51 protein-coding genes (2 of these 51 cut by a window edge) are annotated in these 57,187 nt (G+C 61.7%); 35 read left to right on the top strand and 16 right to left on the bottom strand.

Annotation, left to right across the window (positions count from 1 at the left end; translation table 11 throughout):
* Positions 1-793, top strand: partial view of a cyclic nucleotide-binding domain-containing protein gene (locus ACQKP1_RS07485; protein WP_427274789.1) — the 3' portion only. 350 nt of this gene lie to the left of the window's left edge; 793 of the gene's 1,143 nt are visible here — the last part of the coding sequence; the start codon falls outside the window, past its left edge; it ends in the stop codon at positions 791-793.
* A gap of 53 nt (positions 794-846) precedes the next feature.
* Here the strand turns inward: ACQKP1_RS07485 and parC are convergent, their stop codons facing one another.
* Positions 847-3,123, bottom strand: coding sequence for a DNA topoisomerase IV subunit A (parC, locus tag ACQKP1_RS07480; RefSeq protein WP_427274788.1), 2,277 nt, complete (start codon positions 3,121-3,123; stop codon positions 847-849).
* Positions 3,124-3,329: 206 nt separating this feature from the next.
* On the opposite strand from parC, the gene ACQKP1_RS07475 reads away from it, so the two are divergent.
* Positions 3,330-4,526 (top strand): hypothetical protein, encoded by a 1,197-nt coding sequence (locus ACQKP1_RS07475; protein ID WP_427274787.1) that lies wholly within the window; start codon positions 3,330-3,332, stop codon positions 4,524-4,526.
* 123 nt (positions 4,527-4,649) lie between these two features.
* On the opposite strand, the gene aspS is transcribed toward ACQKP1_RS07475, so the two are convergent.
* Entirely contained in the window at positions 4,650-6,440 is a 1,791-nt protein-coding gene (aspS, locus tag ACQKP1_RS07470; RefSeq protein WP_427274786.1) for an aspartate--tRNA ligase, read from the bottom strand.
* A gap of 301 nt (positions 6,441-6,741) precedes the next feature.
* Between aspS and ACQKP1_RS07465 the strand changes: the two genes are divergently transcribed.
* Positions 6,742-8,220 carry a hypothetical protein gene (locus ACQKP1_RS07465; protein WP_427274785.1) on the top strand — a complete coding sequence of 493 codons (1,479 nt, stop codon included), beginning with the start codon at positions 6,742-6,744 and terminating at the stop codon, positions 8,218-8,220.
* Positions 8,221-8,425: 205 nt separating this feature from the next.
* Here the strand turns inward: ACQKP1_RS07465 and ACQKP1_RS07460 are convergent, their stop codons facing one another.
* Positions 8,426-9,034, bottom strand: coding sequence for a TetR/AcrR family transcriptional regulator (locus tag ACQKP1_RS07460; RefSeq protein WP_427274784.1), 609 nt, complete (start codon positions 9,032-9,034; stop codon positions 8,426-8,428).
* A gap of 101 nt (positions 9,035-9,135) precedes the next feature.
* Here ACQKP1_RS07460 and ACQKP1_RS07455 point away from each other — a divergent pair, with 101 nt between their 5' ends.
* The 11 genes from ACQKP1_RS07455 (at position 9,136) to ACQKP1_RS07405 (ending at position 21,089) form a co-directional block, all read left to right on the top strand.
* Positions 9,136-9,567, top strand: coding sequence for an ABA4-like family protein (locus ACQKP1_RS07455; protein ID WP_427274783.1), 432 nt, complete (start codon positions 9,136-9,138; stop codon positions 9,565-9,567).
* Between the two features lie 3 nt (positions 9,568-9,570).
* A complete protein-coding gene (locus tag ACQKP1_RS07450) occupies positions 9,571-10,416 on the top strand; it encodes a hypothetical protein (protein ID WP_427274782.1) in 846 nt (281 codons plus the stop codon).
* Positions 10,417-10,543: 127 nt separating this feature from the next.
* Positions 10,544-11,782, top strand: coding sequence for an MFS transporter (locus ACQKP1_RS07445; RefSeq protein WP_427274781.1), 1,239 nt, complete (start codon positions 10,544-10,546; stop codon positions 11,780-11,782).
* A gap of 99 nt (positions 11,783-11,881) precedes the next feature.
* On the top strand, positions 11,882-13,291 hold the full coding sequence (locus ACQKP1_RS07440; RefSeq protein ID WP_427274780.1) for a multicopper oxidase family protein: 1,410 nt from the start codon (positions 11,882-11,884) through the stop codon (positions 13,289-13,291).
* A gap of 1 nt (position 13,292) precedes the next feature.
* Positions 13,293-14,180, top strand: a complete 888-nt coding sequence (locus ACQKP1_RS07435; protein WP_427274779.1) for an MBL fold metallo-hydrolase — start codon at positions 13,293-13,295, stop codon at positions 14,178-14,180.
* A gap of 116 nt (positions 14,181-14,296) precedes the next feature.
* Positions 14,297-15,442, top strand: a complete 1,146-nt coding sequence (gene rnd / locus ACQKP1_RS07430; protein WP_427274778.1) for a ribonuclease D — start codon at positions 14,297-14,299, stop codon at positions 15,440-15,442.
* A 3-nt stretch (positions 15,443-15,445) separates the two neighbouring features.
* Positions 15,446-15,943: a GNAT family N-acetyltransferase gene (locus tag ACQKP1_RS07425; RefSeq protein ID WP_427274777.1), complete on the top strand. Its 498-nt coding sequence runs from the start codon at positions 15,446-15,448 to the stop codon at positions 15,941-15,943.
* A 9-nt stretch (positions 15,944-15,952) separates the two neighbouring features.
* Entirely contained in the window at positions 15,953-16,930 is a 978-nt protein-coding gene (locus ACQKP1_RS07420; RefSeq protein ID WP_427274776.1) for a small ribosomal subunit Rsm22 family protein, read from the top strand.
* Positions 16,927-17,940, top strand: coding sequence for a DUF2891 domain-containing protein (locus ACQKP1_RS07415; RefSeq protein ID WP_427274775.1), 1,014 nt, complete (start codon positions 16,927-16,929; stop codon positions 17,938-17,940). Before ACQKP1_RS07420 ends, ACQKP1_RS07415 begins: the two co-directional genes overlap by 4 nt.
* Positions 17,934-19,622: an aconitase X gene (locus ACQKP1_RS07410; protein WP_427274774.1), complete on the top strand. Its 1,689-nt coding sequence runs from the start codon at positions 17,934-17,936 to the stop codon at positions 19,620-19,622. Before ACQKP1_RS07415 ends, ACQKP1_RS07410 begins: the two co-directional genes overlap by 7 nt.
* A gap of 108 nt (positions 19,623-19,730) precedes the next feature.
* The gene (locus tag ACQKP1_RS07405) at positions 19,731-21,089 is read left to right on the top strand and encodes an esterase-like activity of phytase family protein (RefSeq protein WP_427274773.1); all 1,359 of its coding nucleotides are present in this window, start codon (positions 19,731-19,733) and stop codon (positions 21,087-21,089) included.
* A 69-nt stretch (positions 21,090-21,158) separates the two neighbouring features.
* Here ACQKP1_RS07405 and ppx read toward each other — a convergent pair whose 3' ends face one another.
* The 4 genes from ppx to ACQKP1_RS07385 form a co-directional block, all read right to left on the bottom strand.
* Positions 21,159-22,679, bottom strand: a complete 1,521-nt coding sequence (gene ppx / locus ACQKP1_RS07400; RefSeq protein WP_427274772.1) for an exopolyphosphatase — start codon at positions 22,677-22,679, stop codon at positions 21,159-21,161.
* Between the two features lie 12 nt (positions 22,680-22,691).
* On the bottom strand, positions 22,692-24,884 hold the full coding sequence (locus ACQKP1_RS07395) for an RNA degradosome polyphosphate kinase (RefSeq protein ID WP_427274771.1): 2,193 nt from the start codon (positions 24,882-24,884) through the stop codon (positions 22,692-22,694).
* A 65-nt stretch (positions 24,885-24,949) separates the two neighbouring features.
* Entirely contained in the window at positions 24,950-25,663 is a 714-nt protein-coding gene (gene hdaA / locus ACQKP1_RS07390) for a DnaA regulatory inactivator HdaA (protein WP_427274770.1), read from the bottom strand.
* Positions 25,664-26,818, bottom strand: a complete 1,155-nt coding sequence (locus tag ACQKP1_RS07385) for an AI-2E family transporter (protein WP_427274769.1) — start codon at positions 26,816-26,818, stop codon at positions 25,664-25,666. It abuts the gene before it with no gap.
* Between the two features lie 238 nt (positions 26,819-27,056).
* Between ACQKP1_RS07385 and purM the strand changes: the two genes are divergently transcribed.
* From purM to ACQKP1_RS07365, 4 genes are all read left to right on the top strand, one after another.
* Positions 27,057-28,130 (top strand): phosphoribosylformylglycinamidine cyclo-ligase, encoded by a 1,074-nt coding sequence (gene purM, locus ACQKP1_RS07380; RefSeq protein ID WP_427274768.1) that lies wholly within the window; start codon positions 27,057-27,059, stop codon positions 28,128-28,130.
* Positions 28,127-28,783 carry a phosphoribosylglycinamide formyltransferase gene (gene purN / locus ACQKP1_RS07375; protein ID WP_427274767.1) on the top strand — a complete coding sequence of 219 codons (657 nt, stop codon included), beginning with the start codon at positions 28,127-28,129 and terminating at the stop codon, positions 28,781-28,783. The genes purM and purN overlap by 4 nt, the downstream gene beginning before the upstream one ends.
* A gap of 93 nt (positions 28,784-28,876) precedes the next feature.
* A complete protein-coding gene (locus ACQKP1_RS07370) occupies positions 28,877-29,818 on the top strand; it encodes an omptin family outer membrane protease (RefSeq protein WP_427274766.1) in 942 nt (313 codons plus the stop codon).
* 280 nt (positions 29,819-30,098) lie between these two features.
* A complete protein-coding gene (locus tag ACQKP1_RS07365) occupies positions 30,099-31,952 on the top strand; it encodes an ABC transporter ATP-binding protein (protein ID WP_427274765.1) in 1,854 nt (617 codons plus the stop codon).
* Here ACQKP1_RS07365 and ACQKP1_RS07360 read toward each other — a convergent pair.
* Together ACQKP1_RS07360 and ACQKP1_RS07355 are read right to left on the bottom strand one after the other, a co-directional pair.
* Complete coding sequence (locus ACQKP1_RS07360; RefSeq protein ID WP_427274764.1) at positions 31,928-32,551, bottom strand: NUDIX domain-containing protein; 624 nt, start codon at positions 32,549-32,551, stop codon at positions 31,928-31,930. The genes ACQKP1_RS07365 and ACQKP1_RS07360 overlap by 25 nt on opposite strands.
* A 1-nt stretch (position 32,552) precedes the next feature.
* Positions 32,553-34,709, bottom strand: coding sequence for a molybdopterin-containing oxidoreductase family protein (locus tag ACQKP1_RS07355; RefSeq protein WP_427274763.1), 2,157 nt, complete (start codon positions 34,707-34,709; stop codon positions 32,553-32,555).
* 33 nt (positions 34,710-34,742) lie between these two features.
* Between ACQKP1_RS07355 and ACQKP1_RS07350 the strand changes: the two genes are divergently transcribed.
* From ACQKP1_RS07350 to ACQKP1_RS07340, 3 genes are read left to right on the top strand one after another with little or no spacing between them, the layout of a single operon-like run.
* Positions 34,743-35,606: a 23S rRNA (adenine(2030)-N(6))-methyltransferase RlmJ gene (locus ACQKP1_RS07350; RefSeq protein ID WP_427274762.1), complete on the top strand. Its 864-nt coding sequence runs from the start codon at positions 34,743-34,745 to the stop codon at positions 35,604-35,606.
* 18 nt (positions 35,607-35,624) lie between these two features.
* On the top strand, positions 35,625-36,386 hold the full coding sequence (locus ACQKP1_RS07345) for a ribonuclease T2 family protein (RefSeq protein ID WP_427274761.1): 762 nt from the start codon (positions 35,625-35,627) through the stop codon (positions 36,384-36,386).
* Positions 36,387-36,414: 28 nt separating this feature from the next.
* Complete coding sequence (locus ACQKP1_RS07340; RefSeq protein ID WP_427274760.1) at positions 36,415-37,011, top strand: glutathione S-transferase family protein; 597 nt, start codon at positions 36,415-36,417, stop codon at positions 37,009-37,011.
* A 76-nt stretch (positions 37,012-37,087) separates the two neighbouring features.
* Here the strand turns inward: ACQKP1_RS07340 and ACQKP1_RS07335 are convergent, their stop codons facing one another.
* On the bottom strand, positions 37,088-37,750 hold the full coding sequence (locus tag ACQKP1_RS07335) for an outer membrane protein (RefSeq protein WP_427274759.1): 663 nt from the start codon (positions 37,748-37,750) through the stop codon (positions 37,088-37,090).
* Between the two features lie 364 nt (positions 37,751-38,114).
* On the opposite strand from ACQKP1_RS07335, the gene ACQKP1_RS07330 reads away from it, so the two are divergent.
* The 5 genes from ACQKP1_RS07330 (at position 38,115) to ACQKP1_RS07310 (ending at position 42,352) form a co-directional block, all read left to right on the top strand.
* Positions 38,115-38,873 carry an SDR family oxidoreductase gene (locus tag ACQKP1_RS07330; protein WP_427274758.1) on the top strand — a complete coding sequence of 253 codons (759 nt, stop codon included), beginning with the start codon at positions 38,115-38,117 and terminating at the stop codon, positions 38,871-38,873.
* Positions 38,870-40,897 (top strand): excinuclease ABC subunit UvrC, encoded by a 2,028-nt coding sequence (uvrC, locus tag ACQKP1_RS07325; RefSeq protein ID WP_427274757.1) that lies wholly within the window; start codon positions 38,870-38,872, stop codon positions 40,895-40,897. Before ACQKP1_RS07330 ends, uvrC begins: the two co-directional genes overlap by 4 nt.
* Positions 40,898-41,018: 121 nt before the next feature.
* On the top strand, positions 41,019-41,600 hold the full coding sequence (pgsA, locus tag ACQKP1_RS07320; RefSeq protein WP_427274756.1) for a CDP-diacylglycerol--glycerol-3-phosphate 3-phosphatidyltransferase: 582 nt from the start codon (positions 41,019-41,021) through the stop codon (positions 41,598-41,600).
* 1 nt (position 41,601) lies between these two features.
* A complete protein-coding gene (gene moaD / locus ACQKP1_RS07315) occupies positions 41,602-41,856 on the top strand; it encodes a molybdopterin converting factor subunit 1 (protein WP_427274755.1) in 255 nt (84 codons plus the stop codon).
* Positions 41,857-41,881: 25 nt separating this feature from the next.
* The gene (locus tag ACQKP1_RS07310) at positions 41,882-42,352 is read left to right on the top strand and encodes a molybdenum cofactor biosynthesis protein MoaE (protein ID WP_427274754.1); all 471 of its coding nucleotides are present in this window, start codon (positions 41,882-41,884) and stop codon (positions 42,350-42,352) included.
* 85 nt (positions 42,353-42,437) lie between these two features.
* Here ACQKP1_RS07310 and ndk read toward each other — a convergent pair whose 3' ends face one another.
* Together ndk and ACQKP1_RS07300 are read right to left on the bottom strand one after the other, a co-directional pair.
* A complete protein-coding gene (ndk, locus tag ACQKP1_RS07305; RefSeq protein WP_054150527.1) occupies positions 42,438-42,860 on the bottom strand; it encodes a nucleoside-diphosphate kinase in 423 nt (140 codons plus the stop codon).
* 118 nt (positions 42,861-42,978) lie between these two features.
* Complete coding sequence (locus ACQKP1_RS07300; RefSeq protein ID WP_427274753.1) at positions 42,979-43,662, bottom strand: glutathione S-transferase family protein; 684 nt, start codon at positions 43,660-43,662, stop codon at positions 42,979-42,981.
* A 135-nt stretch (positions 43,663-43,797) separates the two neighbouring features.
* Here ACQKP1_RS07300 and ACQKP1_RS07295 point away from each other — a divergent pair, with 135 nt between their 5' ends.
* Positions 43,798-44,304, top strand: coding sequence for a DinB family protein (locus ACQKP1_RS07295; protein ID WP_427274752.1), 507 nt, complete (start codon positions 43,798-43,800; stop codon positions 44,302-44,304).
* Positions 44,305-44,397: 93 nt separating this feature from the next.
* On the opposite strand, the gene ACQKP1_RS07290 is transcribed toward ACQKP1_RS07295, so the two are convergent.
* Together ACQKP1_RS07290 and ACQKP1_RS07285 are read right to left on the bottom strand one after the other, a co-directional pair.
* Positions 44,398-45,990, bottom strand: coding sequence for a methyl-accepting chemotaxis protein (locus ACQKP1_RS07290; RefSeq protein WP_427274751.1), 1,593 nt, complete (start codon positions 45,988-45,990; stop codon positions 44,398-44,400).
* A complete protein-coding gene (locus tag ACQKP1_RS07285; RefSeq protein WP_427274750.1) occupies positions 45,987-46,286 on the bottom strand; it encodes a hypothetical protein in 300 nt (99 codons plus the stop codon). The genes ACQKP1_RS07290 and ACQKP1_RS07285 overlap by 4 nt, the downstream gene beginning before the upstream one ends.
* A gap of 293 nt (positions 46,287-46,579) precedes the next feature.
* Here ACQKP1_RS07285 and ACQKP1_RS07280 point away from each other — a divergent pair, with 293 nt between their 5' ends.
* The 5 genes from ACQKP1_RS07280 to ACQKP1_RS07260 all read left to right on the top strand — a co-directional run bounded on the left by ACQKP1_RS07280 (position 46,580) and on the right by ACQKP1_RS07260 (position 52,356).
* Positions 46,580-47,602: a diguanylate cyclase domain-containing protein gene (locus tag ACQKP1_RS07280; protein WP_427274749.1), complete on the top strand. Its 1,023-nt coding sequence runs from the start codon at positions 46,580-46,582 to the stop codon at positions 47,600-47,602.
* A gap of 57 nt (positions 47,603-47,659) precedes the next feature.
* Positions 47,660-49,549 carry an ABC-F family ATP-binding cassette domain-containing protein gene (locus tag ACQKP1_RS07275; RefSeq protein WP_427274748.1) on the top strand — a complete coding sequence of 630 codons (1,890 nt, stop codon included), beginning with the start codon at positions 47,660-47,662 and terminating at the stop codon, positions 49,547-49,549.
* A gap of 69 nt (positions 49,550-49,618) precedes the next feature.
* A complete protein-coding gene (locus ACQKP1_RS07270) occupies positions 49,619-49,864 on the top strand; it encodes a type II toxin-antitoxin system VapB family antitoxin (RefSeq protein ID WP_203014627.1) in 246 nt (81 codons plus the stop codon).
* Complete coding sequence (locus tag ACQKP1_RS07265) at positions 49,864-50,256, top strand: type II toxin-antitoxin system VapC family toxin (RefSeq protein ID WP_203014624.1); 393 nt, start codon at positions 49,864-49,866, stop codon at positions 50,254-50,256. Before ACQKP1_RS07270 ends, ACQKP1_RS07265 begins: the two co-directional genes overlap by 1 nt.
* Positions 50,257-50,292: 36 nt before the next feature.
* A complete protein-coding gene (locus ACQKP1_RS07260; protein WP_427274747.1) occupies positions 50,293-52,356 on the top strand; it encodes a prolyl oligopeptidase family serine peptidase in 2,064 nt (687 codons plus the stop codon).
* 35 nt (positions 52,357-52,391) lie between these two features.
* Here ACQKP1_RS07260 and ACQKP1_RS07255 read toward each other — a convergent pair whose 3' ends face one another.
* Both ACQKP1_RS07255 and ACQKP1_RS07250 read right to left on the bottom strand, forming a co-directional pair.
* Complete coding sequence (locus ACQKP1_RS07255) at positions 52,392-52,841, bottom strand: DNA polymerase III subunit chi (RefSeq protein ID WP_427276422.1); 450 nt, start codon at positions 52,839-52,841, stop codon at positions 52,392-52,394.
* A gap of 17 nt (positions 52,842-52,858) precedes the next feature.
* The gene (locus tag ACQKP1_RS07250) at positions 52,859-54,355 is read right to left on the bottom strand and encodes a leucyl aminopeptidase (RefSeq protein WP_427274746.1); all 1,497 of its coding nucleotides are present in this window, start codon (positions 54,353-54,355) and stop codon (positions 52,859-52,861) included.
* Positions 54,356-54,624: 269 nt separating this feature from the next.
* Between ACQKP1_RS07250 and lptF the strand changes: the two genes are divergently transcribed.
* The 3 genes in view from lptF to ACQKP1_RS07235 are tightly spaced (each overlapping or abutting the next) and all read left to right on the top strand, a layout consistent with a single transcriptional unit that may run on beyond the window.
* Entirely contained in the window at positions 54,625-55,791 is a 1,167-nt protein-coding gene (lptF, locus tag ACQKP1_RS07245; protein ID WP_203014613.1) for an LPS export ABC transporter permease LptF, read from the top strand.
* Positions 55,788-56,870, top strand: coding sequence for an LPS export ABC transporter permease LptG (lptG, locus tag ACQKP1_RS07240; protein ID WP_203014610.1), 1,083 nt, complete (start codon positions 55,788-55,790; stop codon positions 56,868-56,870). The genes lptF and lptG overlap by 4 nt, the downstream gene beginning before the upstream one ends.
* Positions 56,870-57,187 carry the 5' end (the start) of an LPS-assembly protein LptD gene (locus ACQKP1_RS07235; protein WP_203014607.1) on the top strand. It continues 2,019 nt past the right edge of the window, so 318 of the gene's 2,337 nt are visible here — the first part of the coding sequence; the start codon lies at positions 56,870-56,872; its stop codon lies off the right edge, out of view. The genes lptG and ACQKP1_RS07235 overlap by 1 nt, the downstream gene beginning before the upstream one ends.

Below are 57,187 nucleotides of genomic sequence, written 5' to 3'. Positions count from 1 at the left end.
GCAGTATCGCGAGTTTCTCAGCGATCGGCCCGAGCTCGCCACCCTCTTCTTCCGCAAGATCTATGCTCAGCTGTCGGCGAGTTACGGCAAGCTCAGGCAGCAGTTCGTGGCGCTCGAAGAGGCTGATCGGCGCTATCACGCGCTCGCCTTCCTCTTCGTCACCATGGTTCTGATGATCAACATCTACGCTCTAGTGAACAGCCTCATCCTGACCAATCTCAAGGTAACCCATCAGTCGCAGGTGATGTTCTGGACTTCGCGGGTGATGGAAGTCTGGGGCGCCTTCGTCATCTGGGGACTGACCGTGCGCTGCGGTCTGACGCGACACGACATGGGCATCCGGATGGAGAACCTCTGGAAATCGGTTGGCATGGGACTGGCCATCAGCGCCGTCGCTCTGGCCGCCATGGCCTATTTCCGTACCCTTCTCTATCCCGAGCTTCAGGGAACGCCGGTCATCGACCCGAAGCTGGTGACGATCACCGTCTACACCTACATCATCGTCGCGCCACTCCAGGAATGGATCTGCCGCGGGGTGCTGCTGACGGCGATTGCCGATCTGATGCCGGGCAAAACCCGCCCGATGTCGGCGATCGTGATCACCTCGCTGATCTTCTCCACGCTGCATCTGCACTATTCCCAGTCGCTCGCCGTCGTCGCCCTCGTCTCCGGCATCGTCTGGGGCTGGCTGCACCTGAAGTATCGCAACCTCGCCGGCCCCATCGTCTCGCATTTCATCCTGGGCAATGCAGCAACGATGATGGGGATCTGGTCGATCTGGGAGCGTGGCTGACACAGAAAAGCCGGCCGCGAGACGACCGGCCGTCATTGTGTGAGGCCTTGTGATCAGCCCGAGAATTTGCCGCTGCGCGGGAAGCCCTTCGGGACGAGGCGGCCGGCAGACGCGCGATCGCCCTGCCATTCGACGAGTTCATCCTTCGTCTTGGTGAAAGTGCGTCCGGCACTGTCGGCCCAGGTCAGACCGTCTGCCATCGCGAAGAACTTGACGTCGGAGATGCCGCCATCCTTGTAGCGCTGCAGGCGCACGCCCTTGCCGCGGGTCATTTCCGGGATCTGTATCAGCGGGAAGACCAGCAGCTTGCGGTTTTCGCCGACCACAGCCAGATGATCGCCGCTGACGGGCACCACGAGCTTTGCCTCGTCCGGCATGCCGACATTCATGATCTGCTTGCCCTTGCGGGTGTTGGCGACGACCTCGCCTTCCGGCACGATGAAGCCGTTGCCGGCCGTCGAGACGAAGATCAGCTTGCGGCTGGCATCGTGCACGAAAGCGGTCAGCACGTCCTGGTCGTTTTCCATGTCGACCATGATGCGCAGCGGCTCGCCATGGCCACGGCCACCGGGCAGCTTGTCGCCGCCAAGCGTGTAAACCTTGCCACCCGTTGTCACGAGGAGGATCTTGTCTGTCGTCTGGGCCGGGAAGGCAACCTTTAGCGCGTCGCCTTCCTTGAAAGTCAGCGACGAGGTGTCGGAGATGTGGCCCTTCAGCGCGCGGATCCAGCCCTTCTCGGAGATGACGACGGTGATCGGTTCCTTTTCGATCATCGCCTGCTGGATCGCTTCGACATCCGCACTCGGAGCGTCGGAGAAGACGGTGCGGCGGCGTCCGAGCTCGGTCGCCTTGGCGTATTTCTTCTTCACCTCGCCGATTTCCCAGGCGACGGTCTGCCACTGCTTGTCATCGGAGGCGAGCAGGGATTCGATCTCGGCCTTCTCGGCCGAGAGCGCCTCATGCTCCTTGCGGATCTCGAATTCCTCGAGCTTGCGAAGGTTGCGCAACCGCATGTTGAGGATGGCTTCGGCCTGGTTGTCGGTCAGATCCCATTTGGCGATCAGCACAGGCTTAGGCTCGTCCTCCTCGCGGATGATCCGGATCACCTCGTCGAGGTTGAGATAGGCGATCAAGAGGCCGCCGAGGATTTCCAGGCGCCGGTCGATGGCGGCCAGACGGAACTTCGAACGACGGATGAGCACGTCCTTGCGGTGGGCGAGCCACTCGGTCAGCACCTCGTTGAGGGCCATGACCTTGGGCACCTTGCCCTGGGACAGCACGTTCATGTTGAGCGGAATACGGCTTTCGAGCTCGGTGAGCTTGAAGAGCGATTCCATCAGCAGCGTGGCGTCGACCGTGCGGCTCTTCGGCACCAGCACAAGACGAACATCTTCCGCACTTTCGTCGCGCACGTCTTCCAAGAGCGGCAGGCGGCGGGCGATGAGCAGTTCGGCAATCTTTTCGATCAGGCGCGACTTCTGCACCTGGAAGGGGATCTGGGTGACGATGATCTGGTAGCCGCCGCGGCCAAGGTCTTCCGTCTCCCATTTGGCACGGACGCGGAAACCACCGCGGCCGGTGCGATAGGTCTCGAGCATCGAGGCGCGGCTCTCGACGATCACGCCACCGGTCGGGAAGTCGGGTCCTTCGATGCCGCCGCGTTCCGGATGGGCGGGATCTGCCAGCAGCTCCTCGACGGGGGCACCTGGGTTCTTGATCAGATAGAGGGCCGCATCGCAGAGCTCATGGGCATTGTGCGGCGGAATGGACGTCGCCATGCCGACCGCGATCCCCGAGGCACCATTGGCGAGCAAGTTCGGGAAAGCGCCCGGCAGAACCGTCGGCTCGTCGTCTTCCTCGTTATAGGTCGGGCGAAAATCGACAGCATCCTGGTCGATGCCTTCGAGCAAAAGGGCCGCGACGTCGGTCATGCGGGCTTCGGTGTAACGATAGGCGGCTGCACTGTCGCCGTCGATATTGCCGAAGTTGCCCTGCCCGTCCACCACCGGATAGCGCTGGGAGAAGTCCTGCGCGAGGCGCACCAGCGCATCATAGACCGACTGGTCGCCATGCGGGTGGAACTTACCGATGACGTCGCCGACGATACGGGCGCATTTCTTGAACGCCGAGTTCGGGCGGATGCCCATCTCGCTCATCGCGTGGATGATGCGGCGATGCACGGGTTTGAGCCCGTCGCGGACGTCCGGCAGCGCGCGATGCATGATCGTCGACAAGGCATAGGCGAGATAACGCTCTTCGAGCGCCGCCTTCAGGTCGACCGGAAGAATGTGATCGCCACCCTCATCGGGCGGAAGCTGATTTGTCCCCATGGGTTTCCCCTAGCGGAGAAGACCCGCAACAGCAAGGAATCCGGGGATTCTGCCTGTGGATTAAGGCGATGTGACCGCCATCACGCCGCAATCTGCGTGCATCAGGCTATGGCGAAAACCGGTGGACGTTTTTTCAATCCCACTTATAAATATCGGCGACCAATTTTGTCCGCACCTCCCGCGGAACCAGAACGAAGGACCTTCTCATGACCCTGTACCGCTCCACCCGACTTCTGCTTGCGAGCGCTGCGCTCACTGCCTTCACGGGTCCCGCCTTTGCGCTGGACGGGCAGGATTTGTTGAAGAAGATCAATGCTGCCTTCGCGACGGGCGGCAGCAACATCACGGCTGAAAACGTCGAGGTCGACGGCTCGAACGTGGTCCTCAAGGGCCTGAAGCTCGGGGTCGAAGGCGCCACGGCTGAAAAGCCCCTGATGCTTGAAGAACTGACGCTGGAAGGCGTGACCGAGGAAGAAGGCGGCGCCTATTTCATCGAACGCGTCGAATTCCCCGAGGTGAATGTCACCGAGGAAAAGTCGAGCTTCAAGGTTCAGGATCTCTATCTGGCCGGCGTCTATGTGCCGGGCGACGCCAATGCCGAGGGCATTGATTCGCTGATGTTCTACGAAGAGGCCCATAGCGGCCCGGTCGATGTCACGGTTGACGGCAAGTCGGTCTTCTCGATGGCGGAAGCGGTCGGCACGATGGGTCTGTCGGACGACGAGAGCACGATCACCTTCGAAGGCAACGTCACCGGCGTGAAGGCCGATCTCAGCACCGTCGAGGACCCGCAGGCCAAGGCGCAGATCGAAGCGCTCGGCCTCACCACGCTCGACGGCAGCATGAACATGTCCGGCAGCTGGGAGGTTGAAAGCGGCACGATCGACATCGAAGACTACTCGATCGATTTCGCCAATGTCGGCAAGCTCTCCCTCGCCTTCTCGATGTCCGGCTACACGCTCGACCTCGTCAAGCAGATGCAGGAACAGGCCCGCATGATGCAGGCACAGCCGCAGAACGAGCAGGCCCAGCAGGCAGCGGGCCTTGCCATGCTCGGTCTCGTGCAGCAACTGTCGCTGGTTGACGCGCAGATCCGCTTCGAGGATGCCGGCATCACCAAGCGCGGCCTCGACTATGCCGGCAAGAGTCAGGGGGCCGACGGCGCGCAGATGGCGCAGATGGTCAAGGGCATGCTGCCGATCCTCCTCGCCCAGGCGAAGCTCGGCGCGATCCAGAACGAAATCTCGGCCGCCGTGAACACCTATATCGACGATCCGAAGGCGCTGACGATCGCTGCAGCGCCTGCCAACCCGGTCGCCTTCCCGATGATCATGGGCGCCGCCATGGGCGCACCGGAAACCATTCCGGGCCTGATCGGCCTCAAGGTCACCGCCAACGACTGATCGTTATCGATCGAGAAAGAAGCCCGGCCCGCGAAAGCGGCCGGGCTTTTTCGTGGCCGTGAGATCAACAAAAAAGGCCGGGATCGTTCCCGGCCTTCGTCATATCCAGATCCCTTAGGCGGATCAGTCCTTCTTCGGCTGCGGCACGACGCGCAGGGCCAGATCGCGCAGCTGCGCTGGCGTTGCCGGCGACGGGGCGTTCATCAGAAGGTCCTGGGCCTGCTGGTTCATCGGGAAGAGCGAGATTTCGCGCAAGTTCTTCGCACCGACGAGCAGCATGACCACGCGGTCGATACCGAAGGCGCAGCCACCATGCGGAGGAGCGCCATACTGGAAGGCACGGTACATGCCGCCAAAGCGTTCCTCGACGTCGTCCTTCGACAGGCCGACCTTCTCGAAAGCCTTGACCATCAGTTCCGGCGACTGGTTACGGATCGAGCCCGAGGCGATTTCGAAGCCGTTGCAGACGGCGTCATACTGATAGGCCTTCAGCGACAGCGGATCCTGGCTTTCCAGCGCTTCCAGACCACCCTGCGGCATCGAGAAGGGGTTGTGGGCAAAGTCGATCTTCTTTTCTTCCTCGTTGTATTCGTAGAACGGGAAGTCGACGATCCAGCACATTTCGAAACGGTCGCGATCAACGAGGTTCAGTTCCTCGCCGGCGCGGGTGCGGGCTTCACCGGCAAACTTGTAGAACTTGGCCGGGTCGCCGGCGACGAAGAAGGCCGCATCACCCGGCTCGAGGCCGAGCTGCTGGCGGATTGCTTCGGTGCGCTCTTCGCCGATGTTCTTGGCGAGCGGGCCGGAGCCGGCGATCTTGCCGTCCTCTTCCTTCCAGAAGATGTAACCGAGGCCCGGCTGGCCGGTCGATTGCGCCCAGGCGTTCATGCGGTCGCAGAATGCGCGCGAACCGCCGGTCTTGGCCGGGATTGCCCAGATCTCGACCTTCGGGTTCGAGGCGATCATGCCGGCGAAGACCTTGAAGCCGGAATCACGGAAGTGGTCGGTGACGCCTTCCATGACGATCGGGTTGCGCAGGTCGGGCTTGTCGGAGCCATATTTGCGGATCGCGACGTCGTAGGGGATGCGCGGCCATTCCTTGGTGACCGGCTTGCCTTCGGCGAACTGCTCGAAGACTTCCGTCATCATCGGCTCCATCGTTGCCCAGACATCTTCCTGGGTGACGAAGCTCATCTCGACGTCGAGCTGGTAGAATTCGCCCGGGAGACGGTCGGCGCGCGGGTCTTCGTCGCGGAAGCAGGGCGCGATCTGGAAATAGCGGTCGAAACCGGCGACCATCAGCAGCTGCTTGTACTGCTGCGGGGCCTGGGGCAATGCGAAGAACTTGCCTTCGTGGATACGGCTCGGCACGAGGAAGTCGCGCGCACCTTCCGGCGACGACGCCGTCAGGATCGGGGTCGAATATTCGGCAAAGCCGGCAGCGGCCATACCATTGCGCATGGCGGAAATGATCTGGGTGCGCTTTACGATGTTCTTGTGCAGCGTGTCGCGGCGCAGATCGAGGAAGCGGTACTTCAGGCGCACGTCTTCCGGATAGTCGGGCTCGCCGAAGACCGGCAGCGGCAATTCCTTGGCGGCCGAGAGAACTTCGATCTCCTGAGCGTAGAGTTCGATCTCGCCGGTCGGCATGTTCTTGTTGACGGTGTCGTCCGTGCGGGCCTTGACCAGGCCGTCGATGCGGATGACCCACTCGCCACGCACGGTTTCGGCCGCCTTGAAGGCCGGGCTATCCGGATCGGCCACGACCTGGGTGATGCCATAGTGATCGCGCAGGTCGATGAAGAGCACGCCGCCATGGTCACGAACGCGATGGACCCAGCCCGAGAGGCGGACGGTCTGACCGACGTCGGATTTGCGAAGAGCGGCACAGGTGTGGCTGCGGTAACGATGCATGATCAGGTATCCCGAATGTGACGGTCGAAAAGGCACCAACAGACGAGGCGCGCGACCGATAGAAAATCGGGCGGAAAAGCGCATGGTGCGCCTGATTTGTCAAGGCTGGAGGAGTTACGGGCCTTGGGTACTGTGGATTTGGCGCAGGGTGGAGGATGGCGTTTGGCGGATGTGAGACCGAGAGCGGAATCTCAGCCTCTTGGCGGCGCAGGCAAGAAGGTAGACACTCACCGTAGTAACGCGTGCTACGGCGTATGGGATGTGGCTTGCTTTTGATATGGGGCGGAAGGGATATGCTCTGATGGCGGAAACCGAGTTGGCAGACGGCGACGAAAATTCTGGAAAGTTGGAAGTTGTTCAAAGGTTCATCGATCTTTTCGAGGAGGCATTTGACGAACTACACGCGGCGGTTTTGGAGAAGCTGAGGAACCCCAACCAATACCTCTCGAACCATTACGATTACCCGCAAATGATGATAGGCGACGCTGGATTTCCTACTTTCACTGAGACCGGAACCTTCGACAAGGCAGGCCGAAAAAACTACGTCCAGACTGTTAGGGGCTATGGGCTTCTAAGTGTTCTAATGATCGGAAAAGACGAGAAGCAGCTGCCGTCAATCATCAGGCTGACAGAATTCCTCCAGTCGAACGATCTTGGCAAAAAGTTCATTTCCCACCACAGCGACAAGGTGTCGGAATTCTCTGTCCACGTTATGGTTTCCAGCACCGTCGAAAGTTACTTTCAGCGTTTCGGCACCGGACCGCTCGATAACCAGCTGCGCTGGCGTGCGATTGCTAAGATGCTCTTCGGTTGCCTGACAAATCAGGTCTTTCTCAAGCTAATCGTGCCAATCGCGTTAACGCACTTTGACGTTGATCATTACCGCCTCACGGATACGACCTATATCACCCGTATTCCGAAGGGCATCCAGCTCTCACGCGCCCGAATGGACTTGCGCGGTTCGGGGGCCGTCAAGCACGTTGTAGGAGCAGCAACCCACGCCTTCGTCTCGACGGCATGGAGCGTGGAGGTAACAACACGCGACCAGCTCCGCCACTCGCTCAACGATCCATCAAGGAACGTTCTCGACGAAGCGGACCTCTTCTTCGCGGCGCTGCGCGGTGCCACGGGGGCAAAAACAGGGTATGCTCAGATAGCCTTTCTGCCTACGAACGCAGTGGTCGACATCTATTGCGATCTACCGACAATCTATGGCGCCACCTACCGCCGATACCCTTCCGAATTCGATCAATATGGCTGGGTTTATGGAGGGCAATCGAGAATAACCAAAGAGCAGATGGACGATGTCAAACGGCTCTACAACCTCATACTCGAAAGGCCAGAAGACAGGGTTCGGCTTGCGCTTAAGCGTCTGAATACCTGCATGAGCCGGGATGACGCCATGGACGCGATCCTTGACGCCACGATCGCTTTGGAAATCCTACTCGGGGATACGAAGGGCGAAGCAATCGCATACAAGATCAGAATGCGGGCGGGAGCTCTGGCGGCACATCAAGGCGACCGGAAAGCAACAGAAGTTTTGGCGGCGGTAAAGAAGTTGTACGAGACCAGATCAAAAATCGTGCATGGAAGCACGTTCATGAAAAAGGCGAAGCAGGTCGTCCCAGACGAGGAGCGCTTTATCCCAGAGAGGAACGCCGCTATCGAAATTCTGCGATACATCCTGAGATGCCTTCTCGAACATCCACGCTTCCTGCAACCGGAAAGGATCGATGAAGAATTGCTTCTCGGTTCTCCACTGAACAGTGGGGAAGGCTGATCTCCAACCCAAAAGGAAGGGCGCCCACTCCATACGGAATGGAGGCAGTGTCGGCCGATCATCTTCGGCCCGTCCTTCTTGCGCTAGGTTCGGTCCGCCTTTCGTGCGACTTCTTTCCTTGCTCCTTGCTTCCGCCTTGGCACGTCCCCTTTGTGGAAACACCACCCGAGCACCAATTTATCGAACGGCCAGCGCAAACCGCTCCTCACTCCGGCAACAATACACTCGCCAGATCCAACGGCGCCACAAACGGCTCGCAGCCGGTGCCGCCGTCGCCCTCCGGTGGCAGCTTGCCGTCGATCATCAGATGCGCGTGGCCATGGATCTGCGACCAGACGAGTTGCTCGACGGCCGCCCTGCCCTCCGGCGTGTCCAGTTTCATCCGCTTCGCCACTGGCAGTGAGATCTCCTCCAGAACGGCATGGGCGGCATTGGCTGGCGGACCGATGGCCGGGTCGTCCCAGTCGAGGCGGTTGGCGGTGAACATCAGGCGGAAGAGATGTGGGCTGGACCTCGCAAAGTTCAGATAGCCGCGGGAGGCGGCCCGTAGCTGCTCTGCCGGATCATCAGGGGCTGCCGCCATCGCCTCGCGCATCGAGGCAGCAAACAGCCTGAAGCCCTCGACGGCAAAGGCGGTCATCAGATGCCGCAGGGTCGGGAAATGATGTTCGGGGGCCGCATGGGAAACGCCGACCCGGGCGGCGAGCTTGCGGAGCGTCAGCCCTTCGAGACCCTGCTCCTCCAGCATCATGAGCCCATTGTCGATCAAGGCCTGGCGCAGGTCGCCATGGTGATAGGATTTCTGTCTTGCCATGCCCCTTCATAACCGCTCGAATCCACGCCGTCAAAATCAATCTTGACATTGCCAAGTTTTGGACCATCCTCATCTTGTCACCGTCAAGATGGAGCGCCTCGATGAATCCCGATACCGTGTTTTCGCTTGCCAGCAGCGCGGCCATGACCGGCTGGCTGGTGCTCATTCTGGCGCCGCGATGGCGCGCCCTCATCGGTTTCATCCGCTTCGGCCTGATCGGCGCGCTGTCGCTCACCTATGCCGTGCTGGTCTTCGTCTACTTCTTCCGCGTCGAGGGCGGTGGCTTCGGCTCGATTGCGGAAGTCAGGGCGCTCTTCATGGACGATCCGGTCCTCGTCGCCGGCTGGGTGCATTACCTCGCCTTCGACCTCTTCATCGGCACCTGGATTGCCGGCGAGGCCGACAAGCGCGGGTACAATCGCCTGCTGCAGGCGCCGATGCTGGTCGCGACCTTCATGTTCGGCCCGCTCGGGCTCCTGCTCTTTTATCTCACCCGCGCGACAGAAACCGCGCTCGAGCCCCGAAAGGCCTGAACCATGACCATGCTTTTCAACGACAGTGTCGCGCTTGCACCCTCGCGCGATCTCGCCACCGGGGAGGACGGCGTCCGCCGCCTGCTGATCGTCGGCATCGGGTTGCAGCTGGCTCTCGCCATCCCGAGCCTGATCGCGCTCGGTGTCGACGAACGCCTGCTCAACGACATCAGCGTCTGGAGCAAGCCGCTGAAATTCCAGGCCTCTCTCGCCCTGATGCTCGGGACCCTGCTTTTGCTCCTGCCGCTCATCGAACCGAGAACACGGGCCGGTCGCGGCGTCTGGCTGGCAAGCCTTACTGCCGTCATCACGGCGAGCGGCGAGATCCTCTACATCACATTACAGGCGGCGCGTGGCCGGGCGTCACACTTCAATGACTCGACGCCCTTCGAGGCGATGGCCTATAGCGTCATGGGGGCCGGTGCCGCCCTTCTGGTGCTGTCGAGCCTCGTGATCGGCGTTTACATCCTGCTGCGCCCAAGCCCTGCCGCAACTGCTGGCTTGAGGCTCGGCGGCGGCTGGGGCCTCGTGCTTGGCAGCGCGGCGACACTCTTCACCGCCTTTGCGCTCGGCAGCGGTGAAATCGGCGGGCCGGGCCATTGGGTCGGCGGGGTCAGGACGGATCTCGGCGGACTGCCGCTGTTCGGCTGGTCGCGCAGCGGCGGCGATCTGCGCGTGCCGCATTTCTTCGCCACCCACATCATGCAGGCACTGCCGCTTCTCGGCCTTGGTCTCGACCGGTTCGCGCCCGGCCTTGCCAGACCCGGCATACTGGTCGGCGCACTCGTCTCGATCGGCGTCGTCGTTGCCACCTTCGTCCAGGCCGTTCAGGGGCAGCCCTTCCTCTGACGGCAAATTCCGGGCGCGTTGCGACGGGCGATGTTTTTGGCCTGTCGCGACCTGTCAAACAGGTCTAGGAATTTGGACCCGCCGCGGCACCGACTCACCGACCCTCGCCGTGGCCCGCAGGCCTCTCATGCATGATATCCGCCCTCTCATTCCCCTCCTCATCACCGCCGGCATCCTGATCGGCGGCAACGGCCTACAGGGCACCTTCATCTCGCTGCGTGGCATCGAGGAAGGTTTCAGCACTTCGGTCATCGGCATGGTCGGTACGGGCTATTTCCTCGGCTTCGTGATCGGCTGCGTCTACATCACCAAGGTCATGCGGGCGATCGGCCATATCCGCGCCTTCTCGGCGCTGGCCGCCATCGCGTCCGCCGCCTCGATCATGATGGTGCTGGTGATCGACCCGATCTCCTGGTTTCTGATGCGCCTCGTGCAGGGCATCTGCTTTGCCGGCCTGTTTGCCGTCGTCGAAAGCTGGCTCAACGCCCGCGTCACCAATGCCACCCGGGCGCGCACCCTCTCCGTCTATCGCTTCGTCGATCTCGGCTCGGTGACGGCGGCGCAGTACATGATCCCGCTCTTCGGGGTCTCCGGCTTCGACCTCTTCGCGATCATCGCCATGGCGCTTTCGCTTTCGCTCGTGCCGATCTCCTTTGCCGACAAGTCGAGCCCCGCGCCGCCGAAGGACGTCAAGTTCGACATCAAGGTCCTGTGGTCCGTCTCGCCGCTCGCCACCGTCGGCTGCATCGTCATCGGGCTCACCAATTCGAGCTTCCGCTCGCTCGGGCCGATCTATGCCGATGGCATCGGCCTATCGGTGACGGCGATCGCGACCTTCATGAGCATCGGCATCTTTGCCGGCATCGTGCTGCAATATCCGCTCGGCCATTACTCCGACAAACTGGACCGCCGCGTCATCATCCTGGTCTCGACGATCGGGGCGCTGCTCGCCTCGATCTTCCTCGCCTTTCTGGCAGGCGATGGGGAGCTTGCCAACTTCATCGGCATCTTCGCCTTCGGGGCCTTTGCCCTGCCGCTCTATTCGCTCTGCTCGGCGCATGCCAATGACCATGCAGCACCGGGCCAGCATGCGCTGGTCTCGGCCGGTACGCTGTTCTTCTGGTCGATCGGCGCAGTCGTCGGCCCGCTGATTGCGTCCTTCCTGATGGAGGTCTTCGGGCCGCATGCGCTGTTTGCCTATGTGATCGTCGTCTTGACCTTCTTCGCCGCCTATACACTCGCTCGCATCCGGACGCGCGATGCCGTGCCGACGGAGAAGCGGCGGATGCGCTTCCGCAGTCTGCTGCGCACCTCGACCTTTTTCAGCAAGCTCGCCACGCCACCGAACGAGAAGGATGGCGGCTGAGTTGATCGTCGTCAGTCCTGCGACAGCATGGCTGACGCGGGCTATTGCTGATCGATCATCTCAACTTTAAAAACAGGGCGACCAGCGAGAGTTCCGACCGTGACCTTTGTTTCCCGCCGCACCCTTCTTAAATCCGCCGCCGTGCTTGGCGCCTACGGCGCGGGTCTTGCAGTGATGCCGCGTCTTAGCCAGGCGTTGGCCGCCACCGACCCCGTCGAGATCGAGGCGCTGACGGGCGATGTGCTGCTCGACGGCAAGCAGGCGACGCGTGGGGTGATGCGTTATGCGCTCTCTGGACAGACATCGACAGATCCCTCGCCACCCATCCTGCGCGCCAGACGCGGCGAAGCCTTCAAGGCGCGGCTCATCAACCGGCTGGACGAGCCGACCACCATCCACTGGCACGGCATCCGCCTGCCGAACGACCAGGACGGCGTGCCCTTCGTCACCCAGCCTTACGTCTATACCGGCGACCGCTTCGACTATGCCTTCTCGCCGCCGGATGCCGGGACCTTCTGGTATCACCCGCATTGCAACACGCTCACGCAGATGGGTCGCGGGCTTGCTGGCGTGCTGGTGGTGGAAGACGAGCGCGATCCTGTCTTCGATGGCGAAGTGGTGCTCAACCTCAGGGATTTCCGACTGGGCGGCGACAGCCAGTTCATCGAGCAGTTCAAACCGCGCGATGCGGCGAAGACCGGGACCTTCGGCACGCTCAGGACCGCCAACTGGCAACCCGAGCCGCGTTATGACGTTCCGACCGGCGGCCTCGTGCGTGTCCGCATCCTCGCCGCCGACGTCACCCGCATCTACAATCTCAAGCTCGCCGGCGCCGAGGCGCAGATCATCGCGATCGACGGACATCCGCTGTTGGAACGCATACCGCTCGACATGGCCGTCGTCTCGCCCGGGCAGCGGCTGGACCTTGCCGTCCGCGTCGCTGACAGCGAAGGCGTGGAGATGGTGCTCGAGGATATCAGGCCGTCGACGCCGAAGGTGGTCGCGCGGTTCAGGGCCGTCGGCGCATCGCTCAAGCGCAATCTCGGCGATCTAGGGTCGCTTGCGGAAAATGCGGGCGTCGAGGCCGATCTTTCCAACGCGACGGAAATCCCGCTACTGCTCAGCGCCACCGCTGAGACTGCGGCGCGCGATTCGATCTGCGGGACGCTCGGCTATTCCTTCTGGGCGATCAACAAGGTGCCCTATCCCGGCGATACGCCAGATCCAACCGCGCCAATCGCGGAGCTAAAACTCGGTCGCACCTATCTGCTTAATGTCGAGAACGTCACGCCGCATGCGCATCCGATCCATCTGCATGGCATGAACTTCAAAGCGATCTCTTCGAACAAGCGAGAAGTCCAGCCGCTCGTATCAGATACCTACCTTGTGCTGCCGGATGAAAAGGTCCAGCTTGCACTGGTGGCCGACAATCCGGGTGATTGGGTCTTCCACTGCCACATCATCGAACACCAGAAGACCGGCATGACCGGCTATTTCCGAGTGACATGACATGAGCCTTGCCGAGACGATGCGTATCCACGAGCCCTATCCGGGGCTCTTCGCCTACTATGACGGGCGCATCCTCGGCAAACGTTTACATTCCGAGAAGCCGAACTGGCTCGATGATGGCGCCTATAGCCTCGGTGTCGCAAGCTACGCGATCGTATCGGGGAAAGAGGCGCTCGTCTATGACACGCATATCTCCTTCGAGCATGCGCGCGCGATCCGCAGTCATCTTTCCAGCCTCGGCGTCACCAGTATCCGGGTCGTGCTCAGCCACTGGCATACGGATCATGTCGCCGGCAATGCGGGCTTCATCGACTGCCCGATCATCTCCAACAAGCTGACGCGCAACACGCTGATCGAAAAGCGCAAGGTGCTTGCGGAGAAGGATCCGCCGATCAACCCCGTGGTCATGCCGACGGAGACCTTCGAGGGCGAGACGGCGCTTCAGGTCGGCGACATCACCGTAAAGCTGATGCAGTTCAACATTCACAGCGCCGACGGCACCGTTCTTCTCTTGCCGCATCTCGGCGTGCTGCTGGCCGGTGACACGCTGGAAGACACCGTTACCTATATCTCGGAGCCCGATAACACTGCCTTCCACATCGCCGAGCTCGACCGGCTGGCCGGTCTCGAGTTCTCCCGCATTCTGCCCAATCACGGCGACGAGCAGATAATCGCGTCAGGCGGTTATCCGCCGTCGCTGGTGACAGCGACGCGCGACTATCTCGGGCGGCTTCTCTCCCGGCAGGGTGAACCCGATCTCGAAAACCGGGGCCTGAAGGACTTCATCGCGCCGGAACTCGCCGCCGGTACGCTCACCTACTTCGCGCCCTATGAGGCCGTCCACGCCCAAAACATCGCGGCGCTCAGGGGCGCCAAACCCGACGAATAAGGGGGACATCCGCCCGGGATCGCCCGCTGCCGGCTGCTTTCCAAGTCGTTCATATTGACAAGGAAGGCCAGAAGGGAAACTAAGGTTGATCCTGTAGTTTCCATGACCGAGCCGAAATGATCGATACCACTGCTGCGCTCGAAGAGGCTTGCCGCCTCCTCGCTCAATCCGATTTCATCACGATCGACACGGAATTTCTCCGCGAAACGACCTTCTGGCCGGAACTCTGCCTGATCCAGATGGCGAGCCCGGAGCATGAATACATTGTCGATCCCATGGCCAAAGGGCTCGACCTCAAGCCCTTCTTCGAGCTTATGGCCAATTCTGCCGTCGTGAAGGTCTTCCATGCGGCCCGCCAGGACATCGAAATCATCTTCCATCTCGGCGATCTTCTGCCGCATCCGATCTTCGATACGCAGGTCGCGGCCATGGTCTGCGGCTTCGGCGATTCTGTCTCCTACGACCAGCTCGTGCAGAAGGTGAAGAACGTCCATATCGACAAGACCTCGCGCTTCACCGACTGGAGCCGCCGCCCGCTGTCGGAAAAGCAGCTCGATTATGCGCTGGCCGATGTCACCCATCTGCGCGACGTCTATCTGAAGCTGAAAGGTCAGCTGGAAGCGGAAGGCAGGGCTGAATGGCTGACCGAGGAAATGGCGATCCTCGAATCCCGCGAGACCTATGACCTGCCGCCGGAACAGGCCTGGCAGCGGCTGAAGATGCGGCTGCGCAAGCCAACGGAACTTGCCGTCATGCAATATGTTGCTGCCTGGCGTGAACGGGAAGCCCGCTCGCGCAACGTGCCCCGTTCGCGTGTGCTGAAAGATGACGCCATTTACGAGATCGCCCAGCAGCAGCCGAAGGACGTGGAGGCGCTCGGACGCCTGCGCACCATTCCGAAAGGCTGGGAACGCTCGTCTTCAGGTGCCGCCATCATCGAGCAGGTGAATACGGCCCTTGCACTTCCCAAGTCTGAAATGCCGCATCTGCAGCGCCACGCCCATGCACCCGAAGGCACACAGTCGGCTGTCGAGCTCTTGAAAGTTCTGCTGCGCCTCACCTCGGAAAAGCATGGGGTTGCCTCCAAGGTCATCGCCAACAGCGACGATCTGGAAAAGATCGCGGCCGAAGGCGAAAAGGCCGAAGTGGCAGCCCTTCAGGGCTGGCGCAAGGAGCTGTTCGGCGATCTCGCGCTCAAGCTCATCTCCGGCGGCGTTGGCCTGCGCTTCGTCGACAAGCGCGTCGAAGCGGTGGAGTTCTGATCCGTGACGGCGCTTAGGCTGCGCCGTGCGACCGAGGCCGATATCCCGTTCATCATGGAGACCGAGCGCAAGCCGGGCTATGACCAGTTCATCGGGCGCTACAGTCTGGACGAACACAGGGCGCATCTGGCCGACCCGGCATTTGCCTATCTGATCGGCGAGAATGCCGAGGGTTCTGCGCTCGGCTTCGTCATACTGATGGATCTCAACCGGCGCGACGGCAATGCCTGTGTCAAGCGCATCGCGGTGTCGAGCCCGGAAAAGGGCTTCGGCACGCCGCTGCTTGCCGGCGCCGTCGACTTCGCCTTTCTCGAAACCAATGCCCATCGCCTCTGGCTCGACGTGGTGAGCGGCAACTTGAGAGCGCAGACCGTCTATCGCAAAGTCGGCTTCATCCAGGAAGGCGTGCTCCGCGAGGCAGCGCTTCTGCCGGATGGCAGCCGCTCAGATTTCCTCCTGATGTCCATCCTCCGCCCCGAATGGGCGGCGCGGCGCGGCTGAGGGCACCCCATGGAACTTCCAGCCCCTCTCCGCTCCGCCGTCGACCAGATGCTCCAGGGCGAACCGCTGGAACGGCTCGCCAAGGCGAGCGCCATTCTCTCGGATCGCTATCGGCGCGAAGTGCGTGACGGGCGGTTTCACATTGATGATGCGCTGGCCGCCAAGGCCTATCTCGCGACCCGCCTCCCCGCCACCTTTGCCGCCGTTCGCGCAGCGCTTGCCATGGTCGAGGATGCGGCACCGGACTTTCAGCCGGAAACCCTGATCGATCTTGGCTGCGGCCCCGGCACAGCACTCTGGGCCGCCGCCGATACCTGGAGCAGCCTCGATTCTGCAGAGATGGTGGAAGCGAGCGGCGCGATCCGCAATGTCGGCGAGAAACTCGCCGCCTCCGGCAGCGTCAAGAGCCACTGGCAGGCCGGCGATGTGACGGCCAAGATTCCGACGCTTGGGCCAGCAGACCTCGTGACACTCGCCTATGTTCTGGACGAGTTGCCGCCGGCAACCATTGGAACCGTCACGGAAAAACTCTGGGGTCTGACCAAGGGCATGCTCGTCGTCATCGAGCCGGGCACGCCGGCCGGCTGGCAGCGCATTCTGGCCGTTCGTGACAGGCTGCGATCCCTCGATGCCCATCTCGTGGCGCCCTGCATGCATTCGGACGACTGTCCGATCGTGGCACCCGACTGGTGCCACTTCTCCCGCCGTGTGGCGCGTTCGCGGGTGCATCGTCTGGCCAAGGGGGCCGAGGTGCCGTGGGAAGACGAGAAATACATTTTCATCGCCGCCTCTCGCGAGCCTGTCACGATCAGCGGCGACCGGGTGCTGTCTCCGCCGCGCGTCAATGGTGGTGTCGGGCGGGTCAAGCTCTGTCGCACAGATGGCACGGCTGCCGAGCTGACGCTCAGCAAGCGCGATGGCGACGCCTTCAAGGAGATCCGCCGGGCCGACTGGGGCGATCGGCTGGACTTGGGAGATAAGGGATGACCACGCGGCTGACATCCGAGTTTGCCTCTCGCTGTGCTGCGATCGCGCTCGGCCATGTCACCCGCGAATATCCCAATCATATTCTGCATGGGCTCGAAGGGCCTGATGACGCGAAGACGCCATCCGAGCTGCATCCGGTCTTCTACGGTAGCTATGACTGGCATTCCTGCGTGCATGGCTACTGGATGCTGGCGCGTCTTCTGCGCCTTTATCCCGAAATACCGGAAGCGCAGGCGATCCGCGATCTCTTCTGCACGATGCTGGTGCCCGATAGGATCGCCGGCGAATGCGCCTATTTCGACCGACCGATGGCGCGCGGCTATGAGCGACCCTATGGCTGGGGCTGGTTGCTGAAGCTGGCTGCCGAGTTGCACGGCCACGAGGATCCCGCGTGGGGGGCTGCGCTGTCGCCGCTGACCGAGCGGATTGTCCAGCGTTTCCAGGACTTCCTGCCGCTTGCCACCTATCCGGTGCGGGTGGGCACGCATTTCAACACCGCCTTTGCGCTGAGGCTGACAGCCGACTATGCCGAAACCGTCGGAGACGGCAGCCTCTTTGATCTGCTGCGCGTCACGGCTCTGCGCTGGTATGGCTCTGACACCGCCTGCCCCGCCTGGGGCGAGCCCTCGGGCGACGACTTCTTGTCGCCAGCGCTGATCGAGGCGGAATGTTTGCGCCGGCTGATGCCAGCAACCGACTTCGCCCGGTGGTTCGATGGTTTCCTGCCTGACATTTCAGCCGGCCAACCGCGCACGCTGTTTGCGCCTACCGCTGTTTCCGATCGCTCGGACGGCAAGATTGCCCATCTCGATGGCTTGAGCCTCAGCCGAGCCTGGTGCTGGGGCTCTCTGGCGGGCACCCTGCCGGAGACGGACCCGCGCCGGCCTGTGATGATCGAGGCCGCACATGGACACCTCGAAGCCGGGATCGCGCATGTGGCTGGCGACTATATGGGGGAACACTGGCTGGCGAGTTTTGCGGTCCTGGCGCTGACGGAGACGGAATGTTGAGCAACCTCACTGACACCGTCGACATCACGGGCCGCGTGCTGGTTTCAGGCTCGGTCGAAGGCGAGGTGCTGTTCACCGATACGGCGCTCAGCTTCTGGGGCGGTGCGGATGCCGTGACCGGCGAGATCATCGACCGGCATCACCCGTTGAGCGGCGAACGGCTGACGGGCCGCGTGCTCGCATTGCCGACCAGCCGTGGTTCCTGCACCGGCAGCGGCGTGATCCTCGAACTGATCCTCAATGGACAAGGGCCTGCCGCGATCGTGCTCGAACATCCAGAAGCGATCATCACCCTCGGCGTCATCGTCGCCGAGGAAGTCTTCGGGCGGTCGATTCCGGTGATCGCTGTGGGCAAGCAAGCGTTTGCAGGGCTGCGGACCGCGAAACGCGTCCGGATCAGCGATGCCGTTGCAGGCATCGGTTCGGACATCACGCTCACGGATCGGGACCAGGCCATTCTTGCTGGCGAGCGGGGCGAAGCGGCTGCCGTTGCCATGCGGATCGTACTGCGGATGGCGGCGCTCGAGGGCGCGACGGAACTCATCGACATCACCCGCGCCCACATCGACGGCTGCATATACACCGGTCCTGGCGGCCTCGCCTTTGCCGAAAAGCTGCGCGATCTCGGCGGTCGCGTCGTGGTGCCGACGACGCTGAATGCGATTTCGGTCGATCACCGGCGTTGGCAGGCGCAGGGTGTTCCGGAAGCGCTTGGGCGTCCGGCGGCGGCAGTGGCGGATGCCTATGTGGCGATGGGGGCTGAGGCCACCTTCACCTGCGCCCCCTATCTGCTCGATGACCGGCCCGCGCGCGACGAGCAGATCGTCTGGGCGGAATCGAATGCGGTCGTCTATGCCAACAGCGTGCTTGGCGCACGAACGATGAAGTATCCTGACTATCTCGACATCGCGATTGCGCTGACGGGACGGGCCCCCAAGGCGGGCTGTCACCTGCTGGAAAAACGGGCACCGCAGGTTCGGGTCACCGTACCCCCGCTCGATGGCGTGGATGACAGCTTCTGGCCACTGCTCGGTTATCTGATCGGGACAATCTCACCCGATGCGATTCCGCTGGTCGAGGGGGTATCCGCGCACAGTCCTGACACGGATGCCCTCAAGGCCTTCGGTGCAGCATTTGCCACCACCTCGGCGTCGCCGATGTTCCATGTCGCTAGCGTCACGCCAGAGGCACTCGACCCGAAGGCCTTTGCAGCCCTCAACGTGCCGACGATTTCACTCACCCACCAGGACCTACTGCGGGCCTGGCGCGAGCTAAACGGCGCGGATGCGGGTCCGGTACAACTGGTCTCGCTCGGCAATCCGCATTTCTCTGCCACCGAGCTTGCCGCCCTCGCGGCGCTCTGTCGCGGGAAGACCCGTCATCCGCAAGTGTCCCTCGTCGTCACCTGCGGGCGCGCCGAAATGGTAAAGGCGGAAGCGGCGGGCGATGTCGCCGTGCTCACCGCATTCGGCGTCACCCTCGTCAACGACACCTGCTGGTGCATGGTGACCGAGCCTATCATTCCGGTCGATGCCGAGGTCATCATGACCAATTCCGGCAAGTATGCCCATTACGGCCCAGGCCTTACCGGGCGGACCATGCGCTTCGGCAGTCTCGCCGCCTGTGTGGAGGCGGCCGTGGCGGGTGAGGATCGCGGCCACCTGCCCGCTTGGCTCGGCTAGCCTGTGGGTAACGGGTGACGTCATGGAAACTTCACCCAACAGCAACAGCTGCGACATGAAGGCTCCTTAAGGACAGCGGCGTTTCCTCCCTTCCAACAAGGTGACGCTATGACCAAAGCCCTTTTGACTTCTGCCGCCCTCTTCGTTCTCTTCGTCTCCCAGGCCTCGGCCGAGGAGAAGGTCTTTCCGGCCAAGCTGGTGAACCACGCTATCCTGCCGGCGAACACGATCATCGCAGCCCCTGCCGATGCGCCTGAACATCTCAAGACCTCGGGCAAGTTCACTACCGCAGACCGCGAGCGGGCGGACGCGCTCGGCAGCGTGCCGGGCAAGGACGGTGTGCGCCTGACGGGCCTGTCGCTGCCCTTCGACGGCCAGCCGCTGCAGGGTTTCTCCGGCATCAAGCGCATGGAAGACGGCACGTTCTGGAGCCTTTCGGACAATGGCTTCGGCTCGAAGGCCAATTCAAGCGATGCCATGCTGATGCTGCATCACCTGACCTTCGATTGGGATGCCGGCGCCGTGAACGTCCAGAAGACGCTCTTCCTCTCCGACCCGGACAAGAAAGCCCCCTTCCCAATCGCCATGGAAGCGTCCGACAACCGTTACCTAACGGGCGCTGACTTCGACCTTGAGTCGATCCAGCCAGTCGCGGACGGTTTCTGGGTCGGTGAAGAGTTCGGTCCTTACATGCTGAAATTTTCGACTGAAGGCGTCCTGACCGACGTCATCGCCACCAAGGCCGGCGAGATCGAGGTGAAGTCGCCCGACAATCCGACGCTGGTCGTGCCGGCCAATCCGACCGCCAAGATGCCGGTGTTCAACCTGAAGCGCTCCGGCGGCTATGAGGGCTTGGCCATGTCGAAGGACGGCACGAAGCTTTATGGCATGCTCGAAGGTCCGCTCTACATGGAAGACGGCTCCGTCGAGAAGGCCGACGGTCTGACGGCACTGCGCATCATCGGACTCGACGCCGCCTCCAAAACCTGGACGGGCAAGACCTGGCTCTATCCCCTGTCTGAAGGCGGCGAGGCGATCGGCGATTTCAACATGATCGACGAAACGACGGCACTCGTCATCGAACGTGACAACGGTGCGGGCGTGGAGACACAAGCCTGCGCCGATCCGAAGGCACCGGCCGCCGATTGCTTTGCCGTTCCGGCCAAACACAAGCGGATCTACAAGATCGAGATGACGGAAGAGAATGCCGGCAAGGCGGTGCGCAAGATCGGCTATATCGACCTGATGAAGATCGAAGATCCCGACAACAAGAAGCGCCAGGGCGGCGGCGAAGGCTTCTACGACATGCCCTTCGTTACCATCGAAAATGTCGATATCATCGATGCGACCCACATCGTCGTCGGCAATGACAACAACCTGCCCTTCTCGGCGGGCCGCGCGCTCGACAAGGCCGACGACAACGAATTCGTCCTGCTCGAAGTGGGCGACTTCCTCGCTGCGAAATAAGCGCGGTGCCTGAAATGAGGAGAGCGGGCTTCGGTCCGCTCTCTTTTCATATCTGATGCCTGGTCTGGCCTATTCGTAGACAAACGCCAGACGTTTGCCGGTCAGCTTGGAGAGCTGCATCAGGCGCCCGTCCAGCCGTTCGCCTGAAAATTCTTCGTAGGACTTGGGTACGACGAATTCGAGGTCGAGTTCGGGATTGTCCGAACGCCGGAAGGTCAGGTTGTTGACGACGCCGGGCATTGAGGCCGAGAAGAGGTAGACGACGCGCAGCATGCCACCGACGAGCTTTGCCCTATCTAGCAGCCGCTCGGTAGCGATGGCAGCGAGCGGGCCGGTCTGGCCGTCGTCATGCAGGCCTTCGAAGCGGTAGTAGTTGGTGAGTGCAATGAAGGCGCGGCCCGGATGGGTGATGCCGACGAAGGAGGAGTGGGCAATCACGTTCAGCGCCTGCAGCCCGCGATAATCGGGATGAGCACGCCAGCTGATATCGGCCAGCAGGCAGGCGGCCTGGCGATAGCGGCTTTCCTCTTCGGTCTCTTCGATGTCGAAGAAGGGCATCATTCGGCCCGTCCAGTCGGCCAGTTCGCGGGCATGTTCCGGCGAGCGAGCACGCAGGATCGCCAGTTCGTCGGCGGCCTCGATCAGCGGATCGAGCGACTGTTCTTCATCGAGAAGCAGCGAAAAGAGGTAACCCTCACGCACACCTTGTGCCGAGAAGCAGACGCTTTTCGGCTGCATGATCTCGATCACTTCGCGCATGGCGACAGCGCCGAAGGGGATCAGGTTGCGGCGGCTCTTGGAAATGGTCGACCAGGCCGGGTCACGGTTGTTGGCGCCGGAGATGATCTCGTCCAGGAAGAAGGCGATCTCGTCATAGGGCAGTTCATAGCCCTGCATCATGTGCAGCGGGTATTTCCGAATTTCCATGTGCAGTTTGGCGATGTTGCGCCAGGTGCCGCCGACTGCATAAAATGTGCGCCCCTGCCCTTTCTTGAGAAGGGACACGTCACCCACCAGTTTCTTGGCAAGCACACGGGCCTTGGGCAACGACCCTTCGACACTTTCCGACAGGCGCAGACCACCGAGCGGCAGCGTGACACCCTTGCCGAAGCCTTTACCCTTGATATCGATGAGTTCCAGAGATCCGCCGCCCAGGTCGCCGGCTATGCCGTCGGCATCGTGAAAGCCGCTGACAACACCGAGCGCGGAGTATTTTGCCTCTTCCTCGCCGGTCAGCACCTGGATCTCGTGGCCGAGGATCTCTTCGGCCCGACGAATGAAGTCCGGTCCGTTGGAGGCTTCGCGGGCGGCTGCCGTCGCCAGCACATACATGCGCGTCGCCTGAGCCTGATTGGACAGCGCCCGGAAGCGGCGTAGGGCTACGAGCGCCCGCTCCACGCCGTCCTCATCCATCCGGCCGGTCGTGGCGACACCCTTGCCGAGGCCGCAGAGAACCTTTTCGTTGAAGAGCACCGTCGGCGCGCGCGACAGCCCCTCATAGATCACCAGGCGGATCGAGTTGGAGCCGATGTCGACAACGGAGACAGGGGCGATACCGGGAAGACGCCCCTGCGCTTCAGATCTTGTCATGAGGTACCAGAGTTATCGTTTCCTGCCGGATATCAGACCGGCGATCAGTTTCGGTGCGCTTGATTTCAATGCTTCTCCGCGGCCAGACAGGCTCGGATTGGTCATGAAATAGTGCTGGGCGTTGAAAGGTTCCTCACCCTGCCGCACTTCGATGCGCCTTGAGGTGCCGTCGGCCAATATCTCGTAGCTCTGTTGATTGTCAATCAGGTTACCCAGCATGATTTGTGACAGAACCTGCTCATGCACAGTCGGGTTGATGAGCGGCACCAGGGTCTCGACGCGGCGATCGAGATTGCGCGGCATCATGTCGGCGGAGCCGATATAGACCAGCGCCTTTTCCGACGGCAGTCGATGACCATTGCCGAAACAGAAGATGCGGCTGTGCTCGAGGAAGCGACCGACGATCGACTTGACCCGGATGTTGTCCGAGAGACCCGGCACGCGCGGCCGCAGGCAGCAGATGCCGCGGATGACCAGATCGATTTCCACGCCGGCACCGCTTGCGGCGTAAAGCGCATCGATGATCTCGGGATCGACGAGCGAGTTCATCTTCATCCAGATCTGTGCCGGGCGACCGGCCTTTGCGTGGGCGATCTCCTCGTTGATGTGCTTGAGGATGCGAGGACGCAACGTGTAGGGCGAGACGGCAAGCTTCATGCCCTCTTCAGGCTCACCATAGCCGGTGATGAAGTTGAAGACATTCGCCATGTCATGGGCAATCTTCGGATTGCAGGTGAAGAAGGAGAGGTCCGTATAGATCTTCGCGGTCACCGGATGGTAGTTGCCCGTGCCGAGATGGCAGTAGGTCCGGAGCTTGCCGTCTTCGCGGCGCACGACCATCGACATCTTGGCGTGGGTCTTGAGTTCGATGAAACCGAAGACGACCTGGACGCCGGCGCGTTCGAGGTCGCGGGCCCAGCGAATATTGGCCTCCTCGTCGAAGCGCGCCTTGAGTTCGACGAGCGCCGTTACGGACTTGCCCGCGTCGGCGGCATCGATCAGGGCGCGGACGATCGGGCTGTCGTTCGAGGTGCGGTAAAGCGTCTGCTTGATCGCGAGAACGTCAGGATCGCGCGCGGCCTGCAGCAGGAACTGCACGACGACATCGAAGCTCTCATAGGGATGATGGACGATCATGTCCTTTTCGCGGATCGCGGCTAGGCAGTCGCCGGCATGTTCGCGGACACGCTCGGGGAACCGGGCATTGTACTGCTCGAAGCGCAGATCGTCGCGCGGTGCCTTGGTGATTTCCGAGATCGTATTCAGGGCGAGCAGGCCGGGGAGAACGGCGACGCGATTGTCGGCAACACCGAGCTCGTGAACGACGAACTGGCGCAGAGCAACCGGCATCTCGGAGTCCACCTCGATGCGGATGACCGAGCCGCGGCGGCGACGCTTCAGCGCCGTCTCGAAGAAGCGCACCAGATCTTCAGCCTCTTCCTCGACTTCGATATCGCTGTCGCGGATGATACGGAAGGTGCCGAAGCCCTTGACCTCATATCCCGGGTAAAGCCGGTTGATGAACAGGCCGACCATATCCTCGAGCGTGATGTAGCGGATCGTGGCGCCCTCATCCGGGAGGCGGATGAAACGGTCGAGGGTGGGCGGCAGACGCAGAAGCGCGGTCATCGGCTCGCCGGTGCGGCTGGAGCAAAGCTGCAGGCCCATGGAGAAGCCGAGGTTGGGGATGAAGGGGAACGGGTGGGCCGGGTCGATCGAGAGCGGGGTCAGGACCGGGAAGATCGATTCCTCGAAGGTGGTTTCGAGCCAGCCGCGGTCCGCCTCGGACAGGGCCGCCGGGCGAACGATCAGGATCTCTTCCTGGGCCAAGTATTGCTGCAGGACGGCGAGCGAGGCCTGCTGCTCCATCTGCAGGTTGTCGATTTCCTTCAGGATATCATCGAGCTGTTCGGCGGGCGTCTTGCCATCGGGACTTTTGATGACGATGCCCTGGCGGACCTGACCTTCGAGGCCGGCCACGCGGACCATGAAGAACTCGTCGAGGTTCGCTGCAGAGATCGACAGGAAGCGCACGCGCTCCAGAAGCGGGTGGGCAGTGTTCAGCGTCTCCTCGAGAACACGGCGATTGAACTGGAGCCAGGAGAATTCGCGGTTGATGAAGCGCAGTGGGCTGGTCAGCATGTCCTCGGCGGGCGCGACCTCCAGACCGGTTTCGCCATCCGTGCCGTGTACTGCGCTGTCCATGATTCGCCCCTTCTTTTATCGTTGGTGCCGATTATAACAGTTTGACGACAGATCTGTGACGACGACTATTCGCGGATATCTGCCGCCTCCAGAGTTTCGAGAACCTCTGCGGCCAGGCTGCGGCTGATCTTGGCGCGGCGGGCAAGGGCCAGCCTGTCCATTCGATCGACGACCACTTGGGCGGCCGAAAAGGAACGCTCCATGCGGCTGACGATATAGCTGACAATCTTGTCATCGATGTAAAGCTGGCGGTCGGCGAACAGCTTGGTGATCAGTTGGCCGAGCAGGTCTTCATCCGGCGCTCCGATTTCCACGACCGTGGCCGCCTTCAGGCGCGAATTCAGATCCGGGAGCGCGACGTTCCAGGACGGGGGAAAGCTGCGCGAGGTGATCAGCAGAGTTGTGCCGTGCTGGCGGACCGCATTGATGACATGGAAGAGCTCGACCTCGTCGAAGCCGGCGCGGTCGGCATCCTCGAAGAGCACCGGACCTGCGGCTGCCACCTGCGACGCGCCCTGCCCGGCTTGCAGCACGATATCCGTCGCACCGCTGGTGTCGCGGAAAATCTGGGCGAGGTGAGATTTTCCCGAGCCTTCCGGCCCGGTCAGGATTACCACCGGCGACGGCCAGTTCGGCCAGGCATCAACGATCGACACGGCGGCGGCCATACGTTCGGAGACCAGCAGGTCGTCACGGCCGGTCGCCGAGCCATGCTCGAAGGCGAGCGGCAATTGTTCGGCGGCTCCACGCTTGTCGGGAGCCATCTTGGCGTCAGTCATTCATGCCTCGGGCACGTCTTTGGAGCTTGGGGATGCGATCTCGCCAACGGGCTGGGAAGGCGGCGCGAGGACGACCGAGGTTCCGTAATAGAGATCGCTGTCAAGATAACGCGAGATCGCGAAACGAACAAGCACGCCGACGGCTGCGGCTGCGGGCACCGCCACCAGAACGCCGACGAAGCCGAAAAGCGCACCAAAGGCGAAGAGGGCAAACATGAGCCAGACCGGGTGCAGACCGACACTCTTGCCGACCAGCTTTGGCTGCAGGATGTTGCCCTCAATGAACTGCCCGAAGAAGAAGATGCCGGCAATGACACCGACCCAGATGAAATCCGGCCAGAATTGCACGAGTGCCACGCCGAGCGACAGGAGCAGACCGACCGTCGAGCCAACATAGGGAATGAAGCTGATCATGCCGGTAAAGAAACCGATCAGCAGACCGAAATTGAGGCCAGCAGCCGAGAGCGCTATCGCGTAAAATATGCCGAGGATCAGGCACAGCGAACCCTGACCGCGCACGAAGCCCGCAATCGTGCTGTCGAGTTCGGTGGCGAGTTGGCGCACCGTGCCGAGCTGGTGGCGCGGCACCCAGCTATCGACCTTCTCGATCATGCGGTCCCAGTCGAGCAGCAGGTAAAAGGCAACAACCGGTGTGACCACCAGCAGCGAGGCTATGTCGAGCAGCGCCTTGCCGGAATTCCAGATCTGCTCCACGAGCGTGCCGAGGAAGCCTACCCCCTCGCTCAGATAACGGGAGAAGTTCTCCCGGATCGTGCCCATCTGACCATCCACCCAATCCGGCAGCCAGGCGGCATTCGAGGTCGCGATGAAGGTCTGCAGTTGCGTGATATATGCGGGTACGCGTTGGATGAATTCGTTGAGCTGGCTGGCAAGCACAGGGATGATGATCATCAGGGACAGCACAAAGACAACGACGAAGGAGACGAGAATGACCACCGTCGCCATCAGGCGGCTCAGACCGATCCGCTCGAGCCGGTCGGCGACCGGATCGAGGAAGTAAGCGAGCGCCATGCCGGCGATGAAGGGCAGAAGGATCGATGAGAACAACATCAGGAAGGCGACGAAGATCGCAAGCGTCACCAGCCAGAAGAAGACCTGGCGGCGGAGGCCGATTGCACTGATGTTGTGACCCATGTGCGTCTCCGTTCGAAGTTCGAGCCCTGCGGAGGCCCGCAAACCATGCTGCGGCGCCACGGTAGGAGATAGGTTACCGCAGAAGACTTGGTCAAGAACTCCCACCCGATCGGCAGTGACAAGATGCAATCGCTGGCCAGAATGCCCGGGAAATCGTGGGCTTCTGCGGCTCGCAGCTTGCATCCGAGGGCTCTTCATGCCATGGCCAGCCGAAATTCTCGCAGGATCGGAGGCAGGCATGAGCCAGGCTGGCAAGAACGGGTTGACCTATAGCGATGCAGGCGTCGATATCGATGCGGGCAACCTGATGGTCGAGAAGATCAAGCCGGCCGTGAAGTCGACGCGCCGTCCGGGTGCGGATGGCGAGATCGGCGGCTTCGGCGGCTTGTTTGACCTCAAGGCCGCGGGCTTCAAGGATCCGATCCTGGTCGCCGCCAACGACGGCGTCGGCACCAAGCTGAAGATTGCGATCGACGCCAATATTCACGACACCGTTGGCATCGACCTCGTCGCCATGTGCGTCAACGATCTGGTCGTCCAGGGTGCCGAGCCCCTGCTCTTTCTCGACTACTTCGCCACCGGCAAGCTCGATCCTGACCAGGGTGCAGCGATCGTCCAGGGTATTGCGGCGGGTTGCCGCGAGGCAGGTTGCGCGCTGATCGGCGGCGAGACCGCAGAAATGCCGGGCATGTATTCCAAGGGCGACTACGACCTCGCGGGCTTTGCCGTGGGGGCTGCCGAGCGCGGCGAACTGCTGCCGGCCGGCGACATTGCTGAAGGCGACGTGATCCTTGGGCTCTCGTCCTCGGGCGTGCATTCCAACGGCTTCTCGCTGGTGCGCAAGATCGTCGAAGTCTCGGGCCTTGCCTGGGATGCACCGGCGCCGTTTGCCGAAGGCCAGTCGCTGGGCGCCGCCCTGCTCACCCCGACCCGCATCTATGTGAAGCCGCTTCTGAAGGCGATCAAGGAAACCAAGTCGCTGAAGGCGCTCGCCCATATCACCGGCGGCGGCTTCCCGGAAAACATTCCGCGCGTGCTGCCGAAGCATCTGGCCGCCGAGATCGACCTTTCGTCCTTTAAGGTTCCGGCCGTCTTCTCCTGGCTCGCCAAGACCGGCAGCGTTGCCCAGAACGAAATGCTGCGCACTTTCAACTGCGGCATAGGCATGATCGTCGTCGTTTCCGCCGACAAGGTGGACGAGGTCACCAAGGCACTGGAAGCCGAAGGTGAGACCGTTGCCCGTCTGGGTCGAATGATCGCCCGCGAAGAGGGTGCGCATGGCGTGACCTACAAGGGTACGCTCGCCCTATGAGCGCCCGGCGCCAACGCGTCGTCGCCTTCGTTTCCGGCGGCGGATCGAACATGCTGGCACTGGCGAAAGCCTGCGAAGCGGCCGACTATCCGGCCGAAATCGTCGCGGTGTTTTCCGACAAGCCTGAGGCCGGCGGCCTTGCCAAGGCGGAAGCGCTCGGTATTCCGACACGCGTATTTCCGCGCAAGGCCTATGGCTCCAAGGCCGAGCATGAGGCGGCGATCCTCGCCGCACTCGCCGAGATAGGCCCCGACCTGATCTGTCTCGCAGGCTATATGCGCCTGCTGTCCGGTGATTTCATCCGTCCGCATACGGGCCGGATCCTCAACATCCACCCATCCCTGCTGCCGCTCTTCCCTGGCCTGCATACCCATCAGCGGGCAATCGATGCCGGCATGAAGATCGCGGGCTGCACGGTGCATTTCGTCACCGAAGGCATGGACGAAGGCCCAGTCATTGCGCAGGCAGTCGTGCCTGTTCTGATCGATGATACGGCAGAGACGCTGGCGGCAAGGGTGCTCACCGTCGAGCACCAGACCTATGCGGCGGCTCTGAAGCTGGTTGCCTCCGGCAGCGTCTCCATGCGCGCCGATGGCAGCGTCGAAAGGCTCGCGTCCAAGACAGATCCAGCGGCAAGGTTGATCAGCGCCTGACACCCGCTGAGGGTTCAGAAGCCGGCGCAAGGTAGCAATCCCTTAACCATAACCATGCAACCGTGACGATTATTCAATCGATACGGTCAGCTCATGTTCAAGTCCCAGATCAATCCCGTTCTTTTTGTCGGCGGCGCCCTTTTGCTCGCCACACCGGCCTCCGGCCAGGATGCCTCTGGCGGCTCGACCGCCGGCTCTGTGCACTACTATGCGGGCGTCGGGATGGCCAACATCAAGGCCGGCGAATATGTCTATAGCGGCAACCGCAAGATCAGCCAGCTGGACTGGGAGAGCAAGGGCGTCGTGACCGGCACGCTCGGAGGCGACGTCGATATCGGCTACGCCTGGAAGCTGAAGGGACGGCTCGATGTCGGTCTCGGCGGCAACGGTTACATGGAAGATCGCGACTGGCTGAGTACCTCCTATTCGGGCTGGACGCATCAGTCCCTGCATCCGGATACCGAGCTTGACCGCTACATAAACGTGCTCCTCGAAGCTGAAAGGGCGCTCGTTGACACAGGTGCCACCCGCCTCGGCCTCGGTGGCGGCATCGGTTACACCAATGTCAAATGGACGGCCCGCGGCGGCAGCTACATCTATAGCGATACGACATTGCATGACACGGTCGGCAGTTTCGCGGACGGGTTGAAGGGCATTACCTACGAACAGCGCATTCCAACCGTGTTCCTCAGCGCCAATGCCGAGCAAAAGATCGGCGCCTTAACGCTATCGGGCGTTCTGCGCGGCGGTGCAGCCATCAGCTACAAAGGCGTCGATGACCACTGGCTCAGAAATCTGCGCTTTACCGACACGCTTGACCCGGCGCCGATGGTCGGAGCGACGGTCACGGCCGACTACAAGATCCTGCAATCGGCATCGATTTATGTCGGCGGCGACTTCCAACAGATCTTCGAGACACGAGGCGACGCCCATGTCCGCCACACCGTATCCGGTGCCAGCGGTAGTTTTGAGGATGGTGCAGCGGCTGATTTTCAGTCGATCACTCTGTCAGCAGGCGTGAAGGGGAGCTTCTAGCCTGGCTGGCCGCTGCGCTTCAACGCAGCCCATTGCAAGAGCATGATCGTCTTGGCGTCGATGATCTCGCCAGCTTCCATCATCCCGAGGGAGTCTGAGAAAGAGAGCTCTACGACTTCGATTCTTTCTTGTCTTTCTGAAGACAACCGCAGTCAGGGCGGCACGCGGTCCGCTCCGAGGATAGCAGCCCACCCAAATCTAAGGGTTCCTCTCTCCGCTGGACTCAGCTCTATTCGTGTTCTCATTTTGATCACGTAAAGCTGTTGCCCCGGAGCCTTTCATGACGTTGTCCGATCGGATTTTCACCCCGTTTGAAAGGTTGCTGCGACCGCTCGAAATCCCGTATCGAAGGATTCCGAGTGATGGCCCTCTGCGACTGGTCCTGCATTTCGTCGCATACGCACCGAAGTCGTTTTTGGTCGTGCTTGCCCTGTCTGCCAGCGTCGAGATCGTCAACCTGACTGTCCTCTGGGGCGTCTCGCACCTGATCGACGGCATCTCCAGCCAAGGTCTGCTTCCCTATCTCGATGCCCATCGCTGGCCGCTCGCTGGTTTCGTCGCGCTGTTTTTCCCGGTTCTGCCGCTGCTGATCTTTCTCTGCAATGCGTTGGGCGCCCATGTACTCAGCGTCAGCCTGCCCACACTCATTCAGTGGCATGGCCACAAGGCGGTCGAAAGCCAGGATCTTGGCTTCTTTCATGACCAGTTTTCGGGCCAGGTGGCCAGCCGCATTGCGCAGGTGGCCGGGGCCGTCAAGCAACAGATGGCGGCGGCGGTCTGGACGTTGCCAATCTTCTTTGTGCAGATGGTCGGTTCAGTCGTGCTTTTAACCGCCCTTTCCTGGCCGTTGACGCTCCCGATCCTCGTGTGGATCGCCATAAATGGCGTCATCGCCAAACGGGCCGTGCCGCAGTTTAGCGCAACGGCCAAGACGGCGGCGCGAGCGCGCAGCCGCGTGGTCGGGGAGATGACCGACCTCTACAGCAATATCCAGACGGTCAAGCTGTTTGCCGCCGAGGACAGCGAGGCCGGTGCGCTGCGGCGTGTGATGGAGCGGTCGATGACCGCACAGTTTCGGGAGCGCCGCATCGGCCTTACCGCGGATCTCTTGGTCGTTTCCTCCAACACCTTGTTGTTCATCGCCATCTTTGCCGTCAGCCTCTGGGGGATTGCCGATGGCTTCGTCACCCTCGGCGAATTCGTCGCCGCGATCACCATCACCCAACGGCTGTCCTCCAACTCTCGGGGCTTTCTAAATCTCGGCCAACAGATTTCCGAAGCGATCGGCACAATTCGCGACGCCATGCCGGTCATGACCACGCCGCCGACCGTGGTAGATGTGACAGGGGCGAAGGCGCTCACCGTCGTGCGCGGCGAGATCCGCTTCGACCGAGTGAGTTTCGAGTATCACGATAGCCAGCAGGTCATTCACGACCTGTCGCTTTCGGTTTCAGCCGGCGAGAAGGTTGGGCTGGTGGGCCTGTCCGGTGCCGGCAAGACCACGCTGGTGAGCCTGCTCCTGCGTCTCTACAACTTGGACGGCGGGCGTATTACCATAGACGGACAGGATATCGCCGACGTGACCCAGGCCAGCCTGCGCGCGCAGATCGGTTTCATTGCTCAGGATGTATCGTTGCTGCATCGCTCGGTCGGCGACAACATCCGGTACGGCCGGCCAGAGGCGACACAGGCAGAGCTTGAAGCCGCAGCACGCCTTGCTCAGGCCGACGCCTTCATCGCCGACCTGAAGGACAGCGAGGGACGCACCGGTTATACGGCCTATGTCGGGGATCGCGGCGTCAAGCTTTCGGGCGGTCAGCGCCAGCGCGTCGCCATCGCTAGGGTGCTTCTGAAAGATGCGCCGATCCTGGTGTTGGACGAGGCAACGTCGGCGCTTGATAGCGAGGCGGAGGCGACCATCCAGGAAAAGCTCGACCTGCTGATGGAAGGCAAGACAGTGATCGCCATCGCCCATCGGCTTTCCACGATCGCCCGCATGGACCGCATCGTTGTGCTCGACAAAGGGCGGATCATCGAGGATGGGCGGCCCGACGATCTCCTGCGTGCAGGTGGCCTTTACAGCCGTCTCTGGGCGCGCCAGACGGGCGGCTACATCGCGTCGCTGGACGACTGACCGGCACCCACGCCGCTTCGCTTCAACGCAGCCCATTGCAGGAGCATGATCGTCTTGGCGTCGATGATCTCGCCGGCTTCGACCATCTCCATGGCTTCTGCGAACGAAAGCTCGACGACTTCGAGATCTTCCTGCTCGTCATCGAGCCCGCCACCGTCGGCAATACGGTCGGCATCGGTCACGGCGGCGTAGAAGCCGTGGAGCTTTTCGGTGACCGAACCGGGCGACATGTAGGCGGCGAAGGCGGGGATTGCCTTGGCGATCTTGTAGCCGGTTTCTTCCAGCGCTTCCCGCAGGGCCGCCTGCATCGCCGTTTCGCCATCGTCGATGAACCCCGCGGGGACCTCGAGCAGATAGGGATACTCACCGCTCAGATGAGCCGCGATGCGCAGCTGGCGAACCAGGGTGACGGTGTCACGCTCGATGTTGTGCAGAAGGATCGCAGCAGCATTGCGGCGGTCGAAGACCTCCCAGGAGAGCCGGTGCGGCGCCCTGCCCTCGCGGAAGAAATCGAAGGTGATGCCGCGCAGATGGCTCCAGCCCTTCCACAGGGTCTTGTCTTCCAGGATCGCGATCCGGGCCTTGTCGAATATGCTCATGTCAGGCTTTTCTCATCCAGACTTTGTTGTCGTGGAAGGCAGCGCCCCCATGCGGAGCCGCCGGATCACCACCGGTCAGGACATTGATGCCTTCGCCGTCGAGATGGGACTTGTTGGGCCACAGCCCTTCGGCCACCAGAACGCCCGGCTTTACGGCCTCGGTGATCTTCGCGTGGATGCGCAGTTCGCCCCTGACATTGCCAAGTTGGACGACATCCCCATCGGCCAATCCAAGGCTCATGGCATCCGCCGGATTGACCATGACCTCGGGGCGGCCTTCCTTGTCGCGCGAAGTCTTGGTCTCGGCGAAAGTTGAGTTCAGGAAGTTGCGCGCCGGAGAGGTCGCGAGCCGGTAGGGATGCTCGGCATCGGCCACTTCGATCAGGTCGACCTGGTCGGGATAAGTCGGAAGCTGCTTCACAGGCCCGAGCGAGCCGAGCTTGGCCGGCGGCTTGTTCGGGGCTGGCGTTCCTTCCCAATCCGGCTTGAAGCGGAACTTGCCGTCCGGGTGGCCAAAGCCATTCAGGTAATGGGCGTCCTCGAAGGCCGGCTGGCAGTCGAGCCACTTGTCCTCGATCAGCGTGTCGAAATCGGGCTTGCCGCTGATGTAGAGCATGCGCTCGATATGCTCGCGCTCGGTCTTGCCAAAGCCGGGGCGATCGGCGACGCCGAGGCGCTTGGCCAGTTCCTCGATGACGAAGAGATTGGTGCGAACCAACGGCGGCGCATCGACGAGCTTCGGTCCGAGCAGGATATGGCTCTGGCCACCGCCGCGATAGATGTCGTCATGCTCAACGAACATGGTGGCGGGCAGGACGATGTCAGCGAGTTCCGCCGTCTCGGTCATGAACTGCTCATGCACGGCAACGAAGAGGTCATTGCGCAGAAAGCCCTGTTTCACCAGCCTCTGTTCAGGGGCGACATTCACCGGATTGGTGTTCTGGATGATCAGCGCATCGACGGGACCGCGATGGCGCAGTGCCTCGGCATCGCCGGTCAGGACTCGTCCAATCTGTGACTGGTCGAGCATGCGGATCTCTGGATCGACCATGGCCGTGCCCATCAGCTCTGCCTTGTTGAGCTGGAAGATGTCGCTGTTCGAATGGAAGGCACCGCCGCCCTGGTATTGCCAGGAACCGAGCACGGTTGCGAGCGACAGGGCCGCATGCATGGAGACGGCACCATTGCGGCTGCGGGTGAAGCCGTAGCCGAGGCGGAAGTAGCTCTTCTTCGTCTGGCCAACGAGGCGGGCGAAGGCCTCGATCTCCTCAACCGAAAGGCCTGTGATGGCGGAGGCCCATTCCGGCGTCTTGTCCTTCAGATGCGCTTCAAGCCCTGCCGGATCATCGGCGAATTTTGCCATATACGCCCGGTCGGCATAACCATCGCGGAAGGCGATGTGCATGGCGGCACAGGCGAGCGCCGCATCCGTGCCGGGCTTCAGGATGAGGGCCATATCGGCCTGCTTCATCGTCGGATTGTCGTAGATATCGACGACGACGATCTTCGCGCCACGATCCTTGCGGGCCTTGATCGCATGGGTCATCACGTTGACCTGGGTGGCCACCGCATTGGTGCCCCAGATGACGACGCAATCGGAGACGGCCATTTCTCGCGGATCGGGACCGCGCAGCGTGCCGGTGCCCATGACATAACCGGTCCAGGCCATGTTGGTGCAGATCGTGCCGAAGAAACCGGAATATTTCTTCGCGTGGCGCAGGCGCTCGATGGAATCGCGCTGCACCAGGCCCATGGTGCCGGCGTAGAAATAGGGCCACACGGCTTCCGAGCCGTGGCGCTGCTCGGCCTTGACGAAGGCGTCGGCGATCTCGTCCAGGGCGGCTTCCCAGGTGACGTCCTGCCACTGCCCTGCACCCTTGGCGCCGGCCCGGCGAACCGGCTTCATCAGACGGTCGGGATGGTAGAGCCGCTCGGCATAACGCGCGACCTTGGCGCAGATGACACCCGCCGTATAGCTGTTCTCGGTTGCCCCGCGCATACGGCCGATGCGGCCGTCCTCGGTCAGTTCGACGTCAAGGGCGCAGGTGGATGGACAGTCATGCGGACAGGCCGTATGACCGACCGACCGGTTTCGGATGGGGCTCTGGATGTTCATGGGGCCGTTATAGGCCATGGCCGGAACGCTCAAAAGCCCCATTCAAAGAAATCATCACTGCCATCGGAAGCCTTCATGAATTATCGCCACATCTATCACGCGGGCAATTTTGCCGATGTCCTGAAGCATCTCGTGCTCTCGCGGCTGATCGTCTACCTGCAGCAGAAGGACAAGGCATTCCGCGTGCTCGACACCCATGCCGGGATCGGGCTCTACGACCTCTCCTCTAGCGAAGCGCAGAAGACTGGCGAATGGCTGGAGGGCATCGCCAAAGTCATCGATGCGGAGCTGCCGGAAAAGGTCGCCGAGATCATGGCACCCTATCTGGATGCGGTGAAGGCGCTGAACCCGGATCGCGAGGCCGGTGGCCCCTTGCAGAAATATCCCGGCTCGCCGAAGCTCGCCCGCCATCTCTTCCGCCCGCAGGACAGGCTCTCCGCCATGGAGCTGCATCCCGAAGACGCGCGGGGGCTCGCCCGCCAGTTCGAGGGTGACTTCCAGGTTCGCGTGACCGAGCTCGACGGCTGGCTGACGCTGAATGCGCATCTGCCGCCGAAGGAAAAGCGCGGCATCGTGCTGGTCGATCCGCCCTTCGAGATCGAGGGCGAATATGAGCGGCTGGTAGACGGGCTTGCCAAGGCGCATCGCCGCTTCGCTAATGGCGTCTACTGCCTCTGGTATCCGATCAAGAAGGGCGCGCCGATCAAGGAATTCCACGAGGCACTGCAGGCGCTTGGGATCCCCAAGATGCTCTGCGCCGAGCTGCATGTGAAAAGCGACCGCGAGCAGACGGGGCTGTCCGGGACCGGTCTCGTCATCGTCAATCCACCCTTCACGCTGAAGGACGAAATGCATCTGGTGCTGCCGGAACTGAAGCGGCTGATGGCGCAGGATCGTTACGCCTCGCATCGCTGCTTCTGGCTGCGCGGCGAAGACTGAGCGGGAGCCGAGCAGCGCATGGGACGCTATACCGGCTTCATCGCCCTCGGCCTCATGATCGCGGCGGCAGCCGTCTACAGCTTCCTGCCAGCGGATGCGCCGGTCGATCGGGCTTCGCCACCAGCACCTCCGCAGGCAGAGGCTCCACCGTCTTCGCGCGACGAAGCGAAGGAATTGGGCACATCTGCCGCGAGCAACGTCCCGCAAGGCAGTGGCTTTGATTTCTACGTGCTCTCCCTCTCCTGGTCGCCGACCTTCTGTGACGGCGAAGCTGCCGGCCGCAACCGCGAGCAATGCGGCGGGTCCAAGGACTTCGGTTGGGTGGTACACGGGCTTTGGCCGCAGAACGAACAGGGCTGGCCGGAGAATTGCCCGACACCGGAAGGCAGCCGCGTGCCCGAGCGGATCGGGCGAACTGTCATCGACATCATGCCGAGCATGGGGCTGATCGGCCACCAGTGGCGCAAGCACGGCTCCTGTTCGGGTTTGAGCATGAACGATTACTTCAAACTCGTGCGCCAAGCCCATGATGCTATTCGCATTCCGACCGAGTTTTCCGAGGTGGACATCGAAAGTCGGACATCGCCGCAGGCCGTCGAAGCCGCCTTCGTCCGCAGCAATCCGGGGCTTACCCGCTCGGCAGTCGCCGTGACCTGTGATAGGGAGAGAGTCGACGAGGTCAGGATCTGCCTCGACCGGTCGCTTGGCTTCCGCGCCTGCCCTGAGGTCGACAGCCGGTCCTGCCGCCGGTCCGAGATCACGATCCCGCCTACTCGTTAACTCGCCACGAGAGCCACAGGAAACCATCATGAAGCTGCTCTTCGCGCCCGCCTCCCCCTATTCGTCCAAGGTCCGCATGGCCGCCCGCCATCTCGGCATCGAACTGGAAGAGGTCAGGGTCAACACGGCGGAAAACCCGCCGGAACTCGTCGACGCCAATCCGCTCGGGAAGATACCGACGCTGATCATCGACGACGGCACGGCCATCTTCGACAGCCGGGCGATCATGCAATATCTGCACCGCCTGTCCGACAAGCGTCTCTATCCGAAGAAGGACGAAAAGCGGACTGAAGCCGATGTGCTCGAGGCCCTGGCCGACGGCATCGCCGACTGCCTGCTCGCCATCGTCTACGAAAAGCGCTTCCGGCCGCCGGAACTCGTCAGCCAGGATGTGATCGACCGGCAATGGGCGAAGATCAATCGCAGCCTCGATCACCTCGACAAACACCTGCCGAAGATCGGCAAAAAGCTGCATGGCGGTCATTTCGCGCTGGCATCCACCCTCGGCTACCTGATGCTGCGCTTCCCGGGCGAATGGGAAAACGGACGTGCAGCACTCACCGAATGGCCGGCAAAATTCGCCAAGCATTTCGAGCCCTACCCGGCCCTCAGGCCGAAAGCCTGACCTGCTACCGCTTTCCAGCAGAATCAGAAAAGCCGGGACGATGCCCCGGCTTTTCTTTTATTCTCGATCGCTTGGATCAGAACTTCACGCCCATGCCGACCTTGACCGAGTGGTCGTCGAAGCCGCGGGAAATGGTCGAACCACCGAGGTTGAAGTCACGCTTCTGGTAGTCGCTGTAGCGATATTCGACGCGAGCCGTGATGTTGTCGGTGACGAAGGTTTCGACACCGGCGCCAACCGTGTAACCGGCTGCCAGCTTCTCGTCGTTGGTGCCGCCGCCTTCCAGCTCGTGGTTGGCAACAGCCAGACCAGCCGTACCGTAGACCATGAAGGGGTTCAGGTCGTAACCGACGCGACCACGGACCGAGCCGTTGACGCCCTGGGTGCCCTTGAGAGTGCCAGCGACGCCCGGTGCTGTACCGGCCGAACCGTCTTCACCGTTGTAGCTGATGTCGGCTTCAGCACCGTAAACGATCGAGCCGTTCTGCATGTTGTAACCACCGTAGAGGGTGCCGCCGAGGTCCTTGGCGTCACGGCCGTTGTCCGAGCCGGTGAACTTGCCGAAGTCGTAGGTCAGACCACCACCGACATAGGCACCCGACCAGTTGCCGGCCGGTGCAGAGTAGGATTCGGTCGCCATCGGGGCTTCCGGTGCCTGGTAGATGGCGTCGGCTGCCTGGGCGGCGAAAGCTGCGAACGAGGTGGCGGATGCCAGAAGCATGATCTTGAGGGTACGCATGTTAGTCTCCTTTCGGTTCCCGGCCGCTCTTCACTAAGAACCAACGGCGGCCTGAACGTTAGTGGGTAATCTGTCCGTTCCGACTGTCTAGATGAATAGAAATTGAGGAAATGAAAGAGCGGAAATGTGAATTCTTTGTGGCGCAGCCATGACCAAATCGGGACGTTGCTTAAAAGACACAAACGATTCGTTAACCATAACAAATGGTTTACGCGATTTACTGAAGATTTCATAAAATTATACTTACGCTATACGCAGACACCACCAAGCAAAGACCGCACGAAGTTTCAGATATGCCCCGTTTAAATATCGCGCTGGCGCCATATATGCAGCGCAACACCACTGACAGAACAAGGTAAGAGACATGCAAAACGGCATCCCGAAGGTGGCTTTGGTCACCGGATCCGCAAAACGACTTGGCCGGGCCATCGCCGAAGACTTGGCTGCCCATGGTTTTGCCGTGGCATTGCATGCGAACGGTTCGCTGGATGCGGCAGAGGCTGTGGCCCGCGCGTTGCGATCCGACGGAAAACGGGCCATTGCGCTGAAGGCGGACCTTGGTAACATTTTCGAGACCGGATCACTGATTTCGCAGACCGAGGCCGAATTCGGGCCTGTGGGACTGCTCGTCAACAATGCCTCGATCTTCGAAGACGACTCTGCGGTTGAATTCGATGCGGAAATCTTCGACCGCCACTTCAATCTGCATGTCCGGGCTCCGGCCATATTGAGCGGCGCCCTCGTCAAGGCGCTGCCTGAGGATCGCTCGGGCCTCATCGTCAACATCATCGACCAGCGGGTGCTGGCGCTGAAGCCGACCTTCTTCTCCTATACGCTATCCAAGGCCACGCTCTGGACAGCCACCCAGACGCTCGCCCAGGCCTTTTCGCCGCGGGTGCGGGTCAACGCCATCGGCCCCGGCCCTACCCTTATTTCCGAACGGCAAAGGCCGGAGGATTTCCAGGCGCAGGTGGATAGTCTTCCGCTGAAACGCGGCCCCTCGCTCGACGAATTCGGCCGCACCATCCGCTTTCTTTTTGACACGCCGTCGATCACCGGCCAAATGATCGCCTTGGATGGGGGCCAGCATCTGATTTGGCACGGCACGGAGATCAATGAATGAATGGAGGAAAGCTGCCAGACGGCGGCATTCTCTATGATGGCACGGAAGACGATGACGACGATGTTGCGGTCGAGGTGGAAGCCTCCCGTCCCGGCGTCGAGATCGACTGGCATGTCGACGGCCTTGACGAAACGGGACTGACGGGTGCCGAGCTGATCGGCGAATTCGTCAAGAGGCTGCCGAATGCGCCGGGCGTTTACCGGATGCTGAACAAGGACGGCGAGGTCATGTATGTCGGCAAGGCGCGCAGTCTCAAAAAGCGCGTCAGCAATTATGCGCAAGGCCGGGTGCATTCGAACCGCCTGTCGCGCATGGTGCGCGAAACCGTGCATATGGAATTCGTCACGACCCGCACCGAGGTCGAGGCGCTGCTGCTCGAAGCCAACCTGATCAAGCGCCTGCGCCCGCGCTTCAACGTGCTTTTGCGCGACGACAAGAGCTTTCCCTATATCCTGATCACCGGGGACAGCCGGTCGCCCGCCATCTACAAGCATCGTGGGGCGCGTGCCCGCAAGGGCGACTATTTCGGCCCCTTTGCTTCGGCGAGTGCTGTCGGCCGCACGATCAACTCCCTGCAGCGCGCCTTCCTTCTACGCACCTGCACCGACAGCGTCTTTGAAAGCCGCACGCGGCCCTGTCTGCTCTATCAAATCAAGCGCTGTTCGGGCCCATGCACGCATGAGATTAGCGACCAGGACTATGCGGGCCTGGTGCGCGAGGCGAAGGACTTCCTGTCCGGCAAGAGCCAGAACGTCAAGGAAGCCATGGCGCGCGCCATGAACGAGGCGGCCGAGGATCTCGACTTCGAGCGCGCCGCCGTGTTTCGCGACCGGCTTGCGGGCCTCAGCCATGTCCAGAGCCATCAGGGCATAAACCCTGCCGGCGTGGATGAGGCTGATGTCTTCGCCATCCATCACGAGGGCGGGCTGTCCTGCATCCAGGTCTTCTTCTTCCGCGCCAGCCAGAACTGGGGCAATCAGGCCTATTTCCCCAAGGCCGATCCGCAGCTCAGCGCAGCCGAAGTGCTCAACTCCTTCCTTGCGCAATTCTATGACGACAAGCCCGTGCCCCGTCTGATCCTTCTGTCCGAAGAGGTCGAGGAACAGGACCTGCTGGCGACTGCGCTTTCCGAAAAGGCCGGCCACAAGGTGGCGATCAGTGTGCCACAACGCGGGGAAAAGAAGGATCTCGTCGATCATGTGAATGCCAATGCGCGAGAGGCGCATGGCCGCAAGCTCGCCGAAACCGCCTCGCAGTCACGGCTGCTGGCCGGTCTCGCCGAAACCTTCCAGCTGCCTTACGTGCCGCGCCGGATCGAGATCTATGACAACTCCCATATCATGGGCACCAATGCCGTCGGCGGCATGGTGGTCGCCGGGCCTGAAGGCTTCGTGAAGGGGCAGTACCGCAAGTTCAACATCAAATCGACCGACATAACGCCGGGCGACGACTTCGGCATGATGCGCGAAGTGATGACCCGGCGCTTCTCGCGCCTGCTGAAGGAAGAGGGCAAGCCGGATCGCAGTGTGGCGCCCGAGGACAGTGCGGACACCCCCTTCCCTGCCTGGCCGGATGTGATCCTGATCGACGGTGGTCAGGGCCAGATGTCGGCAGTCCGCAAGATCCTTGCCGATCTCGACATCACCGAGAGCGTGATCGCCATCGGCGTTGCCAAGGGCGTCGACCGCGATGCGGGCCGCGAGCGCTTCTTCGTCGAGGGCAAGCCGGACTTCACCCTGCCGCCCCGCGACCCGGTGCTCTACTTCATCCAACGCATGCGCGACGAGGCGCATCGGTTTGCGATCGGCTCGCATAGGGCGCGGCGCAAGAAGGAAATGGTCAAGAACCCGCTCGACGAAATCTCCGGCATCGGCCCGACGCGCAAGCGGGCGCTGCTGCAGCATTTCGGCACAGCCAAGGCCGTGTCCCGGGCGGCGGTCAGCGATCTGATGGCCGTTGAGGGCATCTCGGAAGCCGTGGCGCGGCTGATCTACAACCATTTTCACGAAAGCAGCGGTGACTGACACGGAAACGACGCATCCGGGGTCGAGATGATGATACAGACGGTTCAGAATTCTTGAGTTGACGGCCCCGACGGAAACCCATCACATCACTTAGAGCACCAGACTTCAAAGACAGGGCATCATGGCTTCGCGCGCATACAACATCCCCAATCTCCTCACCTACGCCCGCATCCTGGCCGTGCCGCTGATCGTTGTCTGCTTCTTCGTGGAAGGTCGTCTGCAGAGCTCCGACTTTGCCCGCTGGTCGGCGCTGACGATCTTTGTCGTTGCCTCGATCACCGACTATCTCGACGGCTATCTGGCCCGCATCTGGAACCAGACATCGAACATCGGCAAGATGCTGGATCCAATCGCCGACAAGCTTCTGATCGCCTCCGTTCTGCTCTTGATGGCGGCGGATGGCACGATCGCGGGCTGGTCGCTCTGGGCTGCCATCACCATTCTCTGCCGCGAGATACTGGTGTCGGGCCTGCGTGAATATCTGGCGGCGCTGAAGGTGTCCGTGCCTGTCACCCAGATCGCCAAGTGGAAGACGACGGCACAGATGTTCGCACTTGCCTTCCTGCTCGCCGGTCCCGCGGGCGACAAGGTCCTGCCCTATACAACGGAGGCCGGCATCACGCTGCTCTGGATCGCCGCCATCCTGACCATCTATACCGGCTACGACTATTTCCGCGCCGGCGCGAAGCACATGGTGGACTGAGATGGTGAAGATCGTCTACTTCGCCTGGGTTCGCGAGCGGATCGGCAAGGGCGAGGAAGAACTCGACATCCCGGCCGAGGTCAAAACGGCCGGCGATCTTGTATCCTGGCTTGCAACGCTCGGCGAAGGCTATGAGGAGGCCTTGCGCTTCCCCAAGGCAATCCGCGTTGCGGTCAATCAGGAACATGTCGAACACCATGAAGCAATCGCGGGCGCCCGTGAGATCGGGATCTTTCCGCCGATGACCGGCGGCTGAGAAGCATCCCGCTGGAGGACAAGCCGTGACGGCCAAGCCTGCCCCCACCATCCGCGTGCAGCGGGACGATTTCGATGCCGCAGCAGAATCGCGCGGCTTGACAGCCGGCCGCAAGGATATCGGCGCCATCGTCTCCTTCGTTGGCCTTTGCCGCGACGAGGCGGGCACGCTTTCCGCGCTCGAACTGGAACATTATCCGGGCATGGCTGAAGCCGAGATGATGCGGATCGGCAGATTGGCGATCGAGCGCTTCTCGCTTCTAGGGCTCACCGCCATCCACCGCTTCGGGCGGATCGAGGCCGGAGAACAGATCGTCCTCGTCATTGCCGCCGCGCCCCATCGCCAGGCCGCCTTCGACGGCGCCAATTTCGTCATGGATTTCCTGAAGACCTCGGCACCGTTCTGGAAGAAGGAGCATAGCCAGGATGGGTCGAGCGGTGACTGGGTCGCGGCCAAGGATGCCGACGATACGGCACGGGATCGCTGGAGCCGATAGCCGGCCCGCATAAAAAAACCGGAGCCTTTCGGCCCCGGTTCTTCAATTCTTCCAGTGTCTTGAGACCGTCGCCTCAGGACCTGATTCAGCCGACGATCTCGGTGTCGGCGAACCAGTAGCTGATTTCCTGGGCAGCGGTTTCCGGAGCGTCCGAACCGTGAACCGAGTTTTCACCGATCGAGAGGGCGAACATCTTGCGGATCGTGCCTTCGTCAGCATTGGCCGGGTTGGTCGCGCCCATGATTTCGCGGTTCTTCAGGATGGCGTTTTCGCCTTCGAGAACCTGAACGACGGTCGGGCCCGAGGTCATGCCTTCAACCAGTTCGCCGAAGAAGGGGCGTTCCTTGTGAACGGCGTAGAAGCCTTCGGCTTCGCGCTTGCTCATCCAAACGCGCTTCGAAGCGACGACGCGCAGGCCGTTGTCTTCGAAGACCTTGGTAATGGCGCCGGTCAGGTTGCGCTTGGTGGCGTCGGGCTTGATCATCGAGAAGGTGCGTTCAATCGCCATCTGTCTCATCCTTTTGTCTGTAAGGGAAAGTGGGCGGTATCTACCCGCCCCGAATCACGAAGACAAGAGGGGTTCGACAATTTCACGACGACGTCACAATCGGCCGGTTTTTGCCCTGTCAGGCGACGGCACGGGCGACGCCGTCATGGAGTTCGAGGCAGCGGTCGAACCAGAGGCTCACCGGATCATCCGCCGGCAGGTGGATGGCACCGGTGGTGATCCTCAGCCATTGCAGCGCACCGAACAGGATATAGTCACCAAAGAGCGGGGTTGCGCCACCGACGAAGGGATGGAAAGCCAGCATGTGGCGGAGTGGCTGGAGCGCTGCGGGAAAGGCGGCAATTGCGGCGTCGCGACCGGCGGCCATCTCCTCGAAGGTCCGTCCGAGCCGCTCTTCCCGGCTCTTGCGAAAATAGGCTTGGTCGGTGGGCGCGAGCATGTCGTGGATGTCGACGAGGGCGATCTTCGTGATTGCGCCGTGGACGACATGCTGAGAATAGCCCTCGACCAGACGTGCCGCGGCGACACCGCCCTGTCCGCCAAACAGGCTCGGCTGCTCGGGATAGGCCTCCTCCAGATAGAGCGCGATCCGAAAGCTGTCGGAGATCAGTTCCTGGCCGTCCCGGAGGATCGGGACCGTTTTGGAGAACCCGCCTTCGACAGTTGGGATCGCCGTGAAGGCGAGCGGCCGCTCTTCGAAGTCCAGTCCCTTGTGATGAAGGGCCATCACGACCTTCCAGCAATGGGGCGAGAAGGGACGCGCGGCATCGGCGCCGCACAGCGAATAGAGGGTCATCGTCATCGGGTTCTCCTGATTTTGCGCCAGACAAGCCGATCCCGGGGCTGGATGCAAATCAGCATTTTTCATGGAACTCATCACACCCATTTCGGTCGAACCCGGCTAGACTGGGTGCAGGACCAAATTCAGGAGTGCACCATGCAGAACTATCAGATGCTCGCGGACTACAATGCCTGGGCCAACAGGCTGCTTTATTCTGCCGTCGCGGACCTCTCGACCGAAGAACTCCACCGCGATACCGGCGCCTTCTTTGGATCGATCTTCGCCACGCTGAGCCACATCCTAACCGCAGACCGGATCTGGCTGAACCGGTTCACCGGCGAAGGCCCGATGCCCCGCGCGCTGGATGAGCGCCCCTATGATGACTTCGAGGATCTGCGAGCGGCTCGGCTGGAAGAAGACACACGGATCATCCGCTATGCGCAGAGCCTGACTGCGGAGAAAATCGAGCGGCCGTTCACCTATTCGCCGGTCGGTTCATCCGAGGTCCTGGCGCTGAAGCTCTGGCCGGCACTCACCCATGTCTTCAATCACCAGACTCATCATCGCGGACAGGTGCATGCCGGATTGACAGGACTGGGCAAGCCGAGCCTCAGCCTCGACGTGATCTATTTCGTCCGCGGCGAGGGCCAGCAGTGGCTTTGAGACGCGACAGAGGCCTGACGGAGCCCTGAAACGGAAATGGGGCCACGACGATCGTGGCCCCAAGTCTTTCGTGCGAATATGGGTTGCCTGCGGTCAAGCGGCGCGACGGGTTCCGGAACCCGTCTTCGATCCGGTCTTGAACTGCGCCATCAGGTGGTCCAGCGTGGTGGCCTCCTGGACGAGTTGCTGGATCGCAGCGCTCGACTCCTCCACCATCGCAGCATTCCGCTGGGTGTTCTTGTCGATGTGCCCGACCGCCTGATCGATCTCGGCAAGGCCCTGCGCCTGGCTCTTGGCACCGTCGATGATCTTGCAGATCTCGCGGCTGATCGACTGCACCTCGGTCGCGATCGTGCTCAAAGCCTCGCCGGCCTGATCGACCAGCGATACGCCGTTGCGCACTTCTTCCCCGGATGCGTTGATGAGGGTCTTTATCTCCTTCGCTGCGTTGGCGGAGCGCTGAGCGAGTTCGCGGACCTCCTGTGCGACGACGGCAAAACCCTTCCCGGCCTCACCGGCACGTGCGGCTTCGACGCCGGCGTTCAGCGCCAGAAGATTGGTCTGGAAGGCAATCTCGTCGATGACGCCGATGATGTTTGAAATCGACTGCGACGACTGCTCGATACGGCTCATGGCAGAGACCGCGTCGGTTACGATCGTGCCGGATCGTTCCGCACCCATCCTTGCCTGGTTGACCAACTTGCCGACCGAATCCGCGACAGACGCGGTTTCCTTCACGGTGGCCATCACGCTGGACAGAGCGCTCGCGGTTTCCTCGACCGACGCGGCCTGGCGCTCGCTGCGGGCGGAGAGATCGTTGTTGGCCTGGCCGATCTGGCCCGTACCGTTGCGGAGGACGGAGGCCACCTGACCGACCTGAGAAACGACGACTTCGAGCTTCTGCACGGAGGTATTGAAGGACGTGCGCAGTTCATCAAGCGGGCCTGAGAAGGCGCTGTCGATGCGGCAGGAGAGGTCCCCCTCCGCCAGTTTCTGCAGCGACTTGGCGAGTTCGGAAACGGCGTAGTCCACCGCTTCGGCTTCCCGCGCCTTTTCCGCTTCCCGCTTGCGGCGGTCAGCATCGGCAGCGGCATCGGTTCGCTTGACGTGATCGGCCATCTCTACGGCCTCGCGCTCGGCGGCGACTGCTTCGGCAACAGCCTTGTCGGAGACATCGAACGCCTTGACGACGGCCGAGGTCAGAGCGATCAGGACGATGCTCTGGACGATCAGCACCACTGCATGCAGGACGACACGCGAGAAGTCGGAATCACCCGGGAAGACCGCCAAGGGCATCGCGACATACAGCAGCAGATGGTGGACCGCGACGAGCGCGGCGTAGCCGACAATGGCCTTCCAATCGATCCAGGCGGCACAGATCGCCAGGCTCGCGAAGAAGTACATGTGGATGTCGATTTGGAGCGGCGAGCCCTGGAAGGCGAAAACGAGAATAGCGACCGTCGCCGCATTCGCCATGGAGGTAACCATGCGGGTGGTCGCGCCGGTACGATCCCTTGTCCACAAGAGTGTGGCCGGCACCAACAGGGCGAGAGTGGCCAGGATCATGGTCCAGTCGACACCCTGCTCGCGGACGAGATTGCGGATGACGATCAGGGCAAAGTTGATCCAGAGCAGTCCGACGATGCCGTAGGAGATCCTGTCTCTGAGCTTATTCAGTTCGTTCATGTGTTCATTCCTTGCAGGCAACCAAGCGCCAGATCATGGTTGATGACGAGCAAAGCGCCCGCATCGAGTAGCCGCTCCGGAAAATCCGGAGCCTGCGAATAAGCGACCGACATCCAGGGCACTCTTCCGGCCCAGACGAATGCTCCCTCTGCCCGGTCGATAACGGCCATCGAACCCGCCGCATGTGCAGCCGGTGAGGTTACGACGAGGACAAACGGGCCGGACGGCCTTGCCGCGATGACAGCGACAACGGCGACCGACAGCGAGAAGTAGACAGCGGGAATGAGGGACTTCATGGTGCCTACGGATGTTCGCCGGTCGAGGGCAAAGAAACGCTCTCTGCCTGGCATGCTTTCAGAAGGTCAGTTACACCATATAAATTTCTAAAATATAATTAATTAAAAGGCAGAACCCCCTCATTCTTTTGGGCAATTCCGATTTGACAATAGGCAAAGGAGAGCCCTTGAAGCACGTGTCTGCCTTAACCGTTTCGTATGTGATGCCGTGTTACGAGACCTGAACTCAGCGGGAATAGTTCCGGCTTCCCGCAGACAAAAACGCAACTCATCGCATGTTCAGGACGGTTTTGATGAGCGGACTTCCAGACGATCTCCAGAAGATCACGGTCTTCATGCTGAAGCATCAGATCGCCGGGCTTCCCCGCAACTTCGAACTTGTCCATGAAGCCTTTGCCGGCGGCAAATCGGATCTTGCGCGTGAGCTTGCAGCCCTTGGATCCCGTCCGACGCAATCGGCGCTCGACCAACTCGGCCTCAAGCACAGGCTTTCCGCCCATTGCGGCGTCTCGGCCGAACGTTTGCAGGACGAAACGCTGAAAACGCTGACGCGGCTCAGCGACCAACTGTCGCTCGGGCTGACGCAGAAGCGGGCGTTCACGAACTCGGTGGAAGGCGTTATCCGCTCGATCCGCGAGGATGTCACCGTCGGTATCGACCAGTTGCTCGGCGAGCTGGATCTGCTCTCCTCGATTGCCGGGGACATGATCAAGGCGGAAACCGCGCTGGCCTCCGATGTTGCCGAGGGGCTGGACAGTCTGAATGCCGCAGACCGGGCCATTCGCGCAGCGCAGGCTGCAATGAAGCGGGATCATCTGACAGGCCTCGCCAACCGGATCAGCTTCATCCAGACGCTCGAGGACGCCCATTCGGCCGCCTCGGCGGCAAAGCCGAGCGCGCTGGTGCTGATCGAAGTTCTCGATCTTCCCGGACTGCAGCACCAGTATGGCGACGAAGCGGTCAGCAAGCTCATCCGTGGTCTGTCGACGATCTTCCGAAAGGCGATCAAGAAGCACGACTTCATCGCCCGCGTCGAGGCCGACACCTTTGCCTTCGTCTTCCAGGGCATCAATGCCGACGAGGCACACATCATCGCCGAACGGCTGTTCACGACGGCGGATAACAATCTGGTCTTCGCTTCCGAGACTTCGCCGGGTTCCGGCGGGCTGCCGCTGGCGATCGGTCACGCCATGGCACACGAAGCCGCCGATCCAACAAGCTGGCTCGCCATTGCCAAGACCGCCACGATCCTGGCACGACAAAACCCGCGCCAGCCGATCATCGGCTACAAGCCCGGACAGCGCCAGGTCGCGTAACGCTCGGCGCCCTCGCCCGCTTGCCTTTGGCCGTGACATCGGCCAAAAGCCAGAACCATGATCACGATCAACGACATCTCCGCCCGCATCGCAGGCCGCCTGCTCATCGACCACGCCAGCGTCGCGCTGCCGGCCGGCACCAAGGCTGGCCTTGTCGGCAAGAATGGCGCGGGCAAATCCACGCTGTTCCGCATCATCACGGGCGATCTGGCCTCCGAAAGCGGCAATATCTCCATCCCGAAGAACGCGCGCATCGGTCAGGTGGCGCAGGAAGCACCGGGAACGGAAGACTCGCTGATCTCGATCGTGCTAGCCGCAGACAAGGAGCGCGCAGCTCTGCTCGTAGAGGCAGAGACGGCGACGGATCCGCATCGCATTGCCGAAATCCAGACACGGTTGGCCGATATCGGCGCGCATTCGGCAGAAGCGCGTGCGGCGACGATCCTGTCGGGCCTCGGCTTCGACCATGAGGCGCAGTTGCGTCCGGCCTCGTCCTTCTCCGGCGGCTGGCGCATGCGCGTGGCGCTTGCCTCGGTGCTGTTTGCCGAGCCGGATCTGCTGTTGCTCGACGAACCGACCAACTATCTCGACCTTGAAGGCACACTCTGGCTTGAGGACTATGTGCGGCGCTATCCGCACACGGTCATCATCATCAGCCATGACCGGGATCTCCTGAACACCGCCGTCAACTCGATCATTCATCTCGACCAGCAGAAGCTCACGCTCTATCGCGGCGGCTATGACAGCTTCGAGCGGCAGAAGGCCGAGAACGACGAATTGCAGATGAAGGCGAAGGCGAAGAACGACGCCGCGCGCAAACATCTGCAGAGCTTCATCGACCGCTTCCGCGCCAAGGCCACCAAAGCCAAGCAGGCCCAGAGCCGCATCAAGGCGCTGGAACGCATGGGAACGGTTGCGGCCGTGATCGAGGACCACGTTCATCCGATCACCTTCCCGAAGCCCGAAAAGCAGCCCGCCTCCCCGATCGTGGCCATCTCTGGTGGCGTGGTCGGCTACGAGCCGGGCAAGGCGATCCTGAAGAACCTCAACCTGCGCATCGACAACGATGACCGCATCGCGCTTCTCGGTTCGAACGGTAACGGCAAGTCGACCTTCGCCAAATTCATCTCCGGCCGACTGGAAGCCCAGGGTGGCCAGCTGAAGACGGCATCGAGCCTGAAGATCGGCTTTTTCGCCCAGCATCAGCTCGACGACCTCATCCCGAACGAGAGCCCGGTTGCCCATGTGCGCCGGCTGATGCCGCTGGAGCCGGAAGCCAAGGTGCGTGCCCGCGTCGCGCAGATGGGACTTGCGACGGAAAAGATGGAGACGGCTGCCAAGGATCTCTCGGGCGGCGAGAAGGCACGTCTCCTGATGGGGCTTGCGGCTTTTCATGCCCCGAACCTGCTCATCCTCGACGAACCGACCAACCACCTCGACATCGACAGCCGCAAGGCACTGATCGAGGCGCTCAACGACTATGAGGGCGCCGTTATCCTGATCAGCCATGATCGCCATTTGATCGAGGCGACCGTCGACCGGCTCTGGCTTGTGAACAACGGTACGGTCACCAGCTTCGACGGCGACATGGAAGAGTATCGCTCGCTGATCATCGCCTCGGGCAAGAAGCCGGTGGAGAAGGACAAGGGCGACGGCGGCGCTGATACCGTCAACAAGGCAGAGCAGCGCAAGGCTGCTGCCGACAGGCGCGCAAGCCTTGCACCACTCAAGAAAAAGATCAACGAAGTCGAGGCCTTGACGAAGAAGCTGGAGACTTTGATTCAGGCGCTCGACAAGGAGCTTGCCGATCCGGCTCTCTATGAAAAGGCGCCAGCCAAGGCGGCCGAGAAGGCCAAGCAGCGCGGAGAAGCGGCTGCAAAACTTTCGGCTGCAGAAGAGCAGTGGCTGGAGCTATCGGCCGAATACGAAGAGGGCATGGCAGGCTAAAGCCCTGCCTTCCTTGTTGAACCTTTGAATATACACTATCTTGAGGGCGTATATTCACGAGGTGAAGCCATGCCACTCTACGTGCGTGATGAACGAGTGAACCAGCTCGCAGAACAGGCGCAGAAAATTCTCAAAGCCCCGACCAAGACGGATGCCATCCGCCAGGCGCTCGAGCGCGTGGTCGAAGCGGAAGAGCAGCGGCCGCCGCTCGCCGAGCGGCTGGAGAAGATCAAGCAGCGCTACCAGGGCATGGGAAAAGTCGATCCCAATTTTAACGAGAAAGCATTCCTGGACGAAATGTGGGACGATAACTGATGTTTCTCGATACATCGGCGATCATCGAGTATTTTCTGGAGGGGCCGGAATACGACCGGGTCGCGATGGCCTTGGCTAACCCGCAAGCCCGTTACTTCGTGTCGCCGACGGTAATCTTTGAGGCGACGACTGTCCTTGCTGGCAAACGTCAGATCGCAGTCAATGAGGCGGCGGCACTCGTCCTCGATTTCCTCGCCGAGCTTGATGCCGAAATCTTGCCGGCCACCCGCGACACTGCGCTTGCCGCCATCGACGCCTTTTCGCGTTATGGCAAGGGGCGCCATCCGGCCCGCCTCAATTTCGGCGACTGCTTTTCCTATGCAGGTGCCAAGGCATCCGGTGGACCCCTTCTCTATGTGGGCGAGGACTTCCGTCGCACCGATCTCGCCTGATCGAATGAACTGACGAAAATGCAAAGGAGCAGCGCCATGGATCTCTTTCTTGAAAAGGATGACGATCCGCAGACGCTGGCCTTTGTTGCCGCACAGAACGCACGTTCTCACGAGGCGCTGGCGACACCTGAAATGGAGGCAGACGCCGAGGCGCTGCGGTCCATGATGGAGCGCCAGGACAGGCTGATCGTGCCAACGCGGCGCGGCGACTGGCTGTTCGACTTCAACCGTTCCCGGGACAATCCGCTCGGCGTGTTGCGCCGACTCCCGGCGACGGATGCGCCGCGGGCCGATGCCGCGTGGGAAACGGTGTTCGATGTCGATGCTTTCTGTGCGCAAGAGGGAAAACGCTGGATCTTCGGCGGCTGTGTCACCTGCCCCTTCGAGCCGACGCGCGTTCTGCTGCGCCTGTCTGACGGTGGCTCAGACCTGACGCGTTTTCTCGAGTTCGATCTCGAAACCAAACGGGTGGTGGACGGCGGCTTCGACACGCCGGCGGTTCGGGCGCAGGTGTCATGGCTCAGTGCCAACGAGATCGCCTATTTCGGATCGATCGACGACTTCTCCGCCACGCAGTCCGGCTGGCCAAGGGTTGGACGGCGATTGCGCCGTGGCGAAGCCCCGGCAGAGGCGGAGATCCTCTTTGAAGCCGCACCAACCGACGTCACCGGCTATGGCTTTATTATCGACCCCGAACTCGGCGGGCACACGGGGCCCGACACGCGACAGATCCGGGTGTTCATGGCGAACCACGAGATCGGCAAGCTCAGCCTTCATGTCGAAGACGCCGATGGCGTTGTCCGCCGGCTGCCGCTGCCACGGGAAATCGGCTTCGACATCAACCACAGCCACATCCTCTGGCTCGCGAAGAGCGACGAGCAGGTGGCTTCCGGCAGCCTCGTCCTGCAGGCGCTGACACCGTTCGATTCTGAACCTCTCGCGCCAAATCGGCGCGTTCTGGTGGAGCCTTCACCCGGTCGCGCGGTGCGTCACTTCACCCTGCTCCGCCACTGGGCGGTCTACACGGTCGACGATCGCCTCTCGCCGGAACTCTATGCACTCGATCTGACGCGAGAGGACGCCGTGCCTCAGCGCATCGACCTGCCAGCCGGCATCGAGGCCCTCTATTTCACGCCGCTGCATGCCGACCTGCATCTGGGAGACGATACACTTCACGTGATCGGCTCCGGCTTCCTGGTGCCGCCGACCCGCTACACGCTCGCCCTTTCCGATCGGGACCGCAATCCGACCAGGGAACCGCTTGCCCTGGTGCCGCAGGAAACCTCGCCCGCCTTTTTCGACGCTGAGGGCATGAGCAGCGAACTTCTCGAAGCGACATCAGAGGATGGCACCAAGGTGCCTTACCATCTGGTGCTGCCGAAGGCGTGGACGAAGGGCGAGCTTCCAGTTCTGATCTATGGCTATGGCGGCTTCGCCGTACCGCTTGCGCCGCATTATTCCGGGACCACCGGCCGGTTTCTGGACCAGGGTGGCGCCTATGTGCAGGCCTATATCCGCGGCGGCTCAGAACTCGGGCCGGAGTGGCACACACCAGTGAAGCGTAAAGGCCGCCACAAAGCTTACGAAGACTTTGTCGCGATCGCCCGTGATCTGGTGAAGCGTGGCTATACCAATCCATCGCGGATCGCCTGCACAGGCGGCAGTAATGGTGGCCTGCTCACCGGGGTCATGCTGACGCGTTATCCTGATGATTTCGGCGCCGTCTGGTGCCGGGTTCCGGTGCTCGACATGACCCGCTTCCATCTCTTCCCCGCCGGGCGGGCCTGGATGGACGAATACGGCAACCCCGACGACGAGGACGACCGCGCCTATCTCGTCGGCTACTCACCCCTGCATCAGGTTAAGCCGGCATCGGACCAAGCCTATCCGCCCGTCTATATCGAAAGTTCCAGCAATGACGACCGGGTGCATCCGTCGCATGCGCGGCGCTTTGCCACGCGGCTTGAAGAGGCCGGACACCTGCCCCTCTTCCACGAATACGGCTCCGGCGGCCATGGCGGGGCTGGCAACTCGGCGGAAATGGCGCGACGGACCGCCATGGGCTACAGCTTCTTGCGCCAGACGATCATGAAAGCCTGATATCGAGAAAGCGCGCCGCATAACCGGCGCCCCAATCAGGCCTTCTTCTCCCAGCGCCCCTCGGGGCTCTGTTGCCAGTAGGTCAGTGTGTGGCCCTGGCTCTTCAGCCGTTTCCATTGCGAGCGGGCCCCCTCGAGCTGTTCCGTGTCGTAACCGTCGAACACGAAGACGACGCGGTCATAGTGCAGCTCATCCGGCGGCTCGGCGCCATCGACCAGAAAGCGGACACTCGCCTGGTTGATGTTTTCGGTACCCGTCGTCAGCAGCACCGGTTGGCGATCCGGAGAGGCGCCGTCTTCCGTGCCATGCGGCAGAAAACTCTCGTCCCGATAGGTCCAGAGATGCGCATCGAGCACATCACGCCGTTCGGGGTCACGGGTCTGGACGGCCACGCGCCAGCCGCGCTCCACGCTCTTTTCCAGGAGCGGCGGGAGCGCGTCTTCCAGCTTCGATTCCGTCAGATGGTAGAAGAGCACATCGGCCACGGAGGCAGTCACCCCCATCAGGATTCGTAATGCGCGCGAACGAGTTCATCGAGCAGGCGTACACCGTAGCCCGAGCCCCAGGACTGGTTGATCTCGTCGCTGGGTGAACCCATCGCCGTGCTGGCGATGTCCAGATGCGCCCAGGGCGTATCCTTGACGAAGCGCTTCAGGAACTGAGCGGCCGTGATCGAGCCTGCCTGACGGCCACCGGTGTTCTTCATGTCGGCGAACTTGGAGTCGATCAGCTTGTCATACTCCTTGCCGAGCGGCATGCGCCACAGGCGCTCGTTGGTCGTCAGGCCCGCAGCGAGAAGCTTCTCAGACAGTTCGTCGTCGTTGGAGAACAGGCCCGCATGCACACTGCCGAGGGCTACGCCGATCGCCCCGGTCAGCGTCGCCAAGTTGATCATGAAGGCAGGCTGGAAACGATCGTTGCAATACCAGAGCGCATCGCAAAGCACGAGGCGGCCTTCCGCATCCGTGTTGATCACCTCGATCGTCTGGCCTGACATTGATGTCACGATATCGCCCGGGCGCTGGGCATTGCCGTCGGGCATGTTTTCGACGAGGCCGAGGATGCCGATGGCATTGACCTTCGCCTTGCGGGCGGCGAGCACATGCATCAAGCCCGCGACGGCAGCAGCACCGCCCATATCACCTTTCATGTCCTCCATGCCGCCTGCCGGCTTGATCGAGATGCCGCCAGTATCGAAAACCACGCCCTTGCCGACAAAGGCGATCGGCTTGTCCTTCGACTTGCCGCCCTTCCACTGCATCACGACAAGGCGCGGTGGACGCACGGAACCCTGGGCGACGCCGAGAAGCGCGCCCATGCCGAGCTTCTTCATCTCTTTTTCCGTCAGGATCTCGACCTCGACGCCGAGCTTTTCGAGGTCTTTCGCCTTGGCGGCGAACTCAAGCGGTCCGAGAACATTGGCAGGCTCATTGACGAGGTTGCGGGCGAGGATTACGCCGTCGGCGACCGCTTCCGCCTCGGCAAAGGCCTTCTTGGCGGCTGAGGCCTCAGCGGTGACGATCGTCACCTTCACCGTCTTTTCAGCCTTGTCTTCCTCGTCTTCCGACTTCTTCTTGGTCTTGTAGGTGTCGAACTTGTAGGCGCGAAGCAGCATTCCAAGCGCGAAATCCGCGACAGCCTTCGGCGAGACCTGAAGTCCGGGGACATCGACGTAGACGGTTACGGTGTCAGCCCCCTTCACCGCCGCCGTGGCAACGCCCCCTGCCTTCAACCAATCATGCGCGGACAGGCTGTCGCCCTTGCCGAGACCGAGGACGACCAGACGGTCGAGCGTCGAGCCGTGCGGGGCGACGATATCGAGGGTCGATAAGGACTTGCCAGTGAACTTGCCGGACTTCGCGGCACGAGCATAGACGCCCGCCGGATCCGCTTCAGCAGCCCCAGCCGGCTTGTCGGCGCCTGATGTCGTCAACAGAATGGCAAGGCCTTCCGTTGCTGCTTGGGACTTGGCGAAGGAGACGGCGAGTTTCAGCGACATGAAGGGCATCCTAGATACGTGATGAGAAGACTTGTTGGGATCATGGTCTTTTCGCGAACGATGGCAAGAGTTTGACCGGGCATTCCTCATCCAATCCCCCGATTGCGGCCATGGTCGCGCCAGCGTGTCCGATTTATCGCGGTGAAAGAAAAAACAGGATCAGGAAGCCGGGGAAATTGCCATCCCTCGGTCGCCAAAATGCCGCAAGCATTGTAGAGAACGCCAATCCTCGGCGCGACGTCTGCGTGTCGCGCCTGCAAGGGAACCCTATGAAGATACTCGAACAATACATCCTGCGGCGGGTCGTCCTGATGTTCACGACAGCGCTTTTGCCGGTGCTGGCGATCATCTGGACGACGCAGGTATTGCGACGTATCAACCTCGTCACCGATAGTGGCCAGTCGGTCGGGTCCTTCATGCTGCTGGCGACGATGATCCTGCCGACCATCATCGCGACCGTCCTGCCCTTCGCGCTGGTCATCGGCATCACCCACACGCTGACCACGATGAACAATGATTCGGAGCTCGCGGTCATCGATGCCGCCGGAGCACCGAGACGAACGATCCAGCGTCCGCTTCTGATGCTGGCCGGCGGTCTCAGCATCTTTTCGCTGGTGATGCTCGGCTTCGTCGAGCCGGCGATGCGCGTCAATGTGCGGACCATGATCGCGACCGCCTATGCCGATCTTCTCTCTTCGGTCATCGAGGAAAAGACCTTCCGTCAGATCGAGCCCGGCCTTTACGTGCAGATCTCGGAGCGGCAGGCTGGCCGCAAGATGAAGGGACTGCTGGTTGCCGATTCCCGCGACCCCGCATCCGAGCTCATCTATTATGCCCGTGAGGGCGCGGTCGAAGAGACCGGCAAGGCGCTCGTGATGCAGGATGGCGAAGTGCAGCGCAAAGCGCCGAACGGCGATGTGACCGTCATCCGCTTCGACCGCTACGCCTTCGATCTTTCGGACCTTTCGGAGGAGCGCGGCCAGGCCCGCTTCGGCGCCAAGGATCGCGACCTGTTCTACCTGATGGATCCCGATCCACTCGACGAGCGCTATGTCAGCAATCCCAACGACTTCACGGCCGAGCTCCACCGCCGCATCAGCGCGGCCTTCTTCCCGATGGTCTTTGCCCTGATCAGTCTGATGATCTGCGGTGATGCGCGGTCCCACCGTGAGGCGCGATTGCATCCCATGGCCTCGGCGCTCTTGATGTCGCTCACCATCTTCTGGGCGTCGAACTACGTCACCTCGTTGGTGGAGACATCCCCAGCCTTCGTGCCCCTGCAATATCTGGTACCGCTTGGCAGCGGCGCGGTCGCTGCCTTCATGCTGGCAACGAATCGCAGTCCGCGATTGCCGCGCGCAGTTTCGGCGCTTGTGGGTATGGTGATCACCATGACGCAGAAGCGGCTTGGCACAGGCACCGGGAGCGCCGCATGATCTGGACTCTCGGGCTCTATTTCTTCCGGCGCTACATGATGACGACGCTGTGGTTTTTCCTTGGCGTCGTCTCGATAACCTATCTTATCGACTTCACGGAAACCTCCGGCCGCTATGACGACCTGCCGGGCTATTCCGTGACCGGCGTGCTCTACCTCACTGCCTTGCGGCTGCCTCTGATTCTCCAACAGACGGTGCCGTTTATCGGCCTCTTCGTCGGCATGGCGACGCTGATTGCCCTCAACCGCAAGTCCGAACTGGTCGTCGCGCGGGCGGCTGGCATTTCCGTCTGGCAGTTCATGGCGCCCTTCCTGATCGGCGCCACCCTGATCGGCCTGACGACGACTCTGGTGATCAATCCCCTCGCCGCCTGGGGTGAACGCCAGGGCACCGAAATCGAAACGAAGTGGCGTGAAACGGCCGGCAGCGCGAAACCGGCGCCGATTCCGTGGCTGCGCCAGTCGAGCGGCGACAATGACGTGGCGCTCGGTGCGCGCGCCGTTCTTGAGGATGGCACGCTGCTCGTCGATGCCGTTCTGCTGCATTTCGACCAGGACGGACGCATCGTGCTGCGTCAGGATGCACGCACGGCTTCTTTGAAAGATGGTTACTGGATGCTTACCGACGTTCTCGAGACGCGTCCGGGAGAGATCCAGACGCGACTCGCTGAGGCGCGGGTTGCGACCAATCTCAACGAGGAATTCGTTCAGCAGCGCCTTGCCCGACCGGAAAGCGTTGCTTTTTATGATCTTTTTCAGAAAATTGAAGTTGCCCGATCCTTCGGGATCGCACCTCATGCGCTGGAAACGCAGTTTCACTCGCTGCTTTCACTGCCATTCCTGATGATTGCAATGACGCTGATTGCAGCAACCGTGTCGCTGAAATTCAGCCGTATCAACCAATCGAGAACGGTGATTCTCGGTGGAATATTGTCAGGCTTCGTGCTTTATGTTGTCTCTGTGCTCGTCAGAGCATTCGGAAGCAGCGGCGTCATGCCGCCATATGTTGCGGCCTGGGTCCCAGTTGTCGTAGCCATGGCACTGGGGGCAACGATTCTGCTTCACAAGGAGGATGGTTAGTGGCGGTAAAAGACCGCGGGAATATCAGGAGGCTCTCAGTAGCCCTGCTGACCAGTGTCGCTGTGTGCGCTATGGCGCCCGCTGCGCCTCTCGTGCATGCGCAGAGCCTGTCCGACTCAGCGTCGATGGCAGGTAACGTCCCTGATGACGCGAAGCTGCTTCTGGCAGCCAATGAACTCGTTTATGACCGTGATGCCGAGCGCGTTGTCGCGAACGGCGCGGTGCAGATCAATTATGCCGGCTACCAGATGGTGGCCCGTCAGGTCGTTTACGACCAGAAAACGGGCCGCGTCACAGCGGCGGGCAATATCGAGCTG

The sequence above is a fragment of the Allorhizobium sp. NPDC080224 genome (assembly GCF_050281005.1).
Classification (GTDB): domain Bacteria; phylum Pseudomonadota; class Alphaproteobacteria; order Rhizobiales; family Rhizobiaceae; genus Allorhizobium.
The sequence above is the reverse complement of the archived record's forward strand: the minus strand, read 5'-3'. Positions and strand labels throughout refer to the sequence as shown.

Excerpts from the sequence above, each read along its gene's own strand:
- parC (WP_427274788.1), bottom strand. The coding sequence starts at position 3,123 with ATGGGGACAAATCAGCTTCCGCCCGATGAGGGTGGCGATCACATTCTT.
- ACQKP1_RS07475 (WP_427274787.1), top strand. The coding sequence starts at position 3,330 with ATGACCCTGTACCGCTCCACCCGACTTCTGCTTGCGAGCGCTGCGCTC.
- aspS (WP_427274786.1), bottom strand. The coding sequence starts at position 6,440 with ATGCATCGTTACCGCAGCCACACCTGTGCCGCTCTTCGCAAATCCGAC.
- ACQKP1_RS07465 (WP_427274785.1), top strand. The coding sequence starts at position 6,742 with ATGGCGGAAACCGAGTTGGCAGACGGCGACGAAAATTCTGGAAAGTTG.
- ACQKP1_RS07460 (WP_427274784.1), bottom strand. The coding sequence starts at position 9,034 with ATGGCAAGACAGAAATCCTATCACCATGGCGACCTGCGCCAGGCCTTG.
- ACQKP1_RS07455 (WP_427274783.1), top strand. The coding sequence starts at position 9,136 with ATGAATCCCGATACCGTGTTTTCGCTTGCCAGCAGCGCGGCCATGACC.
- ACQKP1_RS07450 (WP_427274782.1), top strand. The coding sequence starts at position 9,571 with ATGACCATGCTTTTCAACGACAGTGTCGCGCTTGCACCCTCGCGCGAT.
- ACQKP1_RS07445 (WP_427274781.1), top strand. The coding sequence starts at position 10,544 with ATGCATGATATCCGCCCTCTCATTCCCCTCCTCATCACCGCCGGCATC.
- ACQKP1_RS07435 (WP_427274779.1), top strand. The coding sequence starts at position 13,293 with ATGAGCCTTGCCGAGACGATGCGTATCCACGAGCCCTATCCGGGGCTC.
- rnd (WP_427274778.1), top strand. The coding sequence starts at position 14,297 with ATGATCGATACCACTGCTGCGCTCGAAGAGGCTTGCCGCCTCCTCGCT.
- ACQKP1_RS07420 (WP_427274776.1), top strand. The coding sequence starts at position 15,953 with ATGGAACTTCCAGCCCCTCTCCGCTCCGCCGTCGACCAGATGCTCCAG.
- ACQKP1_RS07415 (WP_427274775.1), top strand. The coding sequence starts at position 16,927 with ATGACCACGCGGCTGACATCCGAGTTTGCCTCTCGCTGTGCTGCGATC.
- ACQKP1_RS07410 (WP_427274774.1), top strand. The coding sequence starts at position 17,934 with ATGTTGAGCAACCTCACTGACACCGTCGACATCACGGGCCGCGTGCTG.
- ACQKP1_RS07405 (WP_427274773.1), top strand. The coding sequence starts at position 19,731 with ATGACCAAAGCCCTTTTGACTTCTGCCGCCCTCTTCGTTCTCTTCGTC.
- ppx (WP_427274772.1), bottom strand. The coding sequence starts at position 22,679 with ATGACAAGATCTGAAGCGCAGGGGCGTCTTCCCGGTATCGCCCCTGTC.
- ACQKP1_RS07395 (WP_427274771.1), bottom strand. The coding sequence starts at position 24,884 with ATGGACAGCGCAGTACACGGCACGGATGGCGAAACCGGTCTGGAGGTC.
- hdaA (WP_427274770.1), bottom strand. The coding sequence starts at position 25,663 with ATGACTGACGCCAAGATGGCTCCCGACAAGCGTGGAGCCGCCGAACAA.
- ACQKP1_RS07385 (WP_427274769.1), bottom strand. The coding sequence starts at position 26,818 with ATGGGTCACAACATCAGTGCAATCGGCCTCCGCCGCCAGGTCTTCTTC.
- purM (WP_427274768.1), top strand. The coding sequence starts at position 27,057 with ATGAGCCAGGCTGGCAAGAACGGGTTGACCTATAGCGATGCAGGCGTC.
- purN (WP_427274767.1), top strand. The coding sequence starts at position 28,127 with ATGAGCGCCCGGCGCCAACGCGTCGTCGCCTTCGTTTCCGGCGGCGGA.
- ACQKP1_RS07370 (WP_427274766.1), top strand. The coding sequence starts at position 28,877 with ATGTTCAAGTCCCAGATCAATCCCGTTCTTTTTGTCGGCGGCGCCCTT.
- ACQKP1_RS07365 (WP_427274765.1), top strand. The coding sequence starts at position 30,099 with ATGACGTTGTCCGATCGGATTTTCACCCCGTTTGAAAGGTTGCTGCGA.
- ACQKP1_RS07360 (WP_427274764.1), bottom strand. The coding sequence starts at position 32,551 with ATGAGCATATTCGACAAGGCCCGGATCGCGATCCTGGAAGACAAGACC.
- ACQKP1_RS07355 (WP_427274763.1), bottom strand. The coding sequence starts at position 34,709 with ATGGGGCTTTTGAGCGTTCCGGCCATGGCCTATAACGGCCCCATGAAC.
- ACQKP1_RS07350 (WP_427274762.1), top strand. The coding sequence starts at position 34,743 with ATGAATTATCGCCACATCTATCACGCGGGCAATTTTGCCGATGTCCTG.
- ACQKP1_RS07345 (WP_427274761.1), top strand. The coding sequence starts at position 35,625 with ATGGGACGCTATACCGGCTTCATCGCCCTCGGCCTCATGATCGCGGCG.
- ACQKP1_RS07340 (WP_427274760.1), top strand. The coding sequence starts at position 36,415 with ATGAAGCTGCTCTTCGCGCCCGCCTCCCCCTATTCGTCCAAGGTCCGC.
- ACQKP1_RS07335 (WP_427274759.1), bottom strand. The coding sequence starts at position 37,750 with ATGCGTACCCTCAAGATCATGCTTCTGGCATCCGCCACCTCGTTCGCA.
- ACQKP1_RS07330 (WP_427274758.1), top strand. The coding sequence starts at position 38,115 with ATGCAAAACGGCATCCCGAAGGTGGCTTTGGTCACCGGATCCGCAAAA.
- uvrC (WP_427274757.1), top strand. The coding sequence starts at position 38,870 with ATGAATGGAGGAAAGCTGCCAGACGGCGGCATTCTCTATGATGGCACG.
- pgsA (WP_427274756.1), top strand. The coding sequence starts at position 41,019 with ATGGCTTCGCGCGCATACAACATCCCCAATCTCCTCACCTACGCCCGC.
- moaD (WP_427274755.1), top strand. The coding sequence starts at position 41,602 with ATGGTGAAGATCGTCTACTTCGCCTGGGTTCGCGAGCGGATCGGCAAG.
- ndk (WP_054150527.1), bottom strand. The coding sequence starts at position 42,860 with ATGGCGATTGAACGCACCTTCTCGATGATCAAGCCCGACGCCACCAAG.
- ACQKP1_RS07300 (WP_427274753.1), bottom strand. The coding sequence starts at position 43,662 with ATGACGATGACCCTCTATTCGCTGTGCGGCGCCGATGCCGCGCGTCCC.
- ACQKP1_RS07295 (WP_427274752.1), top strand. The coding sequence starts at position 43,798 with ATGCAGAACTATCAGATGCTCGCGGACTACAATGCCTGGGCCAACAGG.
- ACQKP1_RS07290 (WP_427274751.1), bottom strand. The coding sequence starts at position 45,990 with ATGAACGAACTGAATAAGCTCAGAGACAGGATCTCCTACGGCATCGTC.
- ACQKP1_RS07285 (WP_427274750.1), bottom strand. The coding sequence starts at position 46,286 with ATGAAGTCCCTCATTCCCGCTGTCTACTTCTCGCTGTCGGTCGCCGTT.
- ACQKP1_RS07280 (WP_427274749.1), top strand. The coding sequence starts at position 46,580 with ATGAGCGGACTTCCAGACGATCTCCAGAAGATCACGGTCTTCATGCTG.
- ACQKP1_RS07275 (WP_427274748.1), top strand. The coding sequence starts at position 47,660 with ATGATCACGATCAACGACATCTCCGCCCGCATCGCAGGCCGCCTGCTC.
- ACQKP1_RS07270 (WP_203014627.1), top strand. The coding sequence starts at position 49,619 with ATGCCACTCTACGTGCGTGATGAACGAGTGAACCAGCTCGCAGAACAG.
- ACQKP1_RS07265 (WP_203014624.1), top strand. The coding sequence starts at position 49,864 with ATGTTTCTCGATACATCGGCGATCATCGAGTATTTTCTGGAGGGGCCG.
- ACQKP1_RS07260 (WP_427274747.1), top strand. The coding sequence starts at position 50,293 with ATGGATCTCTTTCTTGAAAAGGATGACGATCCGCAGACGCTGGCCTTT.
- ACQKP1_RS07250 (WP_427274746.1), bottom strand. The coding sequence starts at position 54,355 with ATGTCGCTGAAACTCGCCGTCTCCTTCGCCAAGTCCCAAGCAGCAACG.
- lptF (WP_203014613.1), top strand. The coding sequence starts at position 54,625 with ATGAAGATACTCGAACAATACATCCTGCGGCGGGTCGTCCTGATGTTC.
- lptG (WP_203014610.1), top strand. The coding sequence starts at position 55,788 with ATGATCTGGACTCTCGGGCTCTATTTCTTCCGGCGCTACATGATGACG.